The sequence below is a fragment of the Cyanobacteria bacterium FACHB-DQ100 genome (assembly GCA_014695195.1).
In the GTDB taxonomy this organism is placed as follows: domain Bacteria; phylum Cyanobacteriota; class Cyanobacteriia; order Leptolyngbyales; family Leptolyngbyaceae; genus Leptolyngbya.
Window position 1 is genome coordinate 57,672 of the sequence record JACJNW010000011.1, and the last position, 57,671, is coordinate 115,342.

General features: G+C 48.4%; 55 protein-coding genes (2 of these 55 cut by a window edge). 28 read left to right on the top strand and 27 right to left on the bottom strand.

Going from position 1 to position 57,671, the window contains the following annotated elements; translation table 11 throughout:
• A protein-coding gene (zds, locus tag H6F51_02115; GenBank protein ID MBD1821313.1) for a 9,9'-di-cis-zeta-carotene desaturase crosses the window boundary here: on the top strand, nt 1–1,279 show its 3' portion. The gene continues 191 nt to the left of window position 1, outside the view; 1,279 of the gene's 1,470 nt are visible here — the last part of the coding sequence; its start codon lies beyond the left edge, outside the window; it ends in the stop codon at nt 1,277–1,279.
• 302 nt (nt 1,280–1,581) lie between these two features.
• Nucleotides 1,582–1,830, top strand: a complete 249-nt coding sequence (locus H6F51_02120) for an RNA-binding protein (GenBank protein ID MBD1821314.1) — start codon at nt 1,582–1,584, stop codon at nt 1,828–1,830.
• Nucleotides 1,831–1,956: 126 nt separating this feature from the next.
• On the opposite strand, the gene H6F51_02125 is transcribed toward H6F51_02120, so the two are convergent.
• The 3 genes from H6F51_02125 to H6F51_02135 form a co-directional block, all read right to left on the bottom strand.
• The gene (locus tag H6F51_02125) at nt 1,957–2,226 is read right to left on the bottom strand and encodes a GlsB/YeaQ/YmgE family stress response membrane protein (GenBank protein ID MBD1821315.1); all 270 of its coding nucleotides are present in this window, start codon (nt 2,224–2,226) and stop codon (nt 1,957–1,959) included.
• Between the two features lie 157 nt (nt 2,227–2,383).
• Nucleotides 2,384–3,466: a lipopolysaccharide heptosyltransferase II gene (gene waaF, locus H6F51_02130; protein MBD1821316.1), complete on the bottom strand. Its 1,083-nt coding sequence runs from the start codon at nt 3,464–3,466 to the stop codon at nt 2,384–2,386.
• Nucleotides 3,447–4,433: a bifunctional hydroxymethylpyrimidine kinase/phosphomethylpyrimidine kinase gene (locus H6F51_02135; GenBank protein MBD1821317.1), complete on the bottom strand. Its 987-nt coding sequence runs from the start codon at nt 4,431–4,433 to the stop codon at nt 3,447–3,449. Before H6F51_02135 ends, waaF begins: the two co-directional genes overlap by 20 nt.
• 346 nt (nt 4,434–4,779) lie before the next feature.
• On the opposite strand from H6F51_02135, the gene H6F51_02140 reads away from it, so the two are divergent.
• The gene (locus tag H6F51_02140) at nt 4,780–5,739 is read left to right on the top strand and encodes a lysophospholipase (GenBank protein ID MBD1821318.1); all 960 of its coding nucleotides are present in this window, start codon (nt 4,780–4,782) and stop codon (nt 5,737–5,739) included.
• Nucleotides 5,740–5,831: 92 nt separating this feature from the next.
• Here H6F51_02140 and psb27 read toward each other — a convergent pair whose 3' ends face one another.
• On the bottom strand, nt 5,832–6,230 hold the full coding sequence (gene psb27 / locus H6F51_02145; protein ID MBD1821319.1) for a photosystem II protein Psb27: 399 nt from the start codon (nt 6,228–6,230) through the stop codon (nt 5,832–5,834).
• A 248-nt stretch (nt 6,231–6,478) separates the two neighbouring features.
• Here psb27 and H6F51_02150 point away from each other — a divergent pair, with 248 nt between their 5' ends.
• On the top strand, nt 6,479–7,225 hold the full coding sequence (locus H6F51_02150) for a tetratricopeptide repeat protein (protein ID MBD1821320.1): 747 nt from the start codon (nt 6,479–6,481) through the stop codon (nt 7,223–7,225).
• A 164-nt stretch (nt 7,226–7,389) separates the two neighbouring features.
• Complete coding sequence (locus H6F51_02155) at nt 7,390–8,493, top strand: saccharopine dehydrogenase NADP-binding domain-containing protein (GenBank protein ID MBD1821321.1); 1,104 nt, start codon at nt 7,390–7,392, stop codon at nt 8,491–8,493.
• On the opposite strand, the gene H6F51_02160 is transcribed toward H6F51_02155, so the two are convergent.
• The 7 genes from H6F51_02160 to H6F51_02190 all read right to left on the bottom strand — a co-directional run bounded on the left by H6F51_02160 (nt 8,482) and on the right by H6F51_02190 (nt 14,686).
• Nucleotides 8,482–9,297, bottom strand: a complete 816-nt coding sequence (locus H6F51_02160) for a TlyA family RNA methyltransferase (protein ID MBD1821322.1) — start codon at nt 9,295–9,297, stop codon at nt 8,482–8,484. The genes H6F51_02155 and H6F51_02160 overlap by 12 nt on opposite strands.
• 78 nt (nt 9,298–9,375) lie before the next feature.
• Nucleotides 9,376–11,214, bottom strand: coding sequence for a DNA repair protein RecN (recN, locus tag H6F51_02165; GenBank protein ID MBD1821323.1), 1,839 nt, complete (start codon nt 11,212–11,214; stop codon nt 9,376–9,378).
• A 98-nt stretch (nt 11,215–11,312) separates the two neighbouring features.
• Entirely contained in the window at nt 11,313–12,011 is a 699-nt protein-coding gene (locus H6F51_02170; GenBank protein ID MBD1821324.1) for an HAD family phosphatase, read from the bottom strand.
• A gap of 77 nt (nt 12,012–12,088) precedes the next feature.
• Entirely contained in the window at nt 12,089–12,940 is an 852-nt protein-coding gene (locus tag H6F51_02175) for a methyltransferase domain-containing protein (protein MBD1821325.1), read from the bottom strand.
• A gap of 15 nt (nt 12,941–12,955) precedes the next feature.
• Complete coding sequence (locus tag H6F51_02180) at nt 12,956–13,648, bottom strand: TIGR04283 family arsenosugar biosynthesis glycosyltransferase (protein ID MBD1821326.1); 693 nt, start codon at nt 13,646–13,648, stop codon at nt 12,956–12,958.
• On the bottom strand, nt 13,645–14,244 hold the full coding sequence (locus H6F51_02185; protein ID MBD1821327.1) for a TIGR04282 family arsenosugar biosynthesis glycosyltransferase: 600 nt from the start codon (nt 14,242–14,244) through the stop codon (nt 13,645–13,647). The genes H6F51_02180 and H6F51_02185 overlap by 4 nt, the downstream gene beginning before the upstream one ends.
• 64 nt (nt 14,245–14,308) lie before the next feature.
• Nucleotides 14,309–14,686 (bottom strand): hypothetical protein, encoded by a 378-nt coding sequence (locus tag H6F51_02190; GenBank protein ID MBD1821328.1) that lies wholly within the window; start codon nt 14,684–14,686, stop codon nt 14,309–14,311.
• Between the two features lie 118 nt (nt 14,687–14,804).
• Between H6F51_02190 and H6F51_02195 the strand changes: the two genes are divergently transcribed.
• The gene (locus H6F51_02195) at nt 14,805–15,716 is read left to right on the top strand and encodes a glycosyltransferase family 2 protein (protein MBD1821329.1); all 912 of its coding nucleotides are present in this window, start codon (nt 14,805–14,807) and stop codon (nt 15,714–15,716) included.
• Nucleotides 15,717–15,775: 59 nt separating this feature from the next.
• Nucleotides 15,776–17,560 (top strand): glycosyltransferase family 2 protein, encoded by a 1,785-nt coding sequence (locus H6F51_02200; GenBank protein MBD1821330.1) that lies wholly within the window; start codon nt 15,776–15,778, stop codon nt 17,558–17,560.
• 23 nt (nt 17,561–17,583) lie between these two features.
• Here H6F51_02200 and H6F51_02205 read toward each other — a convergent pair whose 3' ends face one another.
• The 6 genes from H6F51_02205 to H6F51_02230 all read right to left on the bottom strand — a co-directional run bounded on the left by H6F51_02205 (nt 17,584) and on the right by H6F51_02230 (nt 23,042).
• Nucleotides 17,584–18,501, bottom strand: a complete 918-nt coding sequence (locus H6F51_02205; GenBank protein ID MBD1821331.1) for an NAD(+) kinase — start codon at nt 18,499–18,501, stop codon at nt 17,584–17,586.
• A gap of 239 nt (nt 18,502–18,740) precedes the next feature.
• Entirely contained in the window at nt 18,741–19,046 is a 306-nt protein-coding gene (gene nuoK, locus H6F51_02210) for an NADH-quinone oxidoreductase subunit NuoK (GenBank protein MBD1821332.1), read from the bottom strand.
• Between the two features lie 11 nt (nt 19,047–19,057).
• Entirely contained in the window at nt 19,058–19,663 is a 606-nt protein-coding gene (locus H6F51_02215) for an NADH-quinone oxidoreductase subunit J (protein ID MBD1821333.1), read from the bottom strand.
• A 59-nt stretch (nt 19,664–19,722) separates the two neighbouring features.
• Nucleotides 19,723–20,304: an NAD(P)H-quinone oxidoreductase subunit I gene (gene ndhI / locus H6F51_02220; protein ID MBD1821334.1), complete on the bottom strand. Its 582-nt coding sequence runs from the start codon at nt 20,302–20,304 to the stop codon at nt 19,723–19,725.
• A gap of 24 nt (nt 20,305–20,328) precedes the next feature.
• Nucleotides 20,329–21,447 carry an NADH-quinone oxidoreductase subunit NuoH gene (nuoH, locus tag H6F51_02225; protein MBD1821335.1) on the bottom strand — a complete coding sequence of 373 codons (1,119 nt, stop codon included), beginning with the start codon at nt 21,445–21,447 and terminating at the stop codon, nt 20,329–20,331.
• Between the two features lie 452 nt (nt 21,448–21,899).
• A complete protein-coding gene (locus H6F51_02230) occupies nt 21,900–23,042 on the bottom strand; it encodes a citrate synthase (protein ID MBD1821336.1) in 1,143 nt (380 codons plus the stop codon).
• A 345-nt stretch (nt 23,043–23,387) separates the two neighbouring features.
• Here H6F51_02230 and H6F51_02235 point away from each other — a divergent pair, with 345 nt between their 5' ends.
• The 3 genes from H6F51_02235 to leuB all read left to right on the top strand — a co-directional run bounded on the left by H6F51_02235 (nt 23,388) and on the right by leuB (nt 26,540).
• Nucleotides 23,388–23,702: a hypothetical protein gene (locus H6F51_02235; protein MBD1821337.1), complete on the top strand. Its 315-nt coding sequence runs from the start codon at nt 23,388–23,390 to the stop codon at nt 23,700–23,702.
• A 187-nt stretch (nt 23,703–23,889) separates the two neighbouring features.
• Nucleotides 23,890–25,152 carry a cytosine deaminase gene (codA, locus tag H6F51_02240; GenBank protein MBD1821338.1) on the top strand — a complete coding sequence of 421 codons (1,263 nt, stop codon included), beginning with the start codon at nt 23,890–23,892 and terminating at the stop codon, nt 25,150–25,152.
• 308 nt (nt 25,153–25,460) lie between these two features.
• Nucleotides 25,461–26,540 carry a 3-isopropylmalate dehydrogenase gene (gene leuB / locus H6F51_02245; GenBank protein MBD1821339.1) on the top strand — a complete coding sequence of 360 codons (1,080 nt, stop codon included), beginning with the start codon at nt 25,461–25,463 and terminating at the stop codon, nt 26,538–26,540.
• Here leuB and H6F51_02250 read toward each other — a convergent pair.
• The 4 genes from H6F51_02250 to lpdA form a co-directional block, all read right to left on the bottom strand.
• Nucleotides 26,537–27,451: a hypothetical protein gene (locus H6F51_02250; protein MBD1821340.1), complete on the bottom strand. Its 915-nt coding sequence runs from the start codon at nt 27,449–27,451 to the stop codon at nt 26,537–26,539. The two genes, leuB and H6F51_02250, sit on opposite strands and share 4 nt — an antisense overlap.
• A gap of 65 nt (nt 27,452–27,516) precedes the next feature.
• Nucleotides 27,517–27,774 carry a DUF5340 family protein gene (locus tag H6F51_02255; protein ID MBD1821341.1) on the bottom strand — a complete coding sequence of 86 codons (258 nt, stop codon included), beginning with the start codon at nt 27,772–27,774 and terminating at the stop codon, nt 27,517–27,519.
• A gap of 120 nt (nt 27,775–27,894) precedes the next feature.
• Nucleotides 27,895–28,785 carry an indole-3-glycerol phosphate synthase TrpC gene (gene trpC, locus H6F51_02260; protein ID MBD1821342.1) on the bottom strand — a complete coding sequence of 297 codons (891 nt, stop codon included), beginning with the start codon at nt 28,783–28,785 and terminating at the stop codon, nt 27,895–27,897.
• Between the two features lie 162 nt (nt 28,786–28,947).
• Entirely contained in the window at nt 28,948–30,372 is a 1,425-nt protein-coding gene (gene lpdA / locus H6F51_02265; GenBank protein ID MBD1821343.1) for a dihydrolipoyl dehydrogenase, read from the bottom strand.
• A 187-nt stretch (nt 30,373–30,559) separates the two neighbouring features.
• Between lpdA and H6F51_02270 the strand changes: the two genes are divergently transcribed.
• The 4 genes from H6F51_02270 to H6F51_02285 all read left to right on the top strand — a co-directional run bounded on the left by H6F51_02270 (nt 30,560) and on the right by H6F51_02285 (nt 34,353).
• On the top strand, nt 30,560–30,751 hold the full coding sequence (locus tag H6F51_02270; protein ID MBD1821344.1) for a hypothetical protein: 192 nt from the start codon (nt 30,560–30,562) through the stop codon (nt 30,749–30,751).
• Nucleotides 30,752–30,938: 187 nt separating this feature from the next.
• Nucleotides 30,939–33,821, top strand: a complete 2,883-nt coding sequence (gene ileS, locus H6F51_02275) for an isoleucine--tRNA ligase (protein ID MBD1821345.1) — start codon at nt 30,939–30,941, stop codon at nt 33,819–33,821.
• 11 nt (nt 33,822–33,832) lie between these two features.
• Nucleotides 33,833–34,081: a DUF4160 domain-containing protein gene (locus tag H6F51_02280; protein MBD1821346.1), complete on the top strand. Its 249-nt coding sequence runs from the start codon at nt 33,833–33,835 to the stop codon at nt 34,079–34,081.
• A gap of 14 nt (nt 34,082–34,095) precedes the next feature.
• Nucleotides 34,096–34,353: a DUF2442 domain-containing protein gene (locus H6F51_02285; GenBank protein MBD1821347.1), complete on the top strand. Its 258-nt coding sequence runs from the start codon at nt 34,096–34,098 to the stop codon at nt 34,351–34,353.
• 12 nt (nt 34,354–34,365) lie between these two features.
• On the opposite strand, the gene H6F51_02290 is transcribed toward H6F51_02285, so the two are convergent.
• Together H6F51_02290 and H6F51_02295 are read right to left on the bottom strand one after the other, a co-directional pair.
• A complete protein-coding gene (locus H6F51_02290) occupies nt 34,366–34,992 on the bottom strand; it encodes a DUF938 domain-containing protein (GenBank protein MBD1821348.1) in 627 nt (208 codons plus the stop codon).
• Nucleotides 34,993–35,001: 9 nt separating this feature from the next.
• Entirely contained in the window at nt 35,002–38,535 is a 3,534-nt protein-coding gene (locus tag H6F51_02295) for a hypothetical protein (protein ID MBD1821349.1), read from the bottom strand.
• 296 nt (nt 38,536–38,831) lie between these two features.
• Here H6F51_02295 and H6F51_02300 point away from each other — a divergent pair, with 296 nt between their 5' ends.
• Nucleotides 38,832–39,359: a helix-turn-helix transcriptional regulator gene (locus tag H6F51_02300; GenBank protein ID MBD1821350.1), complete on the top strand. Its 528-nt coding sequence runs from the start codon at nt 38,832–38,834 to the stop codon at nt 39,357–39,359.
• 299 nt (nt 39,360–39,658) lie between these two features.
• Nucleotides 39,659–40,981, top strand: coding sequence for a PAS domain S-box protein (locus tag H6F51_02305; GenBank protein ID MBD1821351.1), 1,323 nt, complete (start codon nt 39,659–39,661; stop codon nt 40,979–40,981).
• Nucleotides 40,982–41,087: 106 nt separating this feature from the next.
• Here the strand turns inward: H6F51_02305 and pdhA are convergent, their stop codons facing one another.
• Complete coding sequence (gene pdhA / locus H6F51_02310) at nt 41,088–42,119, bottom strand: pyruvate dehydrogenase (acetyl-transferring) E1 component subunit alpha (GenBank protein MBD1821352.1); 1,032 nt, start codon at nt 42,117–42,119, stop codon at nt 41,088–41,090.
• Between the two features lie 165 nt (nt 42,120–42,284).
• On the opposite strand from pdhA, the gene H6F51_02315 reads away from it, so the two are divergent.
• The 10 genes from H6F51_02315 (at nt 42,285) to H6F51_02360 (ending at nt 53,661) form a co-directional block, all read left to right on the top strand.
• Nucleotides 42,285–42,473, top strand: a complete 189-nt coding sequence (locus H6F51_02315) for a hypothetical protein (GenBank protein ID MBD1821353.1) — start codon at nt 42,285–42,287, stop codon at nt 42,471–42,473.
• 3 nt (nt 42,474–42,476) lie between these two features.
• Nucleotides 42,477–44,579, top strand: coding sequence for a DUF4101 domain-containing protein (locus tag H6F51_02320; protein MBD1821354.1), 2,103 nt, complete (start codon nt 42,477–42,479; stop codon nt 44,577–44,579).
• Nucleotides 44,580–44,675: 96 nt separating this feature from the next.
• Complete coding sequence (locus H6F51_02325; protein MBD1821355.1) at nt 44,676–45,647, top strand: AEC family transporter; 972 nt, start codon at nt 44,676–44,678, stop codon at nt 45,645–45,647.
• 79 nt (nt 45,648–45,726) lie between these two features.
• Nucleotides 45,727–46,488 carry a response regulator transcription factor gene (locus tag H6F51_02330; GenBank protein MBD1821356.1) on the top strand — a complete coding sequence of 254 codons (762 nt, stop codon included), beginning with the start codon at nt 45,727–45,729 and terminating at the stop codon, nt 46,486–46,488.
• Nucleotides 46,489–46,540: 52 nt separating this feature from the next.
• Complete coding sequence (locus H6F51_02335) at nt 46,541–47,845, top strand: PAS domain-containing sensor histidine kinase (protein ID MBD1821357.1); 1,305 nt, start codon at nt 46,541–46,543, stop codon at nt 47,843–47,845.
• 176 nt (nt 47,846–48,021) lie between these two features.
• Nucleotides 48,022–48,813 carry an rRNA pseudouridine synthase gene (locus tag H6F51_02340; protein ID MBD1821358.1) on the top strand — a complete coding sequence of 264 codons (792 nt, stop codon included), beginning with the start codon at nt 48,022–48,024 and terminating at the stop codon, nt 48,811–48,813.
• Nucleotides 48,810–49,628 (top strand): helix-turn-helix domain-containing protein, encoded by an 819-nt coding sequence (locus H6F51_02345; GenBank protein MBD1821359.1) that lies wholly within the window; start codon nt 48,810–48,812, stop codon nt 49,626–49,628. The genes H6F51_02340 and H6F51_02345 overlap by 4 nt, the downstream gene beginning before the upstream one ends.
• 42 nt (nt 49,629–49,670) lie before the next feature.
• Nucleotides 49,671–51,509, top strand: a complete 1,839-nt coding sequence (locus tag H6F51_02350; GenBank protein MBD1821360.1) for a DUF2075 domain-containing protein — start codon at nt 49,671–49,673, stop codon at nt 51,507–51,509.
• 342 nt (nt 51,510–51,851) lie between these two features.
• A complete protein-coding gene (gene sigC / locus H6F51_02355; protein MBD1821361.1) occupies nt 51,852–53,087 on the top strand; it encodes an RNA polymerase sigma factor SigC in 1,236 nt (411 codons plus the stop codon).
• 109 nt (nt 53,088–53,196) lie between these two features.
• Entirely contained in the window at nt 53,197–53,661 is a 465-nt protein-coding gene (locus H6F51_02360) for a transcriptional repressor (GenBank protein ID MBD1821362.1), read from the top strand.
• An 11-nt stretch (nt 53,662–53,672) separates the two neighbouring features.
• Here H6F51_02360 and H6F51_02365 read toward each other — a convergent pair whose 3' ends face one another.
• Nucleotides 53,673–54,674, bottom strand: a complete 1,002-nt coding sequence (locus H6F51_02365) for a peptidoglycan-binding protein (protein ID MBD1821363.1) — start codon at nt 54,672–54,674, stop codon at nt 53,673–53,675.
• 310 nt (nt 54,675–54,984) lie between these two features.
• Between H6F51_02365 and H6F51_02370 the strand changes: the two genes are divergently transcribed.
• Nucleotides 54,985–56,340, top strand: coding sequence for an amino acid permease (locus tag H6F51_02370; GenBank protein MBD1821364.1), 1,356 nt, complete (start codon nt 54,985–54,987; stop codon nt 56,338–56,340).
• Between the two features lie 27 nt (nt 56,341–56,367).
• On the top strand, nt 56,368–56,991 hold the full coding sequence (locus H6F51_02375; protein MBD1821365.1) for a class I SAM-dependent methyltransferase: 624 nt from the start codon (nt 56,368–56,370) through the stop codon (nt 56,989–56,991).
• A 73-nt stretch (nt 56,992–57,064) separates the two neighbouring features.
• Here the strand turns inward: H6F51_02375 and H6F51_02380 are convergent, their stop codons facing one another.
• The gene (locus tag H6F51_02380) at nt 57,065–57,223 is read right to left on the bottom strand and encodes a hypothetical protein (GenBank protein ID MBD1821366.1); all 159 of its coding nucleotides are present in this window, start codon (nt 57,221–57,223) and stop codon (nt 57,065–57,067) included.
• 54 nt (nt 57,224–57,277) lie between these two features.
• Nucleotides 57,278–57,671 carry the 3' portion of a methyltransferase domain-containing protein gene (locus H6F51_02385; GenBank protein ID MBD1821367.1) on the bottom strand. It continues 242 nt past the right edge of the window, so the window shows 394 of its 636 coding nt (coding positions 243–636); the start codon falls outside the window, past its right edge; the stop codon is at nt 57,278–57,280.

Genomic DNA, 57,671 nt, shown 5'->3' on the forward strand with positions numbered 1-57,671 from the left:
TTTTGCGCTGATGAAAAAGGTCGGCGTTTATGATGAACTCTTGCCCAAAGAGCATGTCCATACGTTTGTAAATCGGGGCGGGGAGTTAGGAAAACTCGATTTTCGCTTTCTGGTCGGTGCGCCGTTTCATGGATTAAAAGCATTTTTTACAACCGGACAGTTAACGATTCAAGACAAATTGCAGAATGCGATTGCGCTTGGGACAAGCCCGATCGTTCCCGGCTTAATCAATTTTGATGTGGCGATGAAAATGATTCGCGCCCTCGATAACGTCAGCTTTGCCGATTGGTTTCGCAGTCACGGCGGATCGCAGAATAGCCTGAAGAAAATGTGGGATCCGATCGCACTGGCGTTGGGATTTATTGACACCGAAAATATTTCTGCTCGCTGTATGCTGACGATCTTTATGATGTTCGCCTCAAAAACGGAAGCATCACGATTAAATATGCTATCGGGATCGCCTGCGGAATACCTGCATAAACCGATCGTTGACTACCTCGAAGCGAAAGGTACAAAAATCCACATCCGTAGACAAACCCGACGGATTTTGTTTGAAGGAGAAGGGCAGAATACCAAAGTGACTGGATTAGCAATAGCAAACGGTGAAACCGAAGAAATCATTACTGCTGATGTGTATCTTGCCGCTTGTGATGTGCCTGGAATTCAGCGACTCTTGCCGCAAGAATGGCGCAGCATCAAGGAATTTGACAATATTTACAAGCTAGAAGCGGTTCCCGTTGCGACCGTGCAACTGCGGTTTGATGGCTGGGTAACAGAAATGAATGATCCCCAAGCGCGGCATCAAGTCGAGCGATCGGCAGGAATTGACAATCTCCTCTACAGCTCCGATGCAGATTTCTCTTGTTTTGCAGATTTAGCGCTCACCAGCCCGAAAGACTATTACCGCGAGGGACAAGGTTCACTAATGCAGGTGGTTCTCACTCCTGGCGATCCCTTTGTGCCGATGAGCAATGAGGAGATAGCCAAACACGCCCTCAAACAGATTCATGATCTCTTCCCTTCATCACGGGAATTGAATATGACTTGGTACAACGTGGTAAAACTGGCACAATCGCTTTATCGCGAAGAACCTGGTAAAGACCCGTACCGCCCTTCGCAAAAAACGCCGATCGCAAATTTCTTCTTAGCCGGAAGCTACACCCAGCAAGACTATATCGACAGCATGGAAGGCGCAACAATTTCCGGGAAACAAGCGGCTCAAAAGATTCTTGAACCTACCGGATATAAAGTTCAAGGCGTAGGACTGTTTAAGTATTAAACCTGGGTGCTGCTCAAGATGATGACTTGAGCAGCACCGCTTCAAAAACGTACAGAAATCCATCCATTGAAAAATTGCTTCAAATAAATTCGATATTTTTATGAAGATGTAGTCAGTAAAACAAACCGAATGGCAAGAAAAGAGCGATGATTAAAGCGGAATTTTAACCATTCGATCCGAATTGCAAAAAGCTTCTGAAGTATTTCCTTTGGAGTCCGGTCGCAAAAACCGTCACTCAGTAGCAATTTGTTGAGTGAGATCGCCGTTAAAATCCAGTTTTGCTCTTTGTTTCGGAAATTCTCATGACCATTTACGTTGGAAATCTTTCTTACAACGCGACCGTAGACGACCTCAAATCTGTGTTCGCTGAATATGGAACGGTAAAGCGCGTTGTCTTACCCACCGATCGAGAAACAGGACGGATGCGAGGCTTTGCGTTCGTTGAGATGCAAGAAGATAGCCAAGAGGACGCTGCAATCAGTGAACTCGATGGAGCGGAGTGGATGGGTCGGGAGCTTCGCGTCAATAAAGCAAAACCGAAAGGAGAATAATTAACCCCAAATTAGTCTGGATCAAGCCTAAAACTAAATAATTTCCATAAATCAAAAGCTTTCTCTGAACTTATGCAGAGAAAGCTTTTGTCATTAGAAAGATTGCGGATGCTCTAGATCGCTGAACTAAGCAGCACGACGAGTCAACAGACCCCACAGGAAGATTGCAACGATCGCGCCCAAGATAGCAATCAAGATACCACCAAAGCTCAAGGAAGCGGCGGTTAGATTCAATGCCCCTGTCGTCAGGAAGGTGAAAAGGCTACCACCGATGAATGCGCCGATAATTCCCAAGATAATTGTGCCAAGAATACCGCCACCTTGATCTCCAGGATAAATTGCCTTTGCGATCGCGCCTGCAATCAAACCTAAAATAATCCAAGCGATAAGATTCATAATCAGTTTCTCCTAAAAGTTTTTAGCTCACAGATACAAAGTATCAAGTGACTTCGTAGTTACCCATCTGTCAGAAGTGATAATCAAAAATGTCCCAGGGAAGAGAGACTTTTTAGAATCAGCTAAACTGTTTGCAAACGTTTAAGCCTGATAACTTTTAAGCCGAAACTTCAAGCATTTGTGTTACTTCTTCGAGCAATTCACAGGTTGCTTTTACCACGGTTTCAGGGGCAACTTGCGCTAAACAGTTGTGGTGTCCTTCTGGACAAATGCTCTTATAGCAATACTTACAAGGCACATCTTGAAACAGCAGTCGATGAGGAACTTGCCACGGCGTGTGTTGTGGATTGGTCAAAGCGTATAAATCAACAACTGGAGTTCCGAGCGCGGCGGCAAGGTGCGCGGGTGCAGTGTTATTTGAGATGACGACGGGTGCAAGTTCGATCAGTGCTGCGAACTCACCTAAGCTTAATTGACAAACCAGCGAGTGAGCCGTCGCCTGCATTTTTGCCCGAATTTGAGCCACGATATCGAGTTCGATCGCAGTCCCTGTAAAAATCACCGCGAAATCATGCTCAAGAATTAACTGATCCGCAACGATCGCGAACTGTTCGATCGAATACCGGCGTGAAGGAGCAGTTGCGCCGGTGTGCATGACAACCCATCGCTTTGGCAGGTTGAATGAACTCAGCAGATGAGACACGCGATCGCGCGCTCTGGGGTCTACTCGAAGTGAAAGGTGCTGATTTTCAGCGGTTGCGCCAATTTCAGTAACGAGATCGAGTTGGCGCTGGACTTCGTGACGAATGCCGCGATCGGGTTCTGGATCTCTGATCCAATCGGTGAGCAGTTGGTACGGATTTTCGTGGCAGTGCGCCAGTCGGAGCGGGATTTCTGCCAGGTAGCACAAGAACGCAGAAGGCAAAGGATTTTGGCTATAGACCGTAAAGATAATTGCGCCGTCGAACTGATGTTGTCGAAGCAGGTCGATCATGTCGTATTCTGGGCGCGGCGATTCGCGGGGAGCAGTTGCTTTTAGCCATGGAGAATCGTAAACGATCGTCTGATCAATTTCAGGAATCAGGGGCGCGATCGCGGCTCCCGCAGAAGAAGTCAGCAGCGTTAATCGGCGATCGGGCAGGGCGGTTTTGAGTGCCCGAAATGCGGGAGTGGTCATCAAGACATCGCCGATCGTATCCAGACGAATGCAAAGTAGATTTTTAGCTTGGTTCCAGGACATGACTAAATCTTGATTTGAGCTCTTCTAAGGTACATCGAGCGGTGCCTGGTTTTTGCACGACGATCGCGGCGGCGGCGGCTGCCAGTTCTGCGGCGATCGTGGCGTTGTTGGTGTAAGCCAAGGCGATCGCAAATGCAGCCGTAAAGGTATCTCCAGCGCCGATCGTTTGTGTGGAACAAGCTGGGTTTGCGCGGATTTGATACGGAGCGTGATCGCGCTGTAGCAGAATCACGCCGTCTCGATCGAGCGTTGCCGCTACGATTTTTGCTCCTGTTTTCTCTAGAATTTGCTCTGCGTTATTTTTCACATACTGAACTCTGGAGGAGTTTACGTTCTCAATCTGATTCAGTAAAGCTAATGTTTGCTGATAGTTTGGTTTAACTGCGGTTACGTCTAGAGTTTGATACTTTAGCAAATTCTTAGCATCAACAATCAAGCTCTTAGGACGATACTTCTGAAGTTGATCGATCGTATCAATGATGCGATTCGTCAGAATTCCATAGCCGTAATCTGAAATGATTACAGCATCATAATCTTTCCATTGTGTTTTGAGTTCAGTAATGAGCTTATCTTCTAGTTCTGTCGTTAACGACTCGGTACTTCCTTGGTCGAACCGCAGCAATAAACGATCGCCATCCATGACACGCTGTTTTGTGAGCGTCGTGCGATCGCTAGCGCTAACAACTCCTTCAATTCCCTGCAACACTTGCCGAAGTCTGATTCCCTCCCAATCTCCACCAGCGACTGAAAGTAGAGTCACCTTTGCTCCTAAGCTTTGCAGATTCATGGCAGTATTGGCAGCTCCTCCAGGCTGGTCGATCACGTGAGACAACGTGACGACCGGAACTGGAGTTTCTTGACATAAGCGCGTAGCACCGCCGTAAAGATAGCGATCGAGCATCGCTTCTCCAATGACAAGGATGCGCGATCGGGAAAACTGCTCCAGCACCGAAAGAAAGTCGCTCATGCTCGAACCCGTAGGGACAAGACTATGAATAGAGCTTCATCTAAGAGAAAATAAACGCTCTTGAGATAGATTTGTCAGACAACGAAATTTCAGGCTCATCCCAAGGTTCAGCCTGATTCTAGGGAGAATACTAACTTGACATTGATCCTTTGCAGATGGAAGGCTCAGAATTTATTTATAAAACTGAGCCAATCAGATAGAGCGCGACAGGCCAAGAGTTCTGATGAAGCGCGATTATTGTAATTGAATAAAAATCTTAGAGAAAAGCCTACCTTACGATTGCGAAACTATCCTGACTGTGTGATATTTGTCACGTTAAGGATAATTAGCGTTTATCCGCTCGTTTATGGCAACCTCTACAGCGTTTGCATTGGCTTTTTTGTCTGCGTTGGCTTCCGCTTCATCTCCACTGATTCTTTCGCGTCTCGAAATGTTCCCGACTCCAGTTGCGTCCCCTGAAATCATTTCAGACAACGTGCCAACGGTACCGAGTGGATTACCATTGGCTCCGATCTCTCCGATCGCATCCAACTTCGAGCCGGAGTTTTCAACGAAAATTGCAGCCAATTCGAGTCAAGCGCCTCAGTCGGGTGGACAGCTTTATGTCCAGCGTCTAGCCGCCCTGCAAATTGGCAAGCTTTATACCCGATTGCCGAGCGACAGTTTTGCGGAAATTTGGCGAGGAGCGGCATTACAGCCCACTTATCAACAATGGCGCAATCTGCTGGCGCAAGAATCCAAAGCTGTATCCAAGCGGAGCAGCGATCGCGATCTTGCCATTCTACTTGGCGATTCTTTGAGTTTATGGTTTCCTTGCGATCGCTTACAGTCTTCGCGAATCTGGCTAAATCAAGGCATTTCTGGCGATACAACCTGGAATATTTTGGCGAGACTGTCTGATCTAGTAGAGACGCGCCCCTCGGAGATTTACCTCATGGCAGGCGTGAATGATTTAAAGATGGGTGCCACTGATGCAGAGATTGTCTGGAATATTCAGCGAATCATTACAAAGCTGCAAGAGATGCACCCGAATGCCAGAATTATTGTTGAATCGATTTTGCCCACGCGATCGCACCGGATTCCGCACGATCGAATTGCTGGAATCAATGCCCAGTTAAAAGCGATCGCACAACGGGCAAGCGCAAGCTATCTGGATTTGTACTCTGAGTTTGTTGATCAAGATGGACAGATTTTGTCTGAGTACACAACAGATGGAATTCACCTCAGCGCTCAGGGTTATGCAGCTTGGCAATCTGTCTTCCAAGAATCCGGCAGCAAAATTGCAGCGCTTCCAATCTCAAATTAAGGCATCTACGAAATTCTCACGTGCTGAAAAACATGAGAAAACCCCAGACACAAGATTATCTCGTGCCTGGGGTTTCTAGATGAAATCAATATTTAGTTGCCGCGTTTTAGCGAAGCTTCGACTTGGTTGAACTCGATGTTTAAGCGATCGACCATCTTCTGCGGGACAGGACGATTCGGGTAAGAGCTATAGTGCCCAGCAAGGGAATTAAGCGCCGTTCGCATCGTGGTAAAAGAACTCAGCTTGGCTAAAGACGTATCGCGACGATAACGAGCAGCAAAATCGTTGATTAATTTTCGTGCGTCGGCTTGAATTGCCGCTTTGTCCGGTGCATCGGCGGGGAGCGTCATCGCAGTTTTGAGGGTGTTGATCACGGCGAGCGTGTCATCGCGGTAGTTGCCCGTCAGACCGCCCGATGCAGGAGAGCATCCGACAAGCCCGATCGCCACAACGATCACTAGCGCCAGCAGGCGAGACAATAAGCGCTTCATAAGCAGTTCGCGTTAGATGAACAAAAGTAACAATCTACTCATCGTACCGTGATCAGGAGCGATGGGATCAGAATCGGGTAAGCAAGCGGTTTGGATTTTGAGAATTTTAACGATTCCTTAAGATGACAATGTGCGATCGATTCATCCCTCTGGATCGCACATTGCCATCTTAATAAACGCACTCTTCATGTCTGAAAAATCTCCCAGAGCAAAATGCTAGAGTGTGAGACAGTTGACTCATCTGCCGTATGTCGAAAAACCTCTTCACGACTTCAGAGCCATCTTCTACACCAATCTCAATTTCTCCGAGTTCGCCCATCGCGGGTTGGGGCATCGTCGCGATCGTGCTTGGAATTGCGATCGCAAGTCAATCCCTTCGTAAAAAACAACCTCAACCCGCACTCGATCCTTATCAGCCCCTCCCTTTCACGCAACTGATGCAATGGCTCGGTTACGGCAAACAACTCGAAAACGCGAAAAATCTCGAAGGCGCGATCGCGGTTTACGAGCAAGGCTTGAAACAATACCCCAACGATTTTCGACTGTGGCACGAACGTGGCTTAGCCCTCGCAAAACATCAGCGCTTTGAAGCAGCCCTTGAAAGTTACGATCGTGCCTTCGCTCTGCGCCCAGATTATCGAGATCTAGCGCACGAACGAGGCGATACGTTACTCCAGCTTGAACGGTACGAAGAAGCGATCGTATCACTCGATCAATATCTGCGATATGAACCGAATAGCGCTCATGTCTTAGCCGATCGTGGATATGCCCTGCATCAATTAGGACGGTATGAAGAAGCGTTACGAGCGCTGAACCAGGCAATCGATCGCGCGTTCAGCGATGCAAATTCACTCAACTATGCGCGGTACTATCAAATCGAATGCCTCCGAAAGTTGGGACAATTCAACGCCGCCCTACAAGCTTGCGAAGCTGCGATTAAGCAGAACCCTCAATTTCAAGCCCAGTACAAAGCAATTCAAGCCGAAATCGCTTAGATGATAGTCGTTTATTTCTAATCACAGCAATTTACGGACTGTTGCACTATTTGGAGAAGCGATCGACTTGGATTTTTGTTTGGTATCGTTTAGGGATGAGAAGCCTTATTTGCTGGGAATCAGCGCTGGGTTTTTCAGAAACTAACGTGAACGAATGATGGCTCATGACAAAGCAAGTTCTCATTCTCGGTGGTACGGGTCGAGTCGGTAGTAAGGTAGCAGCAGATCTGATTGCTCATACCGATGCAGAGATTACGATCGCCGGACGCAATTTACTCACAGGTGCACAGGTCAGTCAGCAACTGGGAGAGCGAGTCAAATTTAGCGCGATCGATTTATCTGCGACTGCGGTGTTAAAGGGTGCGATCGCGCAGTCAGACTTAGTAATTCACTGTGCTGGCCCGTTTCACTACCGTAATGCAAGTGTATTGCAAGCTTGCATTGATCAAGGTGTTAACTACATTGATGTCAGTGATCATCCTTCATTCACTCGCAAAGCGCTGGCATTTCGATCGAATGCCGAATCCGCTGATGTTACCGCAATTATTAACACAGGTATTTTCCCAGGTATTTCCAATAGCATGGTGCGGCGTGATGTTGAACGATTAGATTATGCAGAAAAAATTCATTTAAGCTATGTAGTTGCAGGTTCTGGCGGAGCGGGTATTACCGTGATGCGAACCACGTTTCTCGGATTGCAGCGCCCGTTTGAAGCGTGGATCGGCGGAGACTGGCAAATGGTGAAGCCGTATAGCGATCGCGAAGTTGTCGAGTTTCCACAATACGGTAAGGTCGGTGTTTACTGGTTTGATATGCCCGAAGCTTTCACGCTGCCGGATACATTTCCGGTGAAAACGGTGATTACTAAGTTTGCAACGGTGCCCACGTTTTATAACTATCTAACTTGGAGTGTGGCGCGTTGGTGGCATCCAAAATTACTGCAAACGAAAGCAGTGATTGAGTTTTTGTCTCATGTCAGCCACTTTATGACCGATGTCACCGATCGGGTTAGCGGAATTGGGGTAGCGATTCGATCGGAAGTTACCGGAGAAAAAGATGGTCGATCGGTGCGCTGTGTCTCAACCATGACGCATCCCGATACCGCAGTTTCCGCCGGAATTGGAACAGGCACAGTCGCGGAAATGCTGTTATCGGGTGAGCTGAAAAAACCGGGAGTTTGGGCGATCGAGCAAGCACTCCCGACAGAATTGTTCGATCGAGCGATGCAAAACCGGGGAATCGAAATTCATCAGCAATTAATGGAGTAGCGCTTTCTGAGCAGATTGCACCGACTGTTTGATCTGCTCAAAATCTAGTGCTGTCGTTGTGGGTTCCGTTCTAAGCCAGAGCAGAAATTCAATGTTTCCCGCAGGGCCTAACAACGGCGACCAAGTGAGTCCTTGATATTGCCAACCGATTGATCGTGCACTTTCTAACACTTGCACGATCGCGCCTGTTTGATCTTTGATATCGCGCACTACGCCTTTTTTACCAATGCGATCGCGCCCCACTTCAAACTGAGGCTTTACGAGCAAAATTGCCTCTTTTGGCGGCTGTAAAAGCTCCCAGAGTGCAGGAAGAACTTTAGTCAGCGAAATAAATGAAACATCAACAACCCCCAAATCAGGAATTGGTTGATCATTGGTGTACAACTCTTCCGGCTTCAGATGTCGAATATTCGTCCGTTCCCTCAACACGACACGCGGATCTTGACGCAAACTCCAAGCCACTTGTCCGTAACCTACATCAATTCCATAAACCTGCTTTGCACCCGATTGCAGCAAGCAATCGGTAAATCCACCCGTTGAGATGCCGCCATCGAGACAGACCCGATCGCTCACTTCAATCTGGAATTCCTGCAAGGCTTTACTGAGTTTTTCACCCCCCCGCGAGACAAACGGTGATTTCGCTCGAATGTTGATCGCGGCATCGATCGCGACTTCAGTTCCAGGCTTATCAATCACTTGTTGATCCACTCGCACTTCGCCTGCCTGAATCAGTCGCTGTGCCTGTTGGCGCGACGAGCAGAGTTCGCGATCGACTAAAAGTGTATCGAGCCGTTGTTTAGGCATTCCAATTAGGCATTCCAATGTAGATCTAGCAGTGTGTTGCTATTATCGCTCGATCCCTGCTGCAAGTGATAAACCGGACTAGCGTTTCCGGGTCGATCGTGCCTTTTTCTTCGCGGCTGCTTCCACAGGTTTGGCAGCGGGTTCAGCCGGACTGACTCCATCTCGCAAACTTACCGCTTGCGCTAACAGCGAGTCCGCAAACGCGATCGCCGCCGCCTCAGTCGTGGTATTTTCAGCCGATCCGACTTGACCGCTCGCTAGCTGTGCCAACTCTTGACGGCGTTGCTCCTGATCGAGCGCGCTCACCCGCACGATCGTTCTAAGCTCTGCGCTGGCTCCGTTCCCATTTTGCGATCCGTTGCTCAGTTCGATCACTTGCTTTGCCACATTGAAATGCTGATCTGCCATGGCTGCCACGATCGGCTGGTGCGTCACGCAGAGAACTTGATGATGCCGACCCAGTTGATACAGCTTTTCTGCGATCGCCTGCGCGACTCGACCGGAAACCCCAACATCAATTTCATCAAAGACCAGCGTTTCTGCCGAATCGACTTGAGAGAAACAAGCTTGCAGCGCGAGTAGAAATCGGCTCATTTCCCCACCGGACGCAATCTCGGTCAACGGCTGCAACGGTTCACCAGGGTTCGGGCTAAATAGATAACTAATGCGATCGCTCCCGGCTGCGGTCGGTGCGATCGGTGTAATTCCCACCTGAAATTGCACCTTTTCCATCGCCAGCGGTTTGAGTTCTGCAATCAAGCGTGCTTCTAAACCTTGAGCCGTGGACTGACGCAATTCAGTGAGAAGGGTTGAAGCCTCGACAAGCTCAGTTCTTCGAGTTGCGGTGAGCTTTTCAAGCTCCTCGATCGATTGTCCGGCTCCGGTGAGTTCTTCGAGTTCGGTTTGGAGCGATTGCCGCAGCGCGATCGCATCACTCAAATTAGGACCATACTTGCGGGAGATTTGTTTTAATTCAACGATGCGTTCTTCGACTTCTTGCAGCCGCTGCGGATCAGTTTCTAAATCGTCGCCATAAGCATTAATTTGCTGTCCTGCTTCTTCGACTTGTGCCAGTGCAGAAGTCACAATCTCTAAGATGGGCTGAATCTGATCGTCATAGCGCACCATGTCGTTCAGCAAGCTTTCTGCTTTACCCAGCAAGTCTGCACAGGCATCTTCCCCATTTTCATTCTGATAAAGGGCTTGATATACCTGATAGCTCTGCTGCTGTAATTCCACACTATGACCGAGCCGCTTGCGTTCCTGCTCTAGTTGATCCAACTCGTCTGGATCGTCGAGGTTTGCTGCATTCAGTTCGCGTAGCTGATATTCAAACAGATCAAGCTGCTGTAAGCGCTGCTGCTCTGAATGTTTGCGTTTTTCTAAAGCTTGAGCCGCCTGCTGATAGCTGGAAAATGCCTGACTGACGACTTCGCGCTGCTTTAATAAAACGATTCCGCCATAACTATCAAGCCAATCTCGCTGAAGTCCGGGTTGCCCCAGTTGAACGGTTTGCCCTTGCGCGGTGATTTCAACCAAACGATCGCGCAACGCTTCCATCTGCTGCTTGTTGACTAGGACTCCGTTAATTCTCGATCGATTGCGTTGCCCACTGCCCAACGCCACAATCTCACGGCTACAAACGGCAATTTCGTCATCGAGTAAATCAATTTGCTCTTGCTCAAACCAGAACTTCAGCAGATCATTCACTCGGAAAGTCGCTTCGATCGTGGCGCGTTCTTCTCCGGTTCGTACCGCCCGACCTGTCACCTTTCCGCCGAGCGCCGCATCGATCGCATCCAAAATAATCGATTTACCCGCACCCGTTTCTCCGGTCAGAACGTGCAGTCCTGCCCCAAACGTTAAGTCGAGGTGATCAATCAGCGCAAAATTTTCGATCCGCAGGGACAATAGCATGAAGACTCACAAAACAAGGATTTGCACTTCTAGTTCCATGTTACTGCGTAGCAAAAATCTAAGAGACTAAAAAATAAGCGATGATGAATTCGACTTTTTTAGACTGGAACGATCGCAAAGCTGTCTTGAAGACGATCGATTTCTAAATCAATTAAATAATCGACTGTCCAATTGGCGCAGCGTTGCAGCATATGAAACGGATAGGTATTTGCAACTCCCACAACCGGAATCTTCGCTGCTTTTGCCGCTTCAATGCCGCTGAAGGTATCTTCGATCGCTAAACATTCTGAAGCCGTTAGCTGAAGATTCGGGAAAGTTTGATTGAGTCGATCGATCGCTAACAAATATCCATCCGGTTCAGGTTTGCTGACGGTTAGATCGTCGCCGGACACGATAACTGAAAAGCGCGATCGCAGATTTGTCCGCTCTAAGACCAGTTCAATTTCAGACCGCAGTGCGCCACTGACGATCGCAAACTTGCACTGAGGCAGCTTAAACATCAAGTCTTCAATTCCGGTGTAAATCGGCAGCTTTTCTAATGCGCTGATCTGCTGCACGTAGGCGTGGGCTTTCCGCATCACCAATTCATTAAGATAAGCCGGATTAATCACTCTGCCGCGCCGTTCTAGTAAAGCTTGAATACAAACACGATCGCTGCGTCCTAAACAAAGTTCGCGGAACTCTCCCGGCTTGGGGCGTAGGTTCTCCTCGATCAAAATCTGCTCTAGCAGTTTGTCGTGGAGTGGCTCATCGTTGATAATGACCCCGTTAAAATCAAATAGAACAGCTTTCAGCATCGGAATATAAAGCGCGATCGTTCCGTCTTCTACCTTACACTCAAGCTTGCAGAGCGCGATCGCGAATGTCAGATAGACTACGACACCGCAAATGCTCCACCAAATTCGTCAAACTCCTCAAAATCGGTGCTGGCGAGTGCTTTCACTCCATGCGTAATTTGATGCAGCCACCAAAATTCTTCGCTATGAATGGTTGAAAATCCGGCTGTACCCATCCACGCTTCAATGCTGTCATGAGCATATTCACGAATATAAGGTTCCTCAAAAATTTGTGTTAACCATTCTGTTTGTCGGAGTGTTTTCTGACTGCCATCTAGAATGATCACTTCACCACTAGATTGCAGTAAACGATAGCATTCCTGCAGAATTAACTTGGAGATTATGGACGGTGTTTCATGAAATAACAACGAAGCGGTCACTAAATCAAATGAATGATCAGAGAATTTCGTAGATTCTGCTTTGCCGTGTATCCAATGAATGTTTAAGTTGGCTTGATTGGCTTTGAGATCGGCAACTGCCAGCATAAACGGTGATAAATCTAAGCCGAACACTTCTGCATTCGGAAACGCTTGTTTGAGTAATAGCGTGGTTGATCCGGTGCCACAGCCAAGGTCTAGAATTCGTAAGGGCTGTCCCTGAATGGCTTCGATCACTTGTTGGCGTACCCAGGTTTCATTCGGGGGTAACGCCAACTGAGTGATGGGATCGTAAGTTGTCGCAGCGCCGATCGTTAAATAGCCACCTTCGATGCCGTGAAAGTTCTGAGCTTTGTAGTAGTTCGGATAGACCAAATCGGGATCAGCCAAACGATCGCATGCCGTTTTCCAGTCAATACTGTCGTGCAATCGCCGCATCTCGGTTTCACCGACGAGCAAGCGGGCGATCGGAGCTAGATACTGCTCGAAGATCGTATCTTTGCGAGTTGCCATACATTCATCACAACACTACTGATGCCTAGTGTAACGAATTGGTTTGAGTCCGGTGCGATACCATCGCTGGATTCGCTCCGGTGCAACTCCTAACAGGTATGCCAATATCACGATTTGATTGACGATCGTTGTTCTGAAAACGCCCATTTTTTGCCAGCGTCGTCCAGATGTCAGGACAGCATGAGGAACGATCGCGATTCTTCCCCTTTGTCGTAATCTTCTGACAAATTCAAAATCTTCCATAATCGGCAGGTCTGGAAATCCACCGATCGCGTCAAACGTTTTGCGATGCAGAAAGATCGCCTGATCGCCATAAGGAAATTGAAGGTAACGCGATCGTAGGTTGACCCCCCATTGCACCCAACACAATCCCGGTAAAGTCGCATCAATAGTTAACTGAAATGCACCCGCGATCGAATTCGATAACGCTTGGTGAATCATTCGATCGAATCCTGGGGGCAATCGTGTATCGGCATGAAGAAACAAGAGAATCCCTCCGGTTGCGATCGCGGCTCCTGCATTCATTTGTGCGGCGCGACCCGGAATCGAGTGCAAGACTTTAACGCCGTAGGATTTCGCAATTTCAACCGTTTCGTCTTGGCTTCCACCGTCTACCACAATGATTTCGAGATCAGTCGCTTGAATCGAGAGAATTTTAGGGAGTGCGTTTGCTTCATTTAGAACCGGAATGACGATCGAGATTTTCATGGCAAATGCCGCAAATCTTCAGGGCGATCGATATCATTCAGCGTGGGTAGGAGCGCGATCGATAAATTTAACTGTTTTGCAATCTCCAACGTTTGCTGAAATACAAGATTTGTACTCCAGGTAATACCTTGAAAAATACTAGACACAAACTGATTTAATCCAATTAAGTAATATCCACCATCCGTTGCAGCACCAATTGATAAATTATAATAGTTTAATTTTAGAAATGCTGTCGTTAATACATCAGCAGTCAAATCAGGACAGTCTGTTCCAACTGCAACAACTGATCTTGCACCGGAATCAAACGCGGAATGAAACGCATCGATTAATCGATCGCCCAAATCGCCGGAACACTGCGATCGATACTCCAGGTCATGCCCTAACCAATCCTGCATTTGGATGAGTGTTCCACCTGTGTAATAAACACAAATTGAGACAGAACGATCGTTTTTCAGCTTGCGGGATTGCGCGATCATTGCTTCCGTCATCTGTCGATGTAGTGCCGCCGCCCCAACTTCTCCCAAAGCTGGAATCAAACGAGTTTTGGCTTTACCCGGTTCAGGATAGCGTGTGAAAATAATTAACTGCTCTTGCACAAAGACAAAAAAATAGAACTGAGTAGAGTTTCTACCACAGTTCTACAGTGATGGCAAAGAAGAATTACTTCTTCAGCGCGCAACCGTCCCGAACGGTATTGCCTAAGACCAGCGTAGCCGTGTAGTTATATTTGCGATCGGACATTCCATCGCTACACGCACCCCGTCGAATCACCAAGGTTCCGCTTGTTCGTCCACGTAGGGGATAAACGCGCACATAGTCTGCGGGTTTTCCTTGAGCACTCAGGGGCGCAACGTAGGGAAACGTTATCTTCTGGGGATCTGGCGTTTTGTAAGTGATTCCTGTTTTGTCGATCGTCACGTTCCAAAACGGCTCAGTTCCAATCACATTAAAGGATTCGATCGAGCGGGAATTCATTTGAGCCGTGGCAGGCATCAATGCGAGTAGACTTGCAGCTAAACCAGTCAAAAGGACTTTCATTTTCAGGATTAAACTCGATTTGTATTAATCTCTACAAAAGATGCAATCAGAATTCCAGGCAATTGTTAGCGCTCGATCGAGCTTGTCCATACTGGGGACAACGGATTGAACATGAACTATGGATCTGAGTGTCGTCATCTGCACCTACAACGGTGAAGCTCGAATCGGGCAAGTCTTAGACCGACTGCGATCGCAGCTTCACACACAGGCGATCGCTTGGGAAGTTTTAGTGATCGATAACAATAGTCGCGACAATACTCAGCAGATTGTTTCAAACTACCCTGAAGTTCGATATATTTTCGAGCCAGAGCAAGGATTAGCGTTTGCACGATCGAGGGCTGTTCACGAAGCTGCAGGACGCTGGGTTGCCTTTCTCGACGATGACACACTGCCGGATCAAAACTGGGTTGCTCAAGTTGATCGATTTGCTCAAGCGCATCCAGAAATCGGGGCATTTGGTGGACAAATTCATGCAGAATACGAAGTCGAGCCGCCCCCTAGCGTGAAGAAACTTGCGCCATACTTAGCGATCGTCGAACGTGGATCAAAGCCGCATCGGTACGATCGTGTGTTGCCTCCGGGCGCGGGCTTAGTGGTGCAGCGTCAAGCGTGGATCGATGCGGTTCCTGAAAGATTAGTGTTAGTGGGACGGACGACCACTGCAATGCTTGCCAGTGAAGACATCGAAGCGATTCTGCACATTCAGAACTCCGGGCGCGAGATTTGGTACAACCCGGAAATGCACCTATATCACCAGATTCCCCACTGGCGAACGGAGCGATCGTACTTACTCAAATTGATCAAAGGGGTTGGACTCGTTCGCCATCATATTCGGATGTTGCGATGGAAGCCTTGGCAGCGTCCCCTTGTGCTTCCCCTGTATGTCTTGAATGATCTCAAGAAAATGGTCGCTTATAAACTCAAGCATCCTCACCAGGAGGATTTAGCGATAGCTTGCGAACAACAGTTGCTGATTAGTAGTTTCATCAGCCCCTTCTATCTGTGGCATCGTACGTTTCTTTCTAAATAACTCCCAAACTACAGCTTAAGAAAATGATGCAGACGAGCAAGTATTCACCTATTATTTCTGTGATTATTCCAGCATACAATGCTGAGAAAACAATTCGAGAAACAATTGAATCTGTTTTGAATCAAACCTTTAAGGACTTTGAAGTTGTTGTGGTGAATGATGGTGCAACGGATAAAACTTTAGAGATTGTGCAAAGCATTTGTGATCCTCGAATTAAAGTATTTTCTTATGTGAATTCTGGTAAATCGCTCGCTCGCAATCGAGGAATTGAACTCTCAAAAGGTGAATACCTTTCGTTTCTGGATGCTGATGATTTGTGGACACCAGATAAATTAGAAGAACAGTGGAAGGCACTTCAAAATCATCCAGAAGCAGATGTGACTTATAGTTGGACAAATTTTATTGATGGTGCAGGCAATCTCCGATACCAAGGAGCACGTTACGGAAATGCAGAGAATATTTATCGCAAATTATTAGTCAAAAACTGTTTTGGAAGTGGCTCTAATATCTTAGTTAGGCGTAGTGCGATCGCGCAAATGTCTTTCCATTTTGATCCATCCCTTCCTAATGCGGAAGATTGGGATTTTTACATTCGACTTGCTGCTCAATTCAAATTCGTTTGTGTTCCAAAATATCAAATTCTCTATCGAACCCATAACGGCTCCTCCTCGTTTAATATTCAGGCATCAGAAGCCGCTTGTTTAAAGATTATTGATCGTGCCTTTAAACAAGCACCCGATTCTTTGCGGTATTTGAGAAAAGATACGCTTGCAGCGCTTTATACCTATTACGCGCATCGAGTTTTGGCTAACCCTTCCAAACGCTCGAATGCAGTCTCAGCTTTCCGTTATTTGCGGCTCGCAGTTCATCATGACTCTGTCGCACCTCAAACCATATTGCGGCTTTTGCTTAAGATTTTCATTGTTCTTTTACTCCCCGTTCCACTCTCCAGAATGATGATTAAAAAACTATCTCAACGGGATTCTAGTCAAAATTTTCGACCAAACAAAACGAGTAATCTTACTCAATTAAAGATGGCGATCGGAAAAGCTTTGATCATTGCTTATAAAGAATCTACTCAACAACTAGAAGAAGCGCTCACATCAGAAGGATTTTGTTGTGAAGTAGTGCGACAAGAGGACAAACCCGAATACCAAGATTTCGCTTCGATTCATCGCTGTATGTTGAATCATCGGCAAGCCTGGGAGAAAGCGGCTCAAGCTTCCCATCCGACTTTAATCGTTGAATCAGATTTTGTGCCCGTGGTAGGTATGGGATCTCTTTCAGCTCCTTTTAATTTAGATCAGAAAAATGTAGGAATAGCTTGGTTATATACCTGTGCCCCACAACTTTATTCCGTAACACCCGAAGGCTATGGAGAAGGCTTTTCGACCGCATTAGTTGCCTATGTTGTTACTCCTGAAGGTGCAAAGAGTCTGTGTGAAAGCTTTGTAGAAGAAATCACCGAAAAATATGGTGCAAGCTATCACAATTTTGATTCTCAAATTGATAATTACTTGCGACGAAAAGGCTTCAAAAATTACATTCCATTTCGCAATTATGGCGAACATGGGGGTAAATCTAATCCCGAACATCGTCGCAATGGAATGAGCGGCATTCATCACGCTGATTTACTCTACGGCAAATTAGCGTTTCTACCACCGTTTCTAGTCGATCAGGCGAATCCTCAACTCAAATTGATCCACGTACGATCGAAAGCACGACTTAAGGGAATGGCTCGCTTGTTGCTGGGTAAGTATTTACGTCCTGCGATCGTTCGGCGATCAAGCACACCCTTTCGATTAATCAAATTTGCAGTCAGCAGGCATTTCCAGGCTCATTGATATCTCAATCTGCTTCGACTCTCCTAGTTTCGGTGATTATTGTTGTAATGGATTCTTGCACCAGCCCATTGCAGCTTTTCACGCAGAGTTTTGTAGTAGGAATAGTCCTCACGCAATACGATGAAGTGGGCTTCTTCCTCCGCCATCCGAATGTCTACTCGCTGACCTGGCCAAATTGGAGTTGCTAACACGCCATCCATCCAAAGCTTTGTACTTAAATCATAGTCAGCCAAGGGCCAAATACTCACTACTGATCCAGGTGGAATCACGATCGGACGACTCGATAAGCTCAACGGACAAATCGGCGTAATTGCGATCGCTGACATTCCCGGATGAATAATCGGACCATTTGCCGCAACTGTATAACAGGTTGATCCGGTCGGCGTAGACACAATTAATCCATCCCCCTGATATTGATCAACCACTTCGCCATCAATTTCCATTTCTAGAACCGAAGTGATCATGCGATCGGCGGAAGCTGGTTTAATACACATATCATTCAAAGCAAGATAGCGATCGCTCACAGGCTCTAAATTCGTGCGATTGCCCTCATGCAAGGTTGCCTGAAGCATCATCCGTTTCTGTACTGCAAATCGATCTGCCTCTAACCGATCCCAAATCGTCTCGCTGTTAAAGTCATCTGGTGATTCGGTCAGAAATCCTAAATGACCACCGACATTGACTGCCAAAATTGGGATACGATCGGCTGCCAAATTCCGAGCCGCAGACAGCGCAGTCCCATCGCCACCGAGAATTACAGCAAGATCGATCGGGGGTGCAACGGAAGCCAAGAACACCGGATACGGATTATCTTTCGGTCCGCTTGGTCCTAGTAAAACGTGACATCCTCGCTTTTCTAGAGCCTGAGCGCAATTTTCTGCCCATCGCTTACTCAATGGGTCGCCGGATTTGTGAACAATTAGAACTTGTTTTAGCTGCACAACGATCGAGAATCGATAAAAAAGCACCCCTAAATGCTAATTCAAATGTGAAAACGATTTACGCTTTTGACGGATTAACGGACCGATCGAGCGTAAGCGATCGCGCTAAAAACGCTTCATAAGAATTTTGCTCTAGCTCTAGAGTTGGTCGCTGAATTCAGTGCTTGCAACTGGGCAAACTCAAATAAAAAAGAGATGCAGCCTAAACCACATCTCTCTTCAAAAACACGGAATGTAATTTACCACTTGAGCAGATTGAATTGCTCCATATCTACCGTGTCTCGGTTCCGATAAATCGCAAGCACGATCGCCAAGCCAACCGCCGCTTCCGCAGCCGCGATCGTAATCACAAAAACGGTAAAAATCTGACCCTTGATTTGCTGCGGATCAAGATAGTTAGAAAACGCCATCAAATTGAGATTGACCGCATTTAACATTAGCTCGATCGACATCAATACCCGCACCGCATTCCGGCTCGTCACCAAACCATAAATGCCAACGCAGAATAACGCCGCCGCAATCAGTAAGAAATATTGAAGTTGCATCGGGGAAGTCCTTAGTTTTCAAGATTGCTTTGACCGGCGGGGGTCAGTTCACGCGGACGCTCTGGCAAAGTCAAAGCTGTAGTTCCAGCCAATTCGTCGGCTTCAGGGATGAACTCGCGACGAGCCAGTACGATCGCACCAATCAGCGCCATCAGCAGCAAGACCGAAGCCAACTCAAACGGCAGCAGAAAATCGCTGAAGAAGTGAAGGCCGATCGTAATAATCGAGCTTTCAACTGGAACGGCTGTAGAAATCGCCCAGGGAGTTGTGACCACCATCGCACTCAGCAGGGCAAAAATTCCAGCGCAAACAAGTGCAGTCGCAGCCCGACGAATCCAAGATTTCGCCATCGGCTTAAAGGCTTCCCGCTTGTTCACGAGCATAATCGCAAACAGAATCAGAACGTTGACCGCTCCCACGTAAATCAACACTTGAGCCGCTGCAACGAAGTCTGCATTCAACAGCAGATATAATCCAGCAATGCTGATGAATACTCCACCCAGCAGGAAGGCGGAATACACCACATTTTCGAGAAGCACAACGCCAATTGCAGATCCCAGCATCATTGCTGTCAGGATCGCGAACGACACAATTTGAACACCTTCCGCTAAATTCACGGTTCTCTCTCCTAAATATCAGACAAGAGACGCGATCGAGTACGTCTCTGTAAGGTCAACTACGACCCTTTTTCGACAATCTCTTCCGGGCGAGACCCCGCACGGCGCGACCCTGCCGGAAGATCGTGCGGCTCGTTCACACCTTTAGGGAGGTAAGCAAACTCGCGCAACGGAGTCACCATCGGATCGTTCGTCACCTTGTAAGGCAAACGACCGAGCGCAACATTATCGTAGTTGAGTTCGTGTCGATCGTAGGTAGACAGTTCGTATTCTTCGGTCATTGACAGACAGTTCGTCGGGCAATATTCCACACAGTTGCCACAGAAGATACAAACGCCGAAATCAATACTGTAGTGATTCAGCTTCTTCTTCTTCGTTTCTTTGTTGAACTCCCAATCCACTACAGGTAAGTTGATTGGGCACACCCGGACGCAGACTTCGCAAGCAATACACTTATCAAATTCAAAGTGAATCCGTCCTCGGAATCGCTCTGAAAGAATCAGCTTTTCGTAAGGGTACTGAACCGTGATCGGGCGACGGCGCATATGATCGAAGGTCACAGATAACCCTTGACCAATATATTTACCCGCCTGGATCGCCTCTTTTGTATAGTCACCGACTTGTTTGAGAAATTTCAGCATGAAGTGTTCTCCAAGGGTTAGAGGTTAGCCGCCAAATGCGACCGGAAATGCAAGTTTCAAGCCTGCAGTAACCAGCAGGTTTACCAACGAAACAGGAAGTAAGAATTTCCAACCGAGATCAAGCAGTTGGTCAATCCGCACACGGGGCACAGTCCACCGCATCAAGATCGCGAGGAACACGAGGAAGTACGCTTTCAGAATTGTGGTTCCAATCCCGATCGAGGCAAAGATCAATTGCAGCCAAGGCGTATTCTCAGGAATGCCAATCAGACCCGAAATGTACGGCAGCGACACTGGAAACTCCCAGCCACCGAGGTAAAGCACCGCAAATAGCAGCGCAGACAGCGTCAGGTTGACATAAGACCCCAAGTAAAAGAGCGCAAACTTCATCCCCGAATATTCGGTTTGATAGCCTGCAACGAGTTCTTCTTCTGCTTCGGGTAAGTCAAAGGGGATCCGCTCACATTCTGCTAATGCTGCAATCCAGAAAATGATAAATCCGACGGGTTGCCGCCAAATATTCCAGCCAAGAATGCCGTAACCCGCTTGCTGATTTACGATATCGACGGTGCTGAGCGAGTTCGACATCATTACGACTGCTAAGACGGAGAGCGCTAACGGCAGTTCATAACTAATCGACTGTGCGGCAGCACGTAGTCCACCCAAGAGCGAATACTTATTATTCGAGGCATAGCCCGACATCAGAAGCCCGATCGGAGCCACGCTAGAGAGTGCAATCCACAAAAAGATGCCTAAGCCAACATCGGTAATTTGTAAATTTTGTCCAAATGGGAGAATGAGGTAGGACAAGAAGACGGGAATCACAACGATCGCAGGCCCCAGCGTAAACAGCAGCTTGTCTGCTTTGGACGGAACCACATCTTCTTTGAATACCAGTTTCAATCCGTCCGCCAACGGTGCAAGGACACCGAGCGGGCCGATAAATTCAGGGCCGATCCGCTGTTGAGCGGCGGCTGAGATTTTCCGCTCTAGCCACACCACGACCAAGACACTGACCGTTGCTGCAACCAGCATGATCAGCATCGGCAATGGCATCCAGAGGGCTTTGGCTGCCCCGGCAGGAATGCCAAGGCTCTGCACAGTTTCAATAAAGGTTCCTTGAAGGTCAATTCCTGGATTCATGGTTCCCGACTCGTAGGAAGGCAGTTGAGGCAGGTCGATCACTCTCCATACATGAAGAATTATTGATGCACTCAACGTCTTTCAGTATAGCGGTCTCGATGGAACCGAAACGCATCGAACTCCCGAATTTATGGCGTTTTGAGCTATCAAAGTATCCAATGAGACGGATTGACTCAACTGAATATTCATCTAAAGAACGATCGCAATTCTTCTATATCAATCTTAACTGCGGGGAGTAGGAAGTGGGGTATTTCTCTCTACTTCCTACTCCCCGCCCCACACTTCTATTGTCGTTCAAATTGACCGTAATAAATTCAGCTTCCATGAAAGAAACCCTCAGAAGCAAGATTCCTGAGGGCTGGAGTTCCTGAAAATCGTCACGTAGATATCCTTGCAAGGGTTAGCCAAATCCACAAGAGGGGTCTGACCCATCATTTCGATTTATGCAAACTTCATGTTCGCTGATCGATCGGAATATAAGGCGATCCGTGCAGCCCAGTGTAAATCTGCGTGGGTCGGAAAATGCGGTTTTCGGCTAACTGTTCTTTCCAGTGTGCCAACCAGCCTGCAGCCCGTGAAATCGCAAACACAGGCGTAAATAAGTCAGTTGGGATGCCTAACTTTCTATACACTAAACCGGAGTAAAAATCGACGTTCGGGTAAATTCCCTTGTGCCCTAGTCGCTCTTCGACGGCTCTCTCCAGTTCGACCGCAATATCGTAATACTTATCTTGACCAAACTTTTCAAACAGTTGCTCGGCTAGGTGTTGCAGAATGTTGGCTCTAGGGTCTTTGACTTTGTAAACCCGATGCCCAAAGCCCATAATCTTTTCCTTGCGCTCTAGGCGATCTTCCAAAAATGGACGGACGTTCTCAACTGAACCGATCTCTTCTAGCATCATGATCACTTCTTCACTGGCTCCACCGTGAAGCGGCCCTGCCAGAGTTCCTACTGCCGAGGCGATCACCGCATAGGGGTCAGTCAGGGTCGAAGCAGTTACCATCGCGCTAAACGTAGACGCATTGATCGTGTGTTCTGCATGAAGCGTCAAGCTGATATCAAAAATCCGCGCTGCAAAGGGATCGGGCTCCTGCTCGTTCAACATATACAGGAAGTTTGCAGCATAGCTCAGGTCGTCACGCGGCTGTACCGGATCATTTCCTTTTCGCATCAGTTGAAAGGCAGCGACCATCGTCGGAATCTTGGCCAGAATCCGCACGACCGCTGCTCGAATATAACTTGGATTATCGAGCGCCCGCTTTGAGTAGAAGAGACCTAAAGCAGCAGCACAAGCTTGCAGCGCATCCATCGGGTGTCCGCTTTCTGGAAAGCACTTCATCATGTCGCGAATGCGGTACTTCAAGCGGCGATGATACTGAATTTCGTGTTCAAACTCTGCCAAGGTTTCCCGATTCGGCAGTTCGTTCCAAATCAGAAGATAGGCGGTTTCTAGAAACGTATTTCCAGGCTGCATCGCCAATTCCTGAATCGGAATGCCGCGATACTCCAGAATCCCTTTCTGCCCATCGACAAAACTTATGCTGGACTGAGTTGCAGGAATACCTTCCAGACCTGCCCTAAATTCGACCGTCATTGTTCACCCTTGGCTGAATATATTCACAAGTTAAATTATCAGATTCGTTGCCAAGCTTTGTAGTGTAACTACCAGAGAGGACGCGATCGTGCAATTCTTCACAGAACTTCTCATCTTCTTGGATAACATACTTTCGTACCCAAAACGACAAAAAATCGATATAGATCTGTAAACCTTTGCAGTTTTTTATAAAAGCGAATATTATCAAGTTAGAAAGTTTTACATCTTGACGAAATTGCATCTACTCATCAGCCAACTGACTCTCTTCTCGACCTGGTTTTTGCTCGGAAGGAGTCGTTTGGCAATTTTTTATATTCGATCGTAAGGAGTTATATGCCTCACAAAATGTCTCAAAAACCTCAAAAAGACTATCGCTCTAATCACCGCTACCGCGAAGACGCACCCCGAACGACCCTGACTCGGTTGATTGAACAAGACGCTCCACTCTTCTCTCACAGTCAACTGGTGCTAATGTACGGATTCTTCCAGGCGGAAATGGCCCCCGAAGTCAATCAAGGTGTGGCTTCCTGGATTAAAGAATGCGTTCGACAATATGGATTACCGAGCCTTGTCCGGTTTGACTCTCACCGTCGCGCTCAGATTTTCCGACGAGATCAGTTTCAACCTTGGCTTGAACCCTTGATGGATCAAGCGTGTTAAAAATTTAGAACGCAAGTTGTTAGCGCTACATCAGCTTGGGAACGCAGATTACGCATCGATAAAAGAAGCTAACAACCGAGTTTCTAAAATTTGCACAATTTGGCACCTTTGAGCGCGATGCCTCCGGCACACGGAAACGTACTCGAATCCGTTAGAGTGGGCGATGAGATCTTTGCGGTGCTGGATTATGCCGAACTATGACCTTCTGCTGCGTGACTGTCAACTCCTTCGCGCTCCTGATGTTTCTGAACGGGTGGATATTGCGATTCAGGCGGGAGAGATTGTTGAGATTGCCCCTCACCTCGATGCAACAGCGGAGATAGAACTAGAAATCCAAGGCTATCTAGTCAGCCCTCCGTTTGTCGAATCGCATATTCACTTAGACTCTGCACTCACGGCAGGGGAACCGCGCTGGAACCAGAGCGGGAGTCTGTTTGAGGGTATCGAGATTTGGCGAGACCGCAAGCAAGATCTCTCGCTGGAAGACGTGAAACAAAGAGCGATCGAGACGCTGAAACAGCAGGCGTTGCAGGGGGTTCTTTTTGTGCGGAGTCACGCGGATGTAAGTGAGCAAAGCTTAACCGCGCTGAAAGCGTTGCTCGAAGTGCGTGAAGAAGTGAAAGATTGGATGACGCTGCAAGTCGTCGCGTTTCCGCAGGATGGAATTTACGGCGGCGCAAAGAACGATGAATTAATGGAAGAAGCGATGCGGTTGGGAGCGGATGTGGTTGGCGGCATTCCCCACTATGAACTGACACGCGAGGATGGAGTGCGATCGGTCAATCGCATCTTTGAACTGGCAGAGAAGTACGATCGCTTAATCGATATTCACTGTGATGAAATCGATGACGATCAATCTCGATTTCTAGAAGTGGTCGCTGCCTGTGCCATTCGTACTGAAATGGGGTCGAAAGTCACTGCTAGTCATACGACTGCATTCGGCTCTTATAACAATGCTTATGCGTTCAAGCTGCTGGGATTTCTCAAGCGCACCCAGCTTAATTTCATCGCGAATCCCTTGATCAACATTACGCTGCAAGGTCGGACAGATACTTATCCCAAGCGGCGCGGCGTGACGCGAGTGAAAGAACTGTGGCAGCAAGGAATGAATGTGAGCTTAGGGCATGATTGCGTTCAAGATCCCTGGTACTCGCTCGGTACAGGCAATATGCTCGATGTGGCATCTATGGCGATTCATGTGTGTCAAATGACTGGAACAACTGAGATTGATGCTTGTTATAACATGGTGACTTGGGGCGGGGCGAAAACCTTGAATGTTCAAGATCATTATGGGGTTGAAGTGGGTAAGCCTGCGAATTTGATTGTGCTGGATGCGATCGATCGATACGATGCTATTCGCCGACGCGCTACTGTGCGGTATGTCATTTCTCAAGGTAAACTCCTAGCGCAAACGGAACCGCCGAAGCCAAAGTGGCGCGGGGATATCTAGCATGAATGATGAGATTGTTTCATTTCTTCTGAGTGCAGGCTTATTGATTCTGTACTTAGTCTTTTCTGCATTCACTGAAATGGGAACTAAGAATCCATGGAAGACCGATGCCTCGGAAAAGTCTTCTTCAGATAAGCAAACACCGCCAGATTGATTACAAAGACGATCGCTTTAACGATCGCCATTTCGCGAATCAGGGCGTAAATCTTTGGCAATGCTGATTTTGATCAGAACCAGAACAATTCCTTCATTTTAGGGAAAGCATTGCGATATGATACTTTCCGCAGTCTTCAGCATCGTAAAGCGCTATGAGCCAACAGTATCGCATCACACTTCTTCCCGGTGACGGCATTGGGCCTGAGATTATGGCAGTTGCCGTTCGCGTTCTCAAAACCGTCAGCGAGAAGTTTGCGCTCGATTTCGAGTTTCAAGAAGCGCTGATTGGGGGTGCCGCGATCGATGCGACGGGTGAACCGCTTCCTGCGGCAACGCTCGAAACCTGTAAACAAAGCGATGCGGTCTTACTTGCTGCGATCGGGGGGTACAAATGGGATTCCCTGCCGCGTCATTTGCGCCCTGAAACTGGATTGTTGGGACTGCGATCAGGCCTACAGCTTTTTGCAAATCTTCGCCCTGCAACGATTTTGCCTCAATTAGTCGATGCCTCAACGCTCAAGCGTGAAGTCGTGGAAGGAGTCGACATTATGGTTGTGCGGGAATTAACGGGTGGGATTTATTTCGGTCAACCCCGCGGAATCTTTACGACAGAAACAGGCGAAAAGCGTGGTGTGAATACGATGGCATACACCGAATCAGAAATTGATCGCATCGGTCGCGTGGCATTTGAAACTGCCCAGAAACGATCGAAACGGCTTTGCTCAGTCGATAAAGCAAACGTGCTAGAAGTCTCACAGTTTTGGCGCGATCGGATGATTGCACTTTCGGCAGAATATCCCGATGTTGAACTGACGCACTTGTATGTGGATAACGCTGCGATGCAGTTAGTTCGCGCTCCGAAGCAGTTTGATACGATCGTCACCAGCAATCTCTTCGGTGATATCCTCTCTGATGCGGCTGCAATGCTAACCGGAAGTATTGGAATGCTGCCTTCTGCGAGTTTAGGGGCATCGAATCCCGGCGTTTACGAACCTGTTCACGGCTCCGCCCCAGACATTGCGGGACAAGACAAAGCCAATCCGTTGGCGCAAGTTCTAAGCGCAGCAATGATGCTTCGCTACAGTTTCGATCAAGCTGAAGCAGCAACGCAGATTGAACAGGCTGTTCTCAAGGTTCTGGATCAGGGATATCGTACCGGAGATATCATGTCCGAGGGCAAAAGGTTAGTGGGATGTCAGGCGATCGGAGATGCGATCGTCGCTGCGCTCTAACTTTTGCGAGTGCGATAAGTGCGGCGACGAACTAGAAATTCGGGAATGTCGCTCTCCGGCTTGAACGAATTCGATCGCGTCGTCGATTTAAGATCTGGTGGCGGTGTTGTATCAATCTCGTCTAAAACTGTTTTAATCTCCGGTGGAAGATCTTGATCGGTCAACGCTTGTTTGAGCGCGATCGCAATTTCGTGTAGTCCGTGAAAGCGAGTTTTCCAGTGCTGAATGGCGGTTTCGTACTCGCTCGCTTGTTGGGCTTGACTGAGGATTTGTTCTTGCATCTCTGCTGCTTGGCTTTCTAGCTCGGTGATCCGGCCTTGACTTTGTTCGCGATCGACTTCGAGTTCCTGGCAAACCTGTTGCAGCAGCGCTTGTGTGGTCATGTGACGCGCAATTCGCGCTTCTAGTGCTTCGACTTGCGCTTCTAGCTCAATCCTGCGAGTGTGGGATTCTTGCTTTTCGGATTCAAGATCTTGGAGTTGCTGCCGTCGCAGTTGCAGATCGGTTTGCAGCACTTGGAGTTGTTGCTCGATTTCAAACGGCTGCACATCCGTTAACTCTGCTTGTTGGCGTGCTTCAGCCGCAGCTAGAAGGCTTTGATAATCACGCTCTCGCTGCTGTGCCTGTTGAATCTTATGTTCGAGTTCAGCTTTTTGCTGAGAAAATTGCAGCTTTAGCTGGTGAATTGCTTGCTGCTGCACATTGGCGATTTCCTCGGTCGAAGCTAGTTGACGTTCTAGAAAATGTTGATTGACGACCTGCGATCGCAGATCCTCCAGACTCGCGATCGATTGATCTAGCGCCTGCTCTAAATCCCGAATTCGCCGTTGCTGCGCTTGAACTTGCTCTATCAAGTCCGAAACAGACGACTTCTCCTCGAAGCTCAAACTGAGTTGCTCCGGTTCTGACACTGCTCGAACCTCCCACAAGTTCGATCATAAAGTTACACGCAGTCTAAGATTTGCGCCTCCGTAGCTTAAAGTTTTGGCTCTTGCGGCAGGGGGGCGGTCGGCATCTGAACACTATTGAGTGACCAGCGATACTCGATCGGCAGGTTTAATCGCTCTAATTCGCCTTCAAGCTGTTTTTGCTGCGAGAGTGCCTTACGGAGCGCGACGATTAGCTGCTGAACTTGCTCTCGTTGTCGCCCTCCGACTGCAAACAGAGTCTGACGCTCTAACAGTTGCAACAATAACTCGTAGTGAATGTGCGATGGTAGGGGGATCGGTTCCATGAAAAACCTACAGAGAATAATGGTGTAGAGCGAGAGGAGGCAGGTTGCACGAACTCTATCAGAAGAGATTTCAGATTCTAACCTAAAAGCTGAATGCAGCAAACCTTAGCCCCCAAAGGCTTAAGCAAGTCCGGCAAGAAGCTGTGCTAGCGCCTCTCCGGGAGCGGGTTGCTTGACAATGGATTCTCCGATTAGTACCGCACTCGCACCCGCTCGCGCCACTCGCGCCAAATCGGCTGAAGTGTACAGTCCAGACTCGCTGACGATCGTGATCCCCTTTTCTGCCAGCACCGAAGCACGATCGCGCAAAATGTCTTCAGTCGTTTGCAAATCGACTTCAAAATTTTTCAGATTGCGATTATTGATGCCAACGAGCGTTACGCCATCCGACGCTAAAACGCGATCGAGTTCTTCGAGGGTGTGAACTTCAATTAAGGCGGTCAGCCCCAGCGCTTTCACAATTTTGAGGAAATACTGCAAATCCTTATCCGAGAGAATTGCAGCAATCAACAGAACGGCATCCGCTCCGTGTAATCTCGCCCAATACATCTGATAGGGATAAACGATAAAGTCTTTGCACAATAACGGAAGATCGACGATCGCACGAATTTTTGCCAGATTCTCAAAACTACCTTGAAAGAATTGAGCATCGGTTAAGACAGAAAGACAGGTTGCACCACCGGATTGATAGGCTTGTGCGATCGTCTCCGGGTCAAAGTCTTCGCGAATCACTCCTTTACTCGGTGATGCTTTTTTGACTTCTGCGATCACAGCAGGCTTAGTTTTGCTGTTTTTGAGTGCGGCTAAGAAATCTTTAGGAGCAGGGAGATCTTTAACTTTGCTCTGGAGTTCGATCAGCGGCATTTTTTCCCGCAGTTGATCGACTTCGGTTTCCTTATGCCAGACGATTTCTTCCAAAATGTTGCGAGGGGCGCTGTCTGGAACTTTGGCTTGATAGCGCAGTTCTTGAACAGAAACAGCAGGATTCGGACAACGACGACGGATTTCCATTGAGTTACGGATAGGGTGAGGGAATGAATTTACTTTGGTTGGAGTTTGCCCCCTAAATTTTTCATTTGCGAGACTCAGGCAAATATTCAAAGTCCCCCACTTGTGGGGGATTTAGGGTGGGGGATTTAGGGGGCTTCAACGAACTGAAACGAAGCGATCCGACTAAGAATGCACCGCTGCCCGTTTGTACGCTTCATCCAAAATTTCCGAAAGCGTCGGATGCGTGTGAACCAAGAACGCCAACGATCGCACTGATTCTCGTTTGGCGATCGCATTCGCTGCTTCTTGAATCAAATCTGCCGCGTGCATCCCGATGATGTGTGCGCCTAACACTTCTCCGGTATCTTTACGGTAAACGATCTTTGCAATTCCTTCAGATTCCGCCTCAGCCAGCGCTTTCGCGTTTCCTTTAAAGTAAGTCCGCACCACTGCGACTTCAAAGCCTTCTTTTTTCCCTAATTCCTTTGCTTGCGGCTCGGTCATGCCTACAAAGCTGATTTCAGGATGAGTAAAGGCGGCAGCGGGAATACTGCGGTAATCGATTTCACGCTTGCGACCACACATATTCTCGATCGCAATCACGCCCTGAGCCGAAGCTGCATGAGCCAGCATCATTTTTCCGGTTGCGTCCCCGATCGCCCACAAATGCGGTACCGGTTGACCCTCAGACAACACTTGCATCTGATCGTTGACCGGAATAAACCCGCGATCAAGTTCTACGTTGACGGTTTCGAGTCCCAACTCTTTGGCAAACGGAACGCGACCTGCTGCAACCAGACAAGCATCGACTTCTAGGACTTCGACCAATTCTTTTGTTTTGGCATCGATTAGCTCGATCGTCACTGGAGATCCCGGAGTCACTTTCGCCGCAAACACCCCGACCTTTGTTTCGATATCGCGAGGCGTGATTAGAATTCTTTGCGCCAGTTTTGCGATATCGGGATCAAATCCTGGCATCAATTGATCGAGTCCTTCGATCATCGTGACTTCGCAGCCGAGCGCCGTGTAAACATCCGAGAATTCTAAGCCAATATAGCCGCTACCAACGATCGCCACCCAGGGCGGCAACGATTCTAATTTAATCGCATCGTCGCTGGTGAAAACGGTTTTGCCGTCAGTCTGCACTCCCGGCGGCACAAACGGAATTGATCCCGGAGCCAAAATAATGTCTTTTGCCGTGATCGTCTTTTCGCCTTCTGGCGTTGAGATGATTAATTTTTGGCTGCCTGAAACTCTTGCGCGTCCGTGAATGATTTCAACGCCTAGACGCTTCATGCTGCCGATCAAGCCTTCGCGCTGCTTAGTGACGATCGCTTGTGCGTGATTGGCGATCGCGGCTCGATCAAATGCCACATCCCCGACTTCAATCCCCAACGATTTCAAATGATGGGCATTTTGCAATTCTCGGACTCGCCCGGAGGCTGCAAGTAGCGCTTTAGAAGGAATGCAGCCCCGATTCACGCAGGTTCCGCCCATATCAGCGGCTTCGATAATTGCAGTCTTCAAACCACAATCAACGGCGTGGAGTGCCGCTCCATGACCTCCAACGCCCGCGCCGACAATTACCAAATCATAATCGTAAGCCACAGTTCTCTCCCGTTCTCAATGCCTATCTATTCTCATCCGTGAAGCGTCGCTTCGACAATATAAACTGCCAAATCGGTCATGAAACGCTTTCATCTAAAATTGGGCATCCTGATCTGAGCGCAGCTACCCTAAAAATCGTGCATATGGCTTTCGGGCTAATCTCTCATACTGATTAGGAGTGAACCTTATGGATCGTCAACAGCGAGAATTGCGTCGCGCCGCCGCTCAAGCTTTTGCTGAGTCGCTGAATAAGCTAGAAAACACGCTTTGCACTCCTGAATCTCATCTCGCTTCAGAAGCACCGAATTTAGCGATCGATTTTGAACAGGCGCTGGCAGATATTGAACGCTTTATGCATGAGAAAGAGGAACAGGGTTAAGGGGTGAGATATAAGGGGGAGCGATCGCTTCCCTTGACTCAATTCCGCCTGCAATTTTCTTTTTCAGAATCTTCTTAACTCTGACGTATTCAAACTCCCAGAGACGTAAAACAAATCGCGCTTTCATCTCCACAGTGGCAAAATTCCTGACAGAATAGACGGATATGTGATTTTTGCCCTTTATCTTATGACTGCGACAGAACCCGGTTCCTACAAAAACAGCGTGAACCTGCCCCAGACGAAGTTCGATATGCGTGCGAACGCCGTCAAACGTGAACCCGAACTGCAAAAATTCTGGGCAGAGCAGCAAATTTACGAACACCTGTCGCAAGAGAATCCAGGCGAATTGTTTATTCTGCATGACGGGCCGCCCTATGCAAACGGAGCGCTGCATATCGGTCACGCAATGAATAAAATTCTCAAAGATACGATTAATAAGTATCAGTTACTGAAAGGACGCAAAGTTCGATTTGTGCCGGGATGGGATTGTCATGGTTTACCGATCGAACTTAAAGTCCTGCAAACTCTCAAGCCCGAAGAACGTCGCCAACTGACTCCGCTCACTTTGCGGCAAAAAGCGCGAGATTTTGCATTGGATACGGTTGCTCAACAATCCGCCAGCTTTAAGCGCTACGGCGTGTGGGGCGATTGGGAGCATCCTTATTTAACGCTAAAGCCTGAATACGAAGCGGCTCAAATCGGTGTGTTTGGGCAGATGGTACTGAAGGGCTATATCTATCGCGGATTGAAGCCTGTTCACTGGAGTCCGAGTTCTAAAACGGCACTGGCAGAAGCGGAACTCGAATATCCAGAAGGTCATACTTCAAGAAGCTTGTATGCAGCATTTGAAGTGCTGAACTTGTCGAAAGAGTTGCAGATGCCGCTTGATCCGTTCTTGGGTGAATTAGGTGTAGCGATCTGGACAACGACTCCTTGGACAATTCCGGCAAACTTAGCGGTGAGTGTGAACCCGGAATTAGTTTATGCCGTGGTGGAAGTTGGGGAGGATGCGCCTGGACGATTTAAGTATTTGATTGTTGCAAAGGATTTAGTCGATCGCTTATCGGAAGTTCTCGGTACAACGCTGGAAGTCAAAGCGACGATGATGGGACGATTGTTAGAGCATTGTACTTATCGTCATCCTTTGTTCGATCGCACCAGCGAAATCGTGATTGGCGGCGATTATGTCACGACTGAATCGGGTACAGGTTTAGTTCATACGGCTCCCGGTCATGGTCAAGATGACTATCTAGTGGGACAGCGTTATGGATTGCCGATTCTGTCTCCGGTTGATGACAATGGCGACTTTACCGAGGAAGCGGGGCAGTTTCAGGGCTTAAACGTATTGGGCGATGGAAATCCTGCGGTGATCGAAGCCCTAAAAGAAGCACGATCGCTTCTGAAAGAAGAACCGTATCAGCATAAATATCCGTATGATTGGCGCACGAAAAAGCCGACGATCTTCCGCGCCACTGAACAATGGTTTGCGTCAGTTGAAGGCTTCCGAGAGGAGGCATTAAAAGCGATCGCCGAGGTAGAGTGGATTCCAGCACAAGGCGAGAATCGGATTACGGCAATGGTGGCTGAACGATCGGACTGGTGTATCTCCCGTCAGCGCAGTTGGGGCGTTCCGATTCCGGTGTTTTACGACGAAGAAACCGGAGAGCCGTTATTGAACGAAGAAACGATTTCTCATGTGCAAGCCATCATTGCTGAAAAAGGATCGGATGCTTGGTGGGAATTGTCGATCGAAGAGCTTTTACCTGAGAAGTATCACGGTAAAAAGTACCGCAAAGGCACAGACACAATGGATGTCTGGTTTGATTCTGGATCATCTTGGGCAGCAGTGGTTGAACAGCGTCCAGAGTTGCGCTATCCGGCTGATATATATCTTGAAGGATCAGATCAACATCGCGGTTGGTTCCAATCGAGCTTGCTGACCAGTGTTGCAACTCAGGGACAAGCACCGTATAAGACTGTGCTAACGCATGGTTTTACGTTGGATGAACAAGGGCGCAAACAAAGTAAATCTTTGGGGAATGTGGTTGATCCGATGGTGGTGATTGAAGGCGGCAAAAACCAACAGCAAGAGCCGCCTTATGGTGCGGATATCTTACGGTTGTGGGTGTCTTCTGTGGATTACACCAATGATGTACCGATCGGTAAAAACATCCTGAAGCAAATGTCGGATGTGTACCGCAAAATCCGCAACACCGCGAGATTTCTATTGGGGAACTTACACGACTTTGATCCGGAGAAAGATGCAGTTGCATATGAGAAATTACCGGAACTCGATCGCTATATGCTGCATCGCATTACTGAAGTATTCGACGAGATCCAAGACTCGTTTGAAACTTATCAGTTCTTCCGATTCTTCCAAACCGTGCAGAACTTCTGTGCTGTAGATTTGTCTAACTTCTATCTCGACATTGCAAAAGATCGGCTGTACATCAGTTCACTCAATGCAGAGCGCCGTCGGAGTTGTCAGACGGTGTTAGCGATCGCGCTTGAGAACTTAGCGAAAGCGATCGCGCCTGTTCTCTCACACATGGCAGAAGATATCTGGCAGTATCTCCCGTACAAAACATCTTATAAATCGGTGTTTGAGGCGGGTTGGACTAAGCTTGAGGATCAATGGCGAAATCCAGAGTTAGCCCAGCGTTGGGAGCAGTTACGTGAACTTCGTGCCGAAGCCAACAAAGTGCTGGAACAAGCGCGAACCGCTAAAGCAATTGGTTCTTCTCTCGAAGCGAAGTTACTGCTGTTTGTCGCGGATTCAGATTTACGATCGCAACTTCAGTCATTCAATCCATCTGATAGTCTGAGCGGAAATCGCGTGGATGAACTGCGGTATCTATTCATTACTTCGCAGGTTGAGTTAGTAGATTTAAGCGATCGACTGACTGAAGCAAAATACACCAGTCAAACCGAAGCATTAGGAATTGGTGTAGTGAATGCTGACGGTGGAAAGTGCGATCGCTGCTGGAACTATTCCACTCATGTGGGCGAATCGAAAGAACATCCATTGTTGTGTGAACGATGTGTCCCGGCGATCGAAGGTCAGTTTTAGGGTGAGAATTGATGCCAGAGATCACAAGATTTTATGGAATCATTATTAAGGTGTTCTTTGGCGATCATCCACCACCGCATTTTCATGCGATTTATGGAGAATATAATGCTTTGATTAGTATTGAATCTTTGGAGGTGATTGAAGGAGACTTGCCAAATCGGGCTGAAAAATTAGCGATCGAATGGGCTACTCTCTATCAGCAAGACTTGATACAGATGTGGAATGACCAGGAGTTTCGTAAGCTCCCACCCTTGAAATAGATGGAGTTTGCTCAATGAAGTCTCCGAAGATTGTCTCTGCTCAAGCGATCGACGATCATACTTTGTCGATTAAATTCTCCAATCACGAAGTCAAGCATTATGACATCTCTAAGCTGTTAGAGAAGCCAATGTTCAAGCCATTAAAAAATCCTCACTTCTTCAAGCACTTTAAGGTTGATATAGATGGGTATGGGCTGATGTGGAATGATGAAATTGATATTAGTGAACATGAACTGTGGCAGAACGGCATCAGTCAGGCTTCAACAGAGTAGCGATTAAATTAATCACTGTTTCTGAAACACGACTGATAGATTGTTGGCAGGCATCGCCACCACTTTGAGTAATCCTAAATCTTGACTCTTAGCTACATTAACCACATCTTCTAAATTTCTCACACCCCATTCTGGATTTTGTAGCTGTAAGCTTTCATCAAACATCTCATTGCTCGGTGCAGTATGTTTCCCTTCTTGCTTGTAAGGGCCATACAAATACAAGATTCCACCAGATTGAAGAATTCGATTTGCTCCTGCCATTAGCCCTAAACACGCTGACCAAGGTGAAATGTGAATCATATTGATATTGACGATCGCCCGAACTGGCTCAGATAATTGCTGCTGTTCGACGCTCCAAACCGCATCACGAGCATCAATGTTAATTGGTGCTTCTAAGTTCTCGGCAGGCTCAAACTTACGCCATGCAGAAATACTGGCACGAGCGATCGGGTTTGGATCAGAAGGTTGCCATTTTCGAGGCGCTAAGCGAGGTGCAAAGAAGACCGCGTGTTCTCCGGTGCCACTAGAGATTTCTAGTACCGTTCCAGAGGGGGGCAAAACCTCAAGTAGAACTTCTAAAATTGGTTCGCGATTTCGTTGAGTGGCAGGAGCGTATTGGCGATCGTCGGGGACATTCATATCAAATCCTCAAAACCTACAGATATTCTCCTCTATTGCTCCTAACGCTTTCAATGTAGTTTTCTGGGCATTCGTAATTCCGCTAACATTTGTGATATTCGCACCGTTGTAAGGCTGTGGTTTCTGTAATACTTTCACGCATTCTCCGGTTTCAACATTCCACAACCGGACTGTTTGGTCTTCGCTTCCACTGGCAATTCTTGAGCCATCTCCGTTAAATTTCACCGACCAAATCCGATCGCGATGCCCCTGTAAAATTTCACACTCCCCGGTTTGGAGATTCCATACTTTTACCGTTTGATCAATTCCGGCGCTGACAACGCGATCGCCGCTTGGAGAAACCGCAATAGATAGGATTCGATCACTATCCCGAAACACCATTTCACACTGTCCCGATTTCAGATCCCAAATCCTCACGCTTCCATCTTCGCTACCACTAACTAACCGTTTTCCGTCCGAACTAAAAACAACAGACATCACTCGACTGGTATGTCCTTGTAAGGTTCTCAAACATTGACCTGTATGCGGATTCCAAAGATGAATCAAATGATTTTCTTCACCGCTTGCTAGGAACTCACCATCAGGACTATAAGCGATCGACCAAATTCGACTTTGAGCCGCAAGAATCTGCAAACACTCGCCCGTATGAGGATTCCAGAGGCGAATGGTTTGATCAAAGCTACCACTGGCAAGCGTTGTTCCATTCGGACTGAATGCCACCGACCACACCCAATTGGTATGTCCGCGTAGCACTTTCAAGCATTGATTAGTCGATCGACTCCACACTCGAACCGTGTGATCAAAGCCACCACTCGCAAGCAATTGATCATCTGGACTAAATTTAACTGTCCAAACCCAGTTTTCATGTCCGTAAAAGCTACTGATACAAGCTCCAGAAGCAACATCCCAAAGATTAACGGTTTGATCTGTGCTTGTGCTGGCTAGAAATTGATCATCAAAGCTAAACTCAACCGATAAGACAAAGTTGGTATAGCCTTGGAGGGTTTTACAACATTCTCCGGTTTGCGTGTGCCAAAGTCGAACAGACTGATCAGCGCTACCACTCGCAATCATGTTTCCAGTGGGACTAAACACAGCCGATCGTACTACTCCCCGATGCTGATGCAATGTTCTTAAGCATTGTCCGGTCGATCGATCCCAAAGCTTAATCGTTTGATCAAAGCTACTACTGAGTATCAGTTGCCCATCTGGGCTAAAGTTCACACATCGAACTTGATCTAAATGTCCGGTTAAGGTTCTAACACAGCTTGCAGTTTGAATGTCCCAAAGCTTGATAGTTGCATCCTCGCTGCCCGATGCTAGCATTGTTCCATCGGGACTAAAGGTAACACCCCTCACTGTGTTTGTATGTCCTTCAATAGTTTTTAGGCATTCTCCAGTCTCTACGCTCCAGAGTTTAATTGTGCGATCGTCACTACCACTCGCTAACATTCGACCATCTGGACTAAACGCAACCTTACAAATCCAGTGCTGATGTCCTTCTAGCACTCGGATCAGTTTTCCGGTGTAGAGATCCCAAAGCCGAATTGTGCGATCGGCGCTGCTGCTCGCAAGAATTGGAGCGGTGGGAGAAACAGCGATCGAAATGACCCAATCTTGATGATCGCTCAGCGTTCGCCAACATTCGCCTGTTTTGGTACTCCAAATTTTGACGGTATTATCTCCACTTGCTGAGACAATCAAATCCCCCTCTGGACTAAAAGCAATCTCACAGACCCAATGTTGATGCCCATCACAGGTTAGTATCTTTTGCCGCTCTAGAACATTCCACAGATGAATTGCCCCAGCCGTATCGCTTGCAGCTAAGGTTGTACCATCGGGACTAAATGCAACTGACCAAACATTCCCTAAAGTTTCTGAAAAGACGGATTTCTTTAGCTCTGCATTCGTAAAATTGACGTGATGTAAGTTCACGCCCTGTAGCTGCGCTTGCCACACTGCCAAACCCGAAAAGTCATACCCAGTCAAATCCGCTCTGAGACAGCACAATAAATTGAGAATGTTACCTGCTGCGTATCCAGGGGCACATCCTAGCTGTTGTTGAAGCTTGACCAAGACAGACCTAAACTTTTGTTCTAAATCTGTTGGGCAATGGGTCGGAGCAGTCAAACGATCGACCAAGGGCTGCATGATCATCCGAGTTTGACGATCGCGGATATGATCTTCAACGGTTGCTTTGACCAAAGCATGAGATATCAAGAGTTCAAACGTCTCAGAACATAGTTCTTGAAACACGCGATCGATCAATCGATCAATCACATATTCCATCACGACAGGCTGCTGCGTAAATTTCGCGCCGCGTTTTTCAACAATGGGTCTTCGCGCCAAAGATGCTAAGGCTTCGATTAACTGTCGTTTGGGAATCGGCGGAACTAGATCTTCAGCTAACTCAGACAGCGAAGTTCCATCGCGATTAATTGCAATCCAGTACATAATCTGCTGTTCGAGATGCGATAGGCGATCGAACTGTTCATCTAACAAGTCCGAGATTCCACCAAACACAGTTGTCCCTTGCGTCAGAAACTCGCTCACATCGCTATCAAACAAATCTTGAATCGTCGAAGCCGCGATTTTCAGCGCCAATGGATTGCCGCTATAAAGATTGATGAATCGTGTAAATGTGGTTGAACTCGCTTCTAGCTGTTTTGGCTTGAGAAATTCTCCTGCTTCTGTTGGATTCAAACCCTCCAAGCGAAACGATCGCACAAACTGCCCTTCGAGTGCCGCGACTTCTTTCGGCCTCTCGCGGCTGGTTAACACGAGACAACTTTGATGCACCGTTTCCCCGATGCGGCGAAACAACTCTCCATAACATTCATACCCGATCGGGTAATGTCCAGCCCGATCGCCGCTCTCTAAAATAGATTCAACGTTATCGAGGATGAGGAGACAGCGCGACGATCGCAAGTAATACATCAATCGAGCCAGTTTTCCATCAACGGTATCGGGTAGCTCGGTTTCTTGTTGCCGCGATAGAAATGGAATCCAATCCGACAAAATCACATCGAGGGGTGGTGCATCTTGCAGCGATCGCCAAATCACCGCTTCAAACTTTGCTTGTACCTGCTGCGCCAATTTCACAGACAGAGCCGTTTTCCCAATGCCGCCCATGCCCAAAATCGTCACGAATCGACACTGTTCCTCGGTTAAGGCACGATCGAGGTCTTCTAGCTCTTGAGCACGACCGCAAAATCCCGAAACATCAACTGCCTCGCCCCAATCTACTAACGCATGGGAAAGCTCCAGCGATCGAATTTCTGTTTGCTGCATTTGGGCACATTGGCGCAGCGCAACGCGGAAATTGCTTTTGGTCACTCGTTGCCCCAAACGCTCGGATAGAAGCTGCCACAATTGAGCGCCAACTAACTTGATGTAATCCGGATCGTAGTCCTCAGCCGTCGCAATCTGTTCATAAGTCAGACCCTCCCAAGCACATCGGAACACTACTTCTTGCAGATGAGTCAAGCGATCTTGCTTTAGCACTCGATCCAATACGCAAAGCGCCTCCTCGATCGTGATCACGGTAGTTCACCCCCTCTGATTAATCTTTACACTGAGCGATATTTAGCGCTTCAATCACAGTCAGGGAGATTACGAATACTTCCATTTTCTGATGAATTCAGGCTTGCCGAAATAACGTTTTATAACCTTAAAGTCCTAACCTTTTCATACGGACGCTCGCCGTTCTCTGGCGTATCTTCAGGAGTATCAAGTTGAGTGCATAAAACGAATGCCCTAACCGTACTCATCTTTATCGGAACTCAGCCAGCCTGATTCCTTTGTCTCTTACCACTCATTCGCCCCTGAAGATGATGAATATGCCTCTTAATACCCCTAATGATTTCCTGTTGTCCGTATTAGAAGGTTTAGTAGACGGTATTTTGATTGTGAGTCAGCAAGGTCAATTGCTCTTTGCAAACACACCCGGAGCCGAGATTTGCCAAAAACTCAGTCCCCATCAGCAATATCCTGCTGAGGTCTGGCGTTCCTGCGAAGCGTTAATCGAAAGTCGTCAATGGTACGGCGCTCGTCCACTCTTGATCGAGTCCGAGCTACAGACAGAAAATCACCAAACCTATCGTATCTGCGTTCAGTGGCTGCAATTAGAACAGCCTTGCTTGCTGGTTCGCTTAGAAGACCAACAGCGATCGCTGCAAAGTCTCGCGGTGACAGAAGCCAAAAAATTCGGTCTCACGCCGCGTGAAGCCGAGGTCTGGTTTCTCAAACGCTGCAACTTATCGCGAAAAGAAATTGCAGCGCGGTTATTTATCACGATCGACACCGTGAAAAAACACTTAGGAAATATTCAACTGAAGCGTCAGGCAAACTCGGAAAGCTGGTGCTAAACATCAAGATTAGGACGATCAAAGCTCCGATTTTCTACACGATCGGGGCTTTTTTTTTATTGGCTTAATTCTTTAGAACTTTTTTATAGACTTAATTCCAAAGATGTCTAAAGATGAATGTGAAAATCTGCATCATTGACTTACAGTTTTAGTAAATTTAGCTCTTGACATCTTTTCTAATAATTCCATTTTTAAATCTCAACTCCTAACAGAGGTAGATGCTTGCCTGCTAAAAACCTCAGACAATTCTACTGACATCTGCCCGCCCCCTTGATTGAAACTTGCCCCTGTGTCGAACTATGGAAACGGATTTAACAAGCGAGTATATTCAAACTGTGCAGCAACGCACCCAGACGTTGTATCAAACTACACAGACTGCCGCTCATGAAAGCCCGCACTTGATGCTAGGGTGCTTAGAGGAGTTACAGTCCGCTTTAGAGGAACTGCACGTTGCGGAAGAAGAACTCAGACAGCAAAATAAGTCCTTGTTATCGGCTCAGCGCACGATCGAAGCCGAACGGCAACGCTATCAAGAACTATTTGAATTCGCGCCTGATGCTTACGTCGTTACAGATCTCTACGGCACTGTACTCGAAGCCAATCGAGCCGCGATCGAATTGTTCAATGTCCCTTATCGCCATCTGATCCAAAACTCTCTCGTTTCCTTTGTCCACAAAGAGCAGCGATCCGCTTTTCGAGGGGTGCTGAGTCAACTTCTCACGATTCATCGCGTTCAGGAGTGGGAAGTGACGATGTGTGGACAAGACACGCATTCTATCGATAGTGCCATTACTGTTGAAACGGTGCGCGATTTTCAAGGAAAAGCGATCGCGCTTCGCTGGCTAATTCGCGACGTTACTGCCCGCAAACAGAGCGAAGCACAACTGCACAAATTACAACTGCAAAACCTTGAACTCACGGAAATCGATCGCCTAAAAGACCAGTTCATGGCAACGATTTCGCACGAGTTACGCACCCCCATGAATGCGATTTTGGGCTTTTCCCATCTGTTGCTGAAGCGTGTCTCCACAATGGAGGATAGCACCCTAGCCTGCATGGCTGATCGCATTGTTTGCAACAGTCAGCACCTGCTTACTTTGATCGAAGAACTCTTAGACTTCTCGAAACTGAAAGCGAAAAAACTGCAATTGCGAATGACTGAGCTTGATCTGCTTAAAGTTGCAGACGAAACTGCACAAGAATTACGCCATTTTGCGGAGCAAAAAGGAATTGCACTCAATTTGGACAGCGCTCAACAGGCTTTACCGATCGTCAGCGATCCCGTGCGATTGCGGCAGATTATGACCAATTTGCTCTCGAACGCGATTAAATTCACTGAAGCAGGACAAGTCACGCTAGGAGTGTGGGGACTCCCCGCAGGACGAGTGCTAATCGTGGTTCAAGATACAGGCATCGGAATTGATCCGGCGGATCAAGAACGAATTTTCCAAGAGTTTTGGCAAGTCAACCAAACTTCGACCCGCCTGAACGGGGGTACTGGATTGGGGCTTGCGATCGTCCGATCCCTGGTGGAACTGATGCAGGGGAGTCTTTCGATCGAGAGCCAGGTCGGTCGGGGTACAACCTTTCGGATCGAATTACCGCGTCAATTGAAATATTAAGCATTCACCCAAAAAGATAGAGACGCAATTCATTGCGTCTCTATCCGTTGTGCAACACCGACAATCAAACGCATTCACCTAATGATTGAATGCGACAAAACCTCGATTAATCCTCTGCAAAAATGTACTTATACAGTTCACTCGGATCAGGTTCAGGGCTTTCTAATCCAAATTTCACCGCATCTTCGACCAAGGCTTGCACTTTCTTCTCAATATCCTTGAGTTCGCTCTGCTTCACTAGATTTTGCTCAATCAAGTACGACGAGAATTTCTTCAAGGGATCGCGTGCTAGCCATGCTTCTTTTTCTTCTTTCGATCGCAGTTCATCGGGATCAGCGAGCGAATGCCCCCGGAAGCGATAGGTTAAGCACTCGATTAAAGTCGGGCCTTCACCTGCTCTCGCTCGTTTTACGGCTTCTTGGGCAACGCCGCGAACGGCTAACACATCCATTCCGTCCACTTCGTACCCCGGCATCCCGAAAACGCTCGCTTTCTTGTAGATCTCGGTTTGAGAACTTGCTCGATCGTGCGCCATGCCGATCGCCCACTTGTTATTCTCAACCACGAAAATAATCGGCAGCTTCCACAGTGCCGCCATGTTCAAGCACTCAAAAAACTGTCCATTATTCGTAGTGCCATCCCCAAAGAAGCAAGCCGTTACCTGATCGGCGCTTTCGTCACCCATCACTTCGCGACGATACTTCGACTGAAACGCCGCTCCCGTCGCTACTGGAATCCCTTCCCCGATAAACGCAAACCCACCGAGTAAGCGATGCTCTGCTGAGAATAAGTGCATCGACCCGCCGCGACCCTTGCTGCATCCGGTCGCCTTGCCGAATAATTCCGCCATCACTTCACGGGCTGGAACCCCACAGCTCAGCGCATGAACGTGGTCGCGATAAGTGCTACAGACATAATCCTCGCCTGGACGCATCGCCCGAATCACGCCCGTTGAAACCGCTTCTTGACCGTTATATAAGTGCACAAATCCGAACATTTTGCCGCGATAGTACATTTCGGCACACTTATCTTCAAAGAAGCGCCCCAACACCATATCCTCATACAGCATTAACCCTTCCTCGCGGGTCACTTGCGCGGGGACGGTTTGAAATGCCGGAAATGCTCTTTCTTGAACCATGAGAATCAATTAACCTCGCTGCAATAACCCCAGATCGAAAAAGTGAATGCGAAACCTGCGTAAAGAATCGCGCGCTATTCTGAATAATCTAATCTAAAATACCTTCCTGACGTATCAAAGATCAAATGTAGCAAACCGGAAACCGCAACAGATGCACTGCACAAGATGGATAAACTTCAAGATTTATTTACCTCGTTGGGGTTCTATCCATTTGCAAATCCTTTTATTGTTAGGATTACAGTTTCTAAGTTACGCCCACCGACGCTGCTGACTTCGCACCGACAAGGTATGATGTCTGTCAATTCGATCGTCACTCTCGATCTTCCTTACCTCGATCTACTGCTGGGGACGTGAACTGTGCGTATACCGCTCGACTATTACCGGATTTTAGGTCTACCGATGCAAGCAACGGCAGACCAGTTGAAGCAAGCTCATCGCGATCGCACGTTACAGTTGCCCCGCCGTGAGTATTCTGAAGCGGCGATCGCCACTCGCCGAGATTTGCTCGATCAAGCGTATGCTTTGCTCGCTGACCCAGCTCAACGTAAATCAATTGATGAGAAACTGCTGAGCCTTCAATACGAGGAAGATGCAGATGCCGCAACGATCGAACTTGACGATCAGCATTTGATCGGAGCGTTATTAATTCTGCAAGAGTTAGGCGAATACGAATTAGTTCTGAAGATTGGGCGACCTTATCTCAGTAGTGGAACCTCCTCGATTCGGGATGGTCGATTTGGTGATCCCCGCATTGTGCTGTCAGATATTGTTCTGACGATCGCGCTTGCCTGTTTAGAACTCGGTCGCGAGCAGTGGCAGCAAGGACAGTATGAAAATGCAGCAGAGGCGCTAGAAACGGGGCAGGAACTGCTTCTGCGAGAGGGATTGTTTGCGGGGGTACGGGGCGAAATTCAAGCGGATTTATTTAAGCTGCGTCCTTACCGAATTCTAGAACTACTGGCAGCGCCGAATGAAGAGAGCGGCGATCGTCAACAGGGCTTGCGATTGCTCAAAGATATGCTGCGTGAGCGGAGTGGCATTGATGGCACAGGCAATGATCAGTCTGGCTTAAGCGTTGATGATTTTTTGCGGTTTATTCAGCAGTTGCGGGGATATTTAACCGCAGCAGAGCAGCAGGCTTTGTTTGAAGAAGAGTCTCGTCGTCCGTCAGCCGTCGCTACTTATCTTGCAGTCTACGCTCTGTTGGCGCGAGGATTCGCAGATCATCAGCCTGCGCTGATTCGTCGAGCAAAATTGTTGTTATTCCGGCTCGGCAGTCGGCAAGATGTCCATCTTGAACAATCGGTTTGCGCTCTGTTGCTCGGACAAACCGAGGAAGCTAGCCGCGTGCTTGAACTATCGCAGGAGTACGAGCCGCTGGCGTTTATTCGCGAAAACTCCCAAGGCGCACCGGATCTTCTACCGGGATTGTGTCTCTATTCTGAGCGCTGGCTACAAGAAGAAGTTTTTCCTCATTTTCGGGATTTGGCGAAACGAGAAGCATTACTCAAAGATTACTTTGCCGATGAGCAGGTTCAAGCTTACTTAGAAGAACTGCCTGCGGACGGGGAATGGGTTACAGACTGGTCAATGGCCGAGCAGGGACTGGTGCATCATGAGTTAAATTACGGCTCGACGATCGCTCCCTCTCGCAATGGACGCACGACTCCAGTTGAGGAGAACATCGGCGGCTATCGCTCGGCAACCGCTACATTAACCACAGGTGTTGCAGAAGCTTCCGTTTCAGAACGCTCCCCAAGAAGCAGCACCAATGATGGGGAGTCAGCGCTTCCTCGATCGTCGCGCAGTAGTCGCAACGGGCGCGACCTTTCTGCCTCCTCTCGCTATCACGCGCCGGATCAAAATGTGCCTAGAGCAAAAGCACCGAGAGAAAATCGTCGATCGCGCTGGATTGTGCTAATTCTAGGAGTCGCGCTGGCGATGGGACTAGGCTTTTTGATGATTCGGGCACTTAGAGCGCTAATGAATCCATCGGCTCAAACGACAAGTGAAGCGCTTCCCGTGCAGCTTGATCAACCGATCGTCAACTTACAGCCTGCTTCTCAACCCGTCACCCTTTCAGGCAATCTCGACCAAAGTCTCGCCCAGAGAGTGGTAGAAACCTGGCTTGATGCAAAGAAAGCGGCAATGGGAAAAAACTACGACGGCTCAAAACTGGCTCAGGTGCTAGTTGATCCGAAGCTTACAGAATGGCAGCAGAACATCGAAGAAACGAAGCGTGAGAACTTATACATCGAATACGACCACGCAGTTAAAGTGCAAAGCGTTGAAGCTAGTCCAACCGACCCAAATCAGGCGACCGTAAAAGCAACCGTGACTGAGGTGCGGAAATACTTTGCCGGAAATAACCCTGGTGACGTACAGACTGATCGAGATATGTCGGTGCGCTACACCTTAGTACGCCAAGACAATCAGTGGCGAATCAAAGACTGGCAGTAATTTTGGGTTAAAAATGTCCGTCCTAATTAAATGCGCTATTTGCGGGATCGATCCGTTACGATAGTGCAGGGAGTAGCGCCCGATGGTGGCAAGGGCATGATCGCAAGTTTGGTTCACGCTTATACCCCCTTAATCTTCTGGACTGGGGTGGGTGCTTTATTATTTCGATTTTTGCCTCTATCGTTTCCACGATTTTTAGGGCGGAGCTTATATTGGGTGGGCGTACCGTGGCAAATTTTTTCCCTGGTACGAGAAACTGACTTTTCAACACATGTCGGCATTGCGCCTGCGGTGACGATCGCGACGTTGGGGACAGGACTGACGCTTGCCTGGATCACATTGCAGCTTTTAATTTGGCTTAGAACTGAAGCAAAGCCAGCTTGGTTGGGTGCGATCGAAAGCTGGTTGCCGCCGATGGATCGGGCTGCTCAAGGAACGTTTGTGATTGCTTCGACGATCGGAAACACAGGCTTTGTCGGTCTAGGGTTAATTCCTGCGTTGATTAGCACCGGGGATCTGAGTTGGGCAGTGTTCTACAGCGTCACCCAGAACTTGATTGGAACGTATGGTATTGGTGTTCTAGTAGCGAGCCATTATGGTCGCGCAGAAGCTCAAAGCACAATCTGGACGCTGCTGCGAGATATTCTTACGGTTCCGACGCTCTGGGCATTTGCTGCTGCGTATTTCACTCAGTCGATCGCCTTTCCGGCGTGGGGTGAAACGATCGTGCATTCCTCGCTTGTCTTTGTCATTCCCGCCTCATTTCTGCTGATGGGAATGCGTCTGATTCAACTCAATGGCATCGCCAGCCTAAAAACAGCTACAATTCCGGTACTGCTCAAAGCACTGATTTTGCCGAGCTTAGTCGCGATCGCGGTCGCTATTCTGGGACTAAATTACGATGCTCGTCTGTCTTTGACGATCATGGCAGGAGTACCCAGTGCGTTTGCGAGCTTGATTCTGGCTGAGGAGTACAATCTAGACCACGATTTAGCAGCGAGTAGTATTGCTTTGAGTACGATCGCGATTTTGGCGACCATTCCAGTTTGGTTACTGATTAGTCATTAAATCTTGAGAAACTGTATAAGCCCATACGGTGATCTGGATCAATGGTAGAATCTTGCCGACAAGTCGAGACGCACTTTTTATGCAGACAACGCTCCTGACTGACGCTACAACTGTCGCACCCAAACTTTCCATCAGACGAATTCTGCTTGTCGATGATGAAGAGACGATTCGCGACACGATCGCGCTCACCTTGTCCGACGAAGGATATGAAGTGGTCACTGCTACTGATGGTCGCCAAGCCCTAGAAATTCTGCAAACGGCTCTAAGCCAAGACTCCGACAAATCATCTATGCCAGATTTGATCATCCTGGATCTGATGCTGCCCTATGTGAATGGATTAGATATTTGTCGTTGGATGCGGCGCGAAGGAAGCAGCGTCCCGATTTTGATACTCAGCGCCAAGGCGAGTGAAACCGATCGCGTCGTTGGACTAGAGGTGGGAGCTGATGATTATCTCACCAAGCCGTTTGGGATGCGCGAATTGGTTGCTCGCTGCCGTGCCTTGCTGCGCCGTCATCAGCAGTTCCAGCCTGCTCAATCGAGTCCCACTCTGCAATTTCAGGATGTCACGATTTACTCACAAGAATGCCGGGTGACGGTTCGAGGCGAAGTCGTGAACTTCTCACCGAAAGAATTCAAGCTGTTGGAGCTTTTCCTGAGGCATCCGAAGCGCGTTTGGTCACGGGATCAACTGTTAGAGAAAATTTGGGGACACGATTTTGTGGGCGAAAGTAAAACGGTGGATGTTCACATTCGCTGGCTACGGGAAAAGCTAGAGCTTGATCCAAGTAATCCTCAGTATTTGGTGACTGTCCGGGGTTTTGGCTATCGATTCGGCTAAGCTTAGAGGAGAGAGAAGCCATCTCCTACCGCCCTTTAGCCGCGTTTTGCCTGTGTCTGTTCTTTGGTTTCTGGCTGGACTCGCGATCGGGATTCTTCCTTTCACGGTGTATCGGGGGCAACTCACTGCCCGTATTCATCGCCTGACCAAAAATCTACCTCCCGATGAAGCAGAGATTGACTTGTCGGTCACCTCTCGCTTATCGATGATGATCTCTCATCATCAGGCGCAAATTGAGCAATTAGAACGCACGCTCGAAGAATGGAAGCAGATTCTCAGCTTGTCGCCGATCGGCTATCTGCAAGTTGATGACGAAAATCAACTGACTTGGTGCAATCCCGCTGCCGTTCAAATGCTAGGCATTCATCAAAGCGATGATTATGCGCCTCGGCTGCTCTTAGAGCTGGTGCGATCCTACGAACTCGACTCATTGATTGAAAAGGCCCGCGATCGCAATCAACTCCATCAGCGCGAATGGATGTTTTATCCGATTTCCGCAGATGCAGAAGATCTGTCGCAGGCGCGATCCACGCCGATTCGCGGGCTTGCCTTTCCGCTCTCCAAGGGTGAAGTCGGCGTTTTTCTAGAAAATCGTCAAGAAGCAGTCAACTTAGTCCAACAGCGTGACCGCTGGACATCCGATGTTGCCCACGAACTCAGAACGCCCCTGACCTCGATTCGCCTCGTCGCTGAAACCCTACAAGCCCGCTTAGATCCTACGAATCGGGCTTGGATCGATCGCTTACTGAATGAAACCATTCGCCTCAGTCGATTAGTGCAAGATCTCCTTGATCTGAGCCAGTTAGACCTAAATCCGACTCAACGGCTGCGATTAACCTCGATCGATCTGGTCAAACTGATTTATTCTGCCTGGGAAAGCTTAGAACCGCTTGCCTGCGAAAAACAAGTGCAACTGCACTACAGCGGCTTAGAATCTGTGAAGCTCCGAGCTGATGAAGCCCGTATGTATCGCGTCTTTCTCAACTTGCTTGATAACAGCCTCAAATACAGCCCCGTTCAGGGCATCGTCCGCGTTGAGACAACGCTGCAAGAGCAGTCAAAGCCCCGACTTCAGGTCGATATCATTGATGCAGGCGAAGGATTCCCCGAAGAGGCGATCGCGCACATCTTTGATCGCTTTTACCGCGCTGATCCATCGCGGGTACGCCCAACTCAGAGCCAAGCAGCGACCCAATTGACCAGTGGTAGCGGGTTAGGTCTGGCAATCGTGCGTCAAATTGTGGAGGCACATCATGGAACAGTTCGCGCCCAAAATCATCCTGACGGTGGTGCATGGCTGCAACTGGTTCTACCTTGTGAAAGCTCTACGACAAGGGTGAAGTCTCACTCTTCATGAATACTTATCACTCCCTGAGAGCGGATATGAATTCCGAATGAGGCAGTCTTTCCGACATTTTACGGAATCCAGACTCATGTAATATTTGTACATATTGATAGATAGACAATTTGATAGATAAACAATTGTCACAGTTTCCTCCGAAACCCACCGTTTTTCAGGCTTTAGGCTGCGCTATGCCCGAAAGAGTACAAAAAATTCTTTCACAATGGGGAATCGCCTCGCGTCGGCAGGCGGAACAGATGATCTTGGACGGGCGCGTCAAGCTGAATGGCGTAGTTGCTGAGTTGGGTCAAAAGGCTGATCCCGCCTGCGATCGCGTTGAAGTTGATGGACAGGTGATTCAAGCCACCGAGCGTCCGCAACTGATTTATTTGCTGCTGAACAAGCCAGCAGGGATCATCTCAACCTGCGATGATCCTCACGATCGGCGAACTGTTCTTGAGCTTTTACCAAAATCATTGCGGCAAGGACAAGGACTTCATCCGATCGGGCGATTAGATGTAGAATCAACCGGGGCGATATTGTTGACGAACGATGGCGAGTTAACCCACTATTTAACTCACCCCCGCCATCACATTCCTAAAACTTACGAGGTTTGGGTCAATGGAGAAGTCTCGCGCTCTGTTCTACAATACTGGCGCGAAGGGGTTATGTTGGATCACCGAAAAACCCTACCTGCTTCTGTTGAGGTTCTACGCCGTACTCCGTCTAGTACGTTATTGCGTATAATTCTTCGTGAAGGAAGAAATCGTCAAATTCGCCGAGTCGCCGAACAGTTGGGGCACCCTGTGCTTCAGCTACACCGGAGCGCGATCGGAGACATTCAACTCCACCCATCAGGCAAGCCCGCTTTAGCGGCGGGCCAGTATCGACCATTAGAAGACTTTGAAATTCGTGTATTGAAGCAGGGAATGAACCCACCCTTAGAGAAGTTGCCAGCACAGACGAAGGAGCAGCGCAGATGAAAAAGCAAACCCTCCCAACCAATCGAGAGCAAGCAGAGCGGCTGGCAGAGTTAGGTAATCGACTCCGCGATCGTCGCGAAGCTCAAGGCATCTCACTCGAAACCGTGGCGGGAACCACTTGTATTCAGCCGCGCTTGTTGAGAGCGATTGAGCAAGGAAAAATTGAAGAACTGCCAGAGCCCGTTTATATCCATAGCTTTATTCGCCAATATGCGGGCGCGATCGGGCTGAACGGCGTAGAGTTTGCCAGCGAGTTTCCGACGACTGGTTTTGTCGTGCAGCCGATGCGGACATCTTGGCGATCGCTACCGGGAGCACAGTTGCGCCCCATTCATTTGTACTTAATCTACATGGCGCTGATTGTCGGCGCAGTGAATGGGTTGTCCTATTTTCTCAATCGCTCCGCTCAGACTTCGATCGCTGCCATTGAAATGCAGCAACCGCCTGCATTGGTTGCGCCAATGGGCCCAACCCCCCCAAGGCAGCAACCGAGCTTCAAGACAGACTGGAAACACGAAGCTCCGACCTCCACTGCTAACAAGCCTGTTCGTGTTGGTGTAACGCTCACCGAGGAGTCTTGGGTGCGCGTGATGGCAGACAGCAAGGTGGAATATGAAGGACAACTGCCGAAGGGCGCTCAGCGGACTTGGACGGCTGATCGGCAAGTCGTGGTGCGGGCTGGAAATGCGGGCGGTGTGATTGTGACGTTTAACGAAAGCCAAGCCAAACCGCTGGGTCAACCTGGAGAAATTGAAGAGATGTCTTTTCCTCCTGAGCCAAGAATGGCAAAGCTGACAATCGATGAATTACGGTAATAAACTGGGGGCGTGAACCGCCCCTTTGTTTTTGTGTGCTGTATGTCGTGTATCCATTCAGGCTGGCTTGGATCGATCGCTGCGTTTCTCGCCTGTCCTACCGCCAGTTGGCTAGAAACGCTAGCGACGAATTATCAAACGTTATACCACCAGCAGCCCGCAGGAACGCAGCGGCAAGCGTGGGACGAATGTGGCGAAATTCTGCGATCGCAGCTTGAGCCGCTCCTGAATACTCGTCCTGATAGTAAGTCTTGGACATTGATATTCGAGTATGAGTTGCCTGGAGAAGGTGGGCGGCGACCGGATCTGGTGCTGCTAGGAGGGGGGCAGATCCTTGTTTTTGAGTTCAAACAGAAATCAGCCCTTTCAACGGCTGATTTGGATCAAGTCGCTGCTTATAGGCGGGATCTTGCCGAGTATCATCAAGCATCAGCTCACAATCCTGTCACTGCAATTCTGATTCCGACTCGCTACACAAAAGAGAATACAACTCGCAATGCAGTTCAAGTTCTAAATCCAACGCAAATTTCAACCTACTTAGAAACGCTAGTCGAAATACAACCGGAAATTGATGCGGATCGCTGGGTTAATTCATCTTATGAACCGCTCCCAACGGTGATTGATGCGGCGCGGCGGATCTTTCAGCAAGAACCGCTGCCTAGTATTAAACGCGCTCAAAGCGCGAGGATTCCCGAAATTTTGGACTATCTGGCTCAAATTGTCGATCGCGCTTCTCGGCAAAAAGAGCGGCACTTAATTTTGATCACAGGGGTTCCGGGAGCCGGAAAGACGCTCGTAGGATTGCAGTTTGTGTATCAGACGGAGCGCGATCGTCCAGCCATATTTTTATCCGGCAACCGTCCCTTAATTACAGTTCTCCAATATGCGCTTCAAAGCAAAGCCCTTGTGCGGGAGATTCGTAATTTTTACCTCCAGCACGAAGTGCGTCGTCAAACGGCGGCGCGAGAACATATTGTCGTTTTTGATGAGGCTCAGCGAGCTTGGGATGCCGATCGTATGTCCGAAAAATACGGCATTACCCGTGCGGCTCCGGGTGCAGTTTTGCGAATCTGTGAGCGAGTTCCTGATTGGTGTGTGTTGCTTGGCTTAATTGGTGAAGGGCAAACGATTCATGTGGGCGAGGAGGGTGGAATTGAGCAGTGGGATCAGGGCTTAAAGAGTGCGATCGAGCCTTGGCAGGTTCATTGTTCTACTGAGCAAGCGAAATATTTCGAGACGACAACCTACACCAATGATTTATTAAATCTCACCACTTCTTTGCGATCGCATCTCGCTAAGCACCTTCAGACCTGGGTTACTCATGTTCTCAATGGCGAAATTAATCAAGCCAAGTTAGTGATGTCTTTGTTAGCTTCAGAAGGATTTGATTGTTATCTCACTCGTGATCTTGAAACCGCAAAAAACTATTGTCGATCGCGTTACAAAGACCAATCAGATAAGCGTTATGGTTTAGTTGCCTCTTCACGATCGCGCAACTTAGTCAAATACGGAATTAGAAACGACTACATTTCAACTCAAAAACTCAATCTCGGCGCTTGGTATATCGATTCGCCCGACTCGGAAACATCTTGCTGTGCGTTTGATCGCGTGGTTACAGAATTTAGCTGCCAAGGCTTAGAACTTGATTTTCCTATTGTTGGTTGGGGTGACGATCTGATCTGGAGCAATGGCGCTTGGATGATGACTAAGTCCCAAAAAAACGTTCGCAATCCGCTGCAACTCCGAATCAATAGTTATCGAGTTTTACTCACACGCGGGCGAGACGGATTTATTATTTTCGTGCCCGAAGAAGCCAAAATGGACAGCACGTTTGAAGCCCTACGATCGTCCGGATTAGTCGCGCTTAACACTGAAGCATGAAGTCAATGAGTTCAAACTTTACAAATGACCGCCAGTGATATTAGGCAAAACACACTCTGATCTCTATCACGGCAGACGCTTTGACACTTGACTATGCTGAGGGAAATCGCTTTTGTACAAAACTTTACCTACATAAATTCCGAATTCCAGCCCTACTTCCCTGTATTAAGGCAGTAGAAGCTTCACGCGAAGCCCTTTCTGATATCGCATACCTTTAGCGTTTCAGCTTCCGTGGTTTCAACGTTTCCTGGAACTCCCGACCCTGTTCCTGAGTCCCAGACTACGGGAACAATAGTGAAGCAACCGACCGAACGATTTCCACATAGCGCACAAAGGAACATGATGCCAGCACCTTCTTTCTACGCTGATGCAGAATTTGATCCCTCCATCCTGGAGCCTTCGCCGACCTCGCCAGAGTTCGATCCGAATGCAGATTTGACTGAACTCGAAACCGAACTAGCAGGACAAGCTAGACTGTACGGCGCTGGACGGAAGACGACCGACCTGGTGAGACTTTACCTACAGGAAATCGGGCGCTATCCCTTGCTCGGACGCGATGAAGAAGTGTCTGAAGCGCAGAGAGTGCAGCGCTATATGAAACTTCTGGAACAGCGCAACGATGCTGCTGCCAAAGGCAGCGCCCCCATTCGTCGATATGTGGAGTTGATCGATGTCCGCGATCGATTGGTTTCGACGCTGACGCACCGCCCCTCCCTGGAACGGTGGGCTACCGAAGCCAAGATCGACGTTGCAGACTTGAAGCCGATGTTAGCGGCAGGCAAGCAGCACTGGGCAAAAGTGGTAGATCTCACGGTCGCCGAACTCGATCAGATACTCAACCAGGGGCTTGCAGCCAAGACGCATATGATTAATGCGAACTTGCGCCTAGTAGTCTCCGTTGCCAAAAAATATCAAAATCGCGGCTTAGAACTGCTCGACCTGATTCAAGAGGGTACACTGGGGCTAGAGCGAGCGGTGGAAAAATTTGACCCGACGAAAGGCTACCGATTCAGCACCTATGCGTATTGGTGGATTCGTCAAGGAATTACCCGCGCGATCGCAACTCAAAGCCGCACCATCCGGCTCCCCGTTCATATCACTGAAAAGCTCAACAAAATCAAGAAAGCTCAGCGCAAAATTTCGCAAGAAAAAGGGCGTACTGCGACGATCGAAGACATTGCAGTGGAGCTAGAAATGTCGCCGCCTCAAGTGCGAGAAGTCCTGCTCAAAGTGCCGCGCTCCGTATCGCTCGAAACTAAAGTTGGCAAAGAGCGCGATACCGAACTAGGCGATCTGCTCGAAACGGAAGAAGTTACGCCCGAAGAAACCTTGATGCGCGAATCGTTGAGACGCGATTTGCTGCAACTTCTAGCGGATCTAACGACTCGTGAGCGAGATGTAATTCAGATGCGGTTTGGCTTGGGTAGCGATGGGCAACCCTACTCGTTAGCAGAGATCGGACGCGCTTTGGAATTGTCCAGAGAGCGGGTTCGACAGATTGAAGCAAAAGCGCTGCAAAAACTTCGGCAACCGAAGCGCCGCAATCGAGTGCGTGATTATCTTGAATCGCTCAGCTAAAGGGCTTAACCCCTAACAGTTGCAGAATATTCTCAATTAGGCGAACTTATTGCAAGTCGCCTCTTTTTTTTGTATGCTATGATTCTCAAGAAAGGAGGCTTTGTTGACAATGTTGAACGCTCCTACTTACACCAGTGCTTCGCTCAAGGCTGAATTGAATGAAAAGGGATGGCGCTTAACACCGCAGCGCGAAACGATTCTTCAAGTGTTTCAAAAACTTCCTGAAGGTCAACATCTCAGCGCTGAGGATCTTTATCATGAGCTTCAGACGCAAGGCGAGGGCATTAGTTTATCGACCATCTATCGCACTCTCAAATTGATGTCCCGGATGGGCGTTTTGCGTGAACTCGAACTGGCAGAAGGTCACAAGCACTACGAAATCAATCAGCCCTATCCGCATCATCATCACCACTTGATTTGTGTGCGGTGCAATAAGACGATCGAATTTAAAAGCGATTCGATTCTCAAAACCGGAACAAAAGCAGCCCAGAAGGAGGGGTACCACATTCTAGACTGCCAGTTGACGATTCATGCGGTCTGTCCGACCTGTCAGCGATCGCTGCTGCCGCTCTAGCTATTCAAAAGCTATTCAAAAACGACGCGGGCATCGGTTAAGCCCCGTGATCGCAGGATATTCACTTGACGCTCTGCCTCTTCTGGTGTGGTGAAGCTGCCTGCACGAACGAAATTTCCTAAGCGATTCTGTCTTGGAACGGCATCTGGAATCACAGCTTGAATTCGATTAAACGAAGCAGAATCGGTAAAGGGAATAACCACCGAATAGCGGCGACTGTTTGAAGGAGTGCTTGAGCCGCCTGCTGCTTGTTGAATCGTCCGCAAGGTTTCTGGGTCAGCGTTCCCTGTTGGGGGCAGCGATCGCGATTGTTGGAAGCTCAAAACCGCCTGCTGAGTTTGGGTGCCAAAATAGCCTGTGACCGGAAGCGAATATCCAATGCGATTCAGTTGCTGTTGCAGGTCTGCTACTCGCGAGTTTTGGTCGCCTAATTGGAGTCCATTCCCCACATCAGGCGTGGGCGCTGGCGGTGTCGAACCATCAAGTACAGCATAAACCTGAGCATCCACCTCGCCGGTCTGAGAAAGACCAGAATCTCGCTGAAGTTGAATGACTGCGCTTTGCGTCTCTTGACCAAAAACGCCATCAACCTCACCGTAGTAGTAGCCGCGTGTTTGCAGTCGGCGCTGTAACTCTTCGACTCCTGCACCGCGATCGCCAACCTGCAATCGATTACCATATTGACTAGACCCAGTTCCCGGTTCGGGATTGCCCAATTCGAGAGCACGATAGGTTTCGGCTCCGACAATGCCATCGGGTGTGATGTTACGTTGCTCTTGACAGCGAATGACGGCATCGCGAGTTTGAGATCCAAAGAATCCGGTCGTCTCGCCGTCATAACAGCCTAAGGTTCTGAGGCGATCTTGTAGGGTGCTAACGGCTGTGCCTGAGTCTCCTTCTTGAAGAACAAGCTGTGCGGTTGCAGCCGAGGCAAAGCTAACAATGAGTCCAGCAAGGGTGCATCCAGCGATTGCACTCAAAACTTGGAGATTCGCAATGCGTGAGTTCTTCATAGACCTAGAATGAAGCATCTTGTGTTTACTGGCTAGATGCAGAGGTGCGATCGGTTCCATAGTTTTTTGAGCAACGTTTCTGGACAGGGATAAGATAATAGATCTTTCTCCTTAAAAATATATTACCCAGCAGAGATTCTACAAGACGGATTGACAAACTGAAATCGTCTAGCTCTGTCGACCTATGCCTTGCGTTAGATCGCACTTGCCACGTCAGCGAACTAAAATCCCTTGAAACCTTAATTTCGAGAATTTCACCCAAAGATTTAGTGTTTGCGCGACTGGTGATGGTTTTTAACTAGGTATTACTATGGGGTTTCCTAACTCTTCAGATTATTCAGAGTCGATCGCACCTTTGACCGCTGAACAGCCGCCCGGCCCAAAAACCGCTCTAACCGTAATTGATGCAGTGGCGCTGATTGTCGGTATTGTGATCGGAGCGGGAATTTTTGAGACTCCTGCGCTGGTTGCATCCAATACGGGCACGAATTTAACTGTGCTATTGGCTTGGATTGCTGGGGGAGTGGTTTCGCTGATTGGGGCATTGTGCTATGCCGAATTAGCCACGACTTATCCGCATGTGGGCGGTAACTATTACTATTTGCAGCGGGCTTACGGAAACGCGATCGCGTTTTTATTTGCTTGGGCACGCATGATGGTGGTGCAGACTGGCTCGATCGCGCTGTTGGCTTATGTGTTTGGAGATTATGCGTCTGAGATCTTGCCGCTGGGTGCTTTCTCTGGATCGATCTATGCGGCAGGCGCGATCGTGCTATTCACGCTGATCAACATTTTGGGATTGCGCCAGGGGAAAGGCGTTCAGAACTGGCTGACAGCGGCAAAAGTGCTGGGACTGGTTTTGGTGATTGTTGCAGGTTTGACGACTTCGGGCGCTGCGCCGCAAACCGTAACAGACGCGAAAATTTCGACAGATTGGGGCATGGCAATGATCTTTGTGCTGCTGTCCTACGGTGGGTGGAATGAGGCGGCTTATATTTCAGCCGAGATTCGTAATCCGAATCGGAATATTGCTCGATCGCTCTTTTGGAGCATTGGCATTATTGCCACGATCTATGTTGCCCTTAACTTTGCTTATTTGCATGGTTTGGGAGCCGCTGGTATGGCGAATTCGCCTGCGGTGGCTGCGGATTTGATGCGTCAGGCATTTGGGCAGCCGGGAGTTGTGTTTATTAGTTTTCTGATTGCGGTTTCAGCATTAGGTGCATTGAATGCGACTGTGCTGACCGGAGCGCGGACAAACTATGCCCTCGGACAAGACTCGAATGCGTTTCGATTTCTGGGGCAGTGGCAGTCGAGGCAGAATACGCCGATTCCGGCACTGTTGGTTCAAGGTGCGATCGCGCTTCTGCTGGTTGGGTTAGGGAGCTTGACCCGGAAAGGCTTTGAAACGATGGTAGATTATACGGCTCCGGTGTTTTGGTTCTTTTTCTTGCTGGTTGGCTTTTCGTTAATCATCCTGCGCTTTAAGGAACCGGGACGATCGAGTGCGTTTCGAGTGCCGTTTTATCCGCTTACACCGATTTTGTTTTGTAGTATCTGTGTTTATTTGCTGTATTCCAGTTTGGAGTATGTGAAAGTGGGCGCGATCGCGGGTGTGATTGTGGTCGCGCTCGGAATTCCCGTTTTATATTGGCAGCGTCGGTAGGTTCGATCGTTTTTAGGAGAAATCAGAATGATTGTTCGTCCTTTAGTGGTGTGTGCTGGAGTTTTCAGCTTAATGTTCGCTGGCTGTTCGCAAGTCGCTAATCTGATTCCGAAGACAGAGAATCAAGTTCAGACGCAAACTGCTAATCCAGAAAAGCAAAATCAACCTTCAACACCACAGTTGGATGTGCCTTATGTGCCGACACCCACCGAAGTAGTCGATGCAATGCTGAAGGTGGCAAAGGTAGGCAAGAAGGATGTGCTTTATGATTTAGGAAGCGGGGATGGGCGCATTCCCATCACTGCGGCTAAGCGATTTGGTACACGCGGATTTGGAGTGGATATTGATCCAGAACGCATTAAGGAAGCGAATGCGAACGCGAAAAAAGCGGGAGTGAGCGATCGAGTGAAGTTTGCTCAGCAAGATTTGTTTAAGACAGATTTGAGCAAGGCATCGGTGATTACGCTTTATCTATTACCGCGCATCAATTTGCAACTGCGCCCGAAGTTGTTGAAGCTCAAACCAGGAACGCGAATTGTATCTCATGCGTTTGATATGGGAGATTGGAAGCCCGATCGGGTGGTGAACGTGAAAGGAACGAATGTGTACTTCTGGACGGTTCCGAAAACGATTCCCGCGAATTTGAAATAGTTGAGCTTTGTGAGAGCGATCGCCTGATCGCTCTTTCATCAGTTCGACAATTTTTCATTTAACAATACTGTGTCTAATTCAAGGTGAGTTCGATACAAGTCTCGGTTGCGCTTGGATCTGCGGGTAGCCCCCAAATCCCTTGAGTGATAGAGGCAAAGCTGTGTAAGCGAAACACATTCAGCGCCACGGTGCGGAGAATTGCCCAGTTTTCAAGAGTGTGACCTGCACACATTGGCGCTGCGTCTGCTTTGAGGACAAAAAAAAGCCTGTCAAGTGATGATCGAGCTTAATCTTTAGTCGCTGTTGCAGCCATTAACCCCCACGCTCCAAACCGCAGCTTTGTGCTAGCTTCAATTCTGAGTTGCGATCGGGACAGAAAATCTTGAAGTTCTTTCTGCGTGTAACACTGCTTGTGGGCTGGATCAACGGTTTTCAAGACGACATCGCAGAGGCGACAGAGTAAAAAGTCTTTACACCAATCCAAAATCACAACTTTCCCACCTGGTTTAAGCACTCGTCGCATTTCTGCTAGGGCATCAAGTGGACAGTCAAAATAATGAAAAGCACTGGCACAAACTACAGTATCAAAGCATTTATCCTTCAGAGGAAGTGCGGTCACATTTCCTGGCTTAAATGTTACGGTGCTGTAGGGTTGAAGCTTTGCTTGAGCGATCGTGAGC

Bases quoted from the DNA above. Each gene is read 5' to 3' on its own strand.
- H6F51_02345 (MBD1821359.1), top strand. From the start codon at position 48,810: ATGAAAAAGCAAACCCTCCCAACCAATCGAGAGCAAGCAGAGCGGCTG.
- H6F51_02315 (MBD1821353.1), top strand. From the start codon at position 42,285: ATGGATAAACTTCAAGATTTATTTACCTCGTTGGGGTTCTATCCATTT.
- H6F51_02360 (MBD1821362.1), top strand. From the start codon at position 53,197: ATGTTGAACGCTCCTACTTACACCAGTGCTTCGCTCAAGGCTGAATTG.
- H6F51_02155 (MBD1821321.1), top strand. From the start codon at position 7,390: ATGACAAAGCAAGTTCTCATTCTCGGTGGTACGGGTCGAGTCGGTAGT.
- H6F51_02290 (MBD1821348.1), bottom strand. From the start codon at position 34,992: ATGAATGTCCCCGACGATCGCCAATACGCTCCTGCCACTCAACGAAAT.
- waaF (MBD1821316.1), bottom strand. From the start codon at position 3,466: ATGTCCTGGAACCAAGCTAAAAATCTACTTTGCATTCGTCTGGATACG.
- H6F51_02180 (MBD1821326.1), bottom strand. From the start codon at position 13,648: ATGAAAATCTCGATCGTCATTCCGGTTCTAAATGAAGCAAACGCACTC.
- codA (MBD1821338.1), top strand. From the start codon at position 23,890: ATGCCGAACTATGACCTTCTGCTGCGTGACTGTCAACTCCTTCGCGCT.
- H6F51_02325 (MBD1821355.1), top strand. From the start codon at position 44,676: ATGATCGCAAGTTTGGTTCACGCTTATACCCCCTTAATCTTCTGGACT.
- H6F51_02375 (MBD1821365.1), top strand. From the start codon at position 56,368: ATGATTGTTCGTCCTTTAGTGGTGTGTGCTGGAGTTTTCAGCTTAATG.
- H6F51_02305 (MBD1821351.1), top strand. From the start codon at position 39,659: ATGGAAACGGATTTAACAAGCGAGTATATTCAAACTGTGCAGCAACGC.
- H6F51_02125 (MBD1821315.1), bottom strand. From the start codon at position 2,226: ATGAATCTTATCGCTTGGATTATTTTAGGTTTGATTGCAGGCGCGATC.
- pdhA (MBD1821352.1), bottom strand. From the start codon at position 42,119: ATGGTTCAAGAAAGAGCATTTCCGGCATTTCAAACCGTCCCCGCGCAA.
- trpC (MBD1821342.1), bottom strand. From the start codon at position 28,785: ATGGAAATCCGTCGTCGTTGTCCGAATCCTGCTGTTTCTGTTCAAGAA.
- H6F51_02255 (MBD1821341.1), bottom strand. From the start codon at position 27,774: ATGGAACCGATCCCCCTACCATCGCACATTCACTACGAGTTATTGTTG.
- H6F51_02175 (MBD1821325.1), bottom strand. From the start codon at position 12,940: ATGGCAACTCGCAAAGATACGATCTTCGAGCAGTATCTAGCTCCGATC.
- H6F51_02370 (MBD1821364.1), top strand. From the start codon at position 54,985: ATGGGGTTTCCTAACTCTTCAGATTATTCAGAGTCGATCGCACCTTTG.
- ndhI (MBD1821334.1), bottom strand. From the start codon at position 20,304: ATGCTGAAATTTCTCAAACAAGTCGGTGACTATACAAAAGAGGCGATC.
- H6F51_02270 (MBD1821344.1), top strand. From the start codon at position 30,560: ATGGATCGTCAACAGCGAGAATTGCGTCGCGCCGCCGCTCAAGCTTTT.
- H6F51_02170 (MBD1821324.1), bottom strand. From the start codon at position 12,011: ATGCTGAAAGCTGTTCTATTTGATTTTAACGGGGTCATTATCAACGAT.
- H6F51_02140 (MBD1821318.1), top strand. From the start codon at position 4,780: ATGGCAACCTCTACAGCGTTTGCATTGGCTTTTTTGTCTGCGTTGGCT.
- leuB (MBD1821339.1), top strand. From the start codon at position 25,461: ATGAGCCAACAGTATCGCATCACACTTCTTCCCGGTGACGGCATTGGG.
- H6F51_02340 (MBD1821358.1), top strand. From the start codon at position 48,022: ATGCCCGAAAGAGTACAAAAAATTCTTTCACAATGGGGAATCGCCTCG.
- H6F51_02330 (MBD1821356.1), top strand. From the start codon at position 45,727: ATGCAGACAACGCTCCTGACTGACGCTACAACTGTCGCACCCAAACTT.
- H6F51_02195 (MBD1821329.1), top strand. From the start codon at position 14,805: ATGGATCTGAGTGTCGTCATCTGCACCTACAACGGTGAAGCTCGAATC.
- sigC (MBD1821361.1), top strand. From the start codon at position 51,852: ATGCCAGCACCTTCTTTCTACGCTGATGCAGAATTTGATCCCTCCATC.
- H6F51_02120 (MBD1821314.1), top strand. From the start codon at position 1,582: ATGACCATTTACGTTGGAAATCTTTCTTACAACGCGACCGTAGACGAC.
- nuoK (MBD1821332.1), bottom strand. From the start codon at position 19,046: ATGCAACTTCAATATTTCTTACTGATTGCGGCGGCGTTATTCTGCGTT.
- recN (MBD1821323.1), bottom strand. From the start codon at position 11,214: ATGCTATTGTCCCTGCGGATCGAAAATTTTGCGCTGATTGATCACCTC.
- H6F51_02285 (MBD1821347.1), top strand. From the start codon at position 34,096: ATGAAGTCTCCGAAGATTGTCTCTGCTCAAGCGATCGACGATCATACT.
- nuoH (MBD1821335.1), bottom strand. From the start codon at position 21,447: ATGAATCCAGGAATTGACCTTCAAGGAACCTTTATTGAAACTGTGCAG.
- H6F51_02135 (MBD1821317.1), bottom strand. From the start codon at position 4,433: ATGAGCGACTTTCTTTCGGTGCTGGAGCAGTTTTCCCGATCGCGCATC.
- H6F51_02380 (MBD1821366.1), bottom strand. From the start codon at position 57,223: ATGTGTGCAGGTCACACTCTTGAAAACTGGGCAATTCTCCGCACCGTG.
- H6F51_02350 (MBD1821360.1), top strand. From the start codon at position 49,671: ATGTCGTGTATCCATTCAGGCTGGCTTGGATCGATCGCTGCGTTTCTC.
- ileS (MBD1821345.1), top strand. From the start codon at position 30,939: ATGACTGCGACAGAACCCGGTTCCTACAAAAACAGCGTGAACCTGCCC.
- H6F51_02190 (MBD1821328.1), bottom strand. From the start codon at position 14,686: ATGAAAGTCCTTTTGACTGGTTTAGCTGCAAGTCTACTCGCATTGATG.
- H6F51_02230 (MBD1821336.1), bottom strand. From the start codon at position 23,042: ATGACGGTCGAATTTAGGGCAGGTCTGGAAGGTATTCCTGCAACTCAG.
- H6F51_02280 (MBD1821346.1), top strand. From the start codon at position 33,833: ATGCCAGAGATCACAAGATTTTATGGAATCATTATTAAGGTGTTCTTT.
- psb27 (MBD1821319.1), bottom strand. From the start codon at position 6,230: ATGAAGCGCTTATTGTCTCGCCTGCTGGCGCTAGTGATCGTTGTGGCG.
- H6F51_02150 (MBD1821320.1), top strand. From the start codon at position 6,479: ATGTCGAAAAACCTCTTCACGACTTCAGAGCCATCTTCTACACCAATC.
- H6F51_02235 (MBD1821337.1), top strand. From the start codon at position 23,388: ATGTCTCAAAAACCTCAAAAAGACTATCGCTCTAATCACCGCTACCGC.
- H6F51_02300 (MBD1821350.1), top strand. From the start codon at position 38,832: ATGCCTCTTAATACCCCTAATGATTTCCTGTTGTCCGTATTAGAAGGT.
- H6F51_02160 (MBD1821322.1), bottom strand. From the start codon at position 9,297: ATGCCTAAACAACGGCTCGATACACTTTTAGTCGATCGCGAACTCTGC.
- H6F51_02365 (MBD1821363.1), bottom strand. From the start codon at position 54,674: ATGAAGAACTCACGCATTGCGAATCTCCAAGTTTTGAGTGCAATCGCT.